36 protein-coding genes (2 of these 36 cut by a window edge) are annotated in these 57671 nt (G+C 41.9%); 35 read left to right on the plus strand and 1 reads right to left on the minus strand.

The window, feature by feature from the left end; genetic code table 11:
* The 21 genes from LH29_RS09815 to LH29_RS09915 all read left to right on the plus strand — a co-directional run.
* On the plus strand, nt 1-792 hold the 3' portion of the coding sequence (locus LH29_RS09815; RefSeq protein ID WP_082063525.1) for a sulfatase. It extends 678 nt beyond the left edge of the window; 792 of the gene's 1470 nt are visible here — the last part of the coding sequence; its start codon lies beyond the left edge, outside the window; it ends in the stop codon at nt 790-792.
* A gap of 195 nt (nt 793-987) precedes the next feature.
* Nucleotides 988-2394 (plus strand): sulfatase family protein, encoded by a 1407-nt coding sequence (locus tag LH29_RS09820; RefSeq protein ID WP_052670720.1) that lies wholly within the window; start codon nt 988-990, stop codon nt 2392-2394.
* 131 nt (nt 2395-2525) lie between these two features.
* On the plus strand, nt 2526-4409 hold the full coding sequence (locus LH29_RS09825; protein WP_052670721.1) for a glycoside hydrolase family 2 protein: 1884 nt from the start codon (nt 2526-2528) through the stop codon (nt 4407-4409).
* A gap of 8 nt (nt 4410-4417) precedes the next feature.
* Nucleotides 4418-5824, plus strand: coding sequence for a sulfatase family protein (locus LH29_RS09830; RefSeq protein WP_082063527.1), 1407 nt, complete (start codon nt 4418-4420; stop codon nt 5822-5824).
* A 40-nt stretch (nt 5825-5864) separates the two neighbouring features.
* Nucleotides 5865-7511 carry an arylsulfatase gene (locus tag LH29_RS09835; protein ID WP_052670722.1) on the plus strand — a complete coding sequence of 549 codons (1647 nt, stop codon included), beginning with the start codon at nt 5865-5867 and terminating at the stop codon, nt 7509-7511.
* 11 nt (nt 7512-7522) lie between these two features.
* Nucleotides 7523-9769: a family 43 glycosylhydrolase gene (locus LH29_RS24770; protein ID WP_045028247.1), complete on the plus strand. Its 2247-nt coding sequence runs from the start codon at nt 7523-7525 to the stop codon at nt 9767-9769.
* A 1-nt stretch (nt 9770) separates the two neighbouring features.
* Nucleotides 9771-11171 carry an arylsulfatase B gene (locus LH29_RS09845; protein WP_052670723.1) on the plus strand — a complete coding sequence of 467 codons (1401 nt, stop codon included), beginning with the start codon at nt 9771-9773 and terminating at the stop codon, nt 11169-11171.
* A gap of 75 nt (nt 11172-11246) precedes the next feature.
* Nucleotides 11247-12758: a sulfatase gene (locus tag LH29_RS09850; RefSeq protein ID WP_045028250.1), complete on the plus strand. Its 1512-nt coding sequence runs from the start codon at nt 11247-11249 to the stop codon at nt 12756-12758.
* 21 nt (nt 12759-12779) lie between these two features.
* Nucleotides 12780-14219 (plus strand): sulfatase-like hydrolase/transferase, encoded by a 1440-nt coding sequence (locus LH29_RS09855; protein WP_052670724.1) that lies wholly within the window; start codon nt 12780-12782, stop codon nt 14217-14219.
* The gene (locus LH29_RS09860; RefSeq protein WP_045028252.1) at nt 14216-15292 is read left to right on the plus strand and encodes a family 43 glycosylhydrolase; all 1077 of its coding nucleotides are present in this window, start codon (nt 14216-14218) and stop codon (nt 15290-15292) included. Before LH29_RS09855 ends, LH29_RS09860 begins: the two co-directional genes overlap by 4 nt.
* Nucleotides 15293-15308: 16 nt before the next feature.
* Nucleotides 15309-16859 (plus strand): sulfatase family protein, encoded by a 1551-nt coding sequence (locus LH29_RS09865; protein ID WP_045029138.1) that lies wholly within the window; start codon nt 15309-15311, stop codon nt 16857-16859.
* Nucleotides 16860-17055: 196 nt separating this feature from the next.
* On the plus strand, nt 17056-18660 hold the full coding sequence (locus LH29_RS09870; protein ID WP_045028255.1) for an arylsulfatase: 1605 nt from the start codon (nt 17056-17058) through the stop codon (nt 18658-18660).
* A 289-nt stretch (nt 18661-18949) separates the two neighbouring features.
* On the plus strand, nt 18950-19510 hold the full coding sequence (locus LH29_RS09875; RefSeq protein ID WP_045028258.1) for an RNA polymerase sigma-70 factor: 561 nt from the start codon (nt 18950-18952) through the stop codon (nt 19508-19510).
* A 62-nt stretch (nt 19511-19572) separates the two neighbouring features.
* Nucleotides 19573-20607 carry a FecR family protein gene (locus tag LH29_RS09880; protein ID WP_045028261.1) on the plus strand — a complete coding sequence of 345 codons (1035 nt, stop codon included), beginning with the start codon at nt 19573-19575 and terminating at the stop codon, nt 20605-20607.
* Between the two features lie 185 nt (nt 20608-20792).
* A complete protein-coding gene (locus LH29_RS09885) occupies nt 20793-24101 on the plus strand; it encodes a TonB-dependent receptor (protein WP_198152397.1) in 3309 nt (1102 codons plus the stop codon).
* Nucleotides 24102-24119: 18 nt separating this feature from the next.
* On the plus strand, nt 24120-25709 hold the full coding sequence (locus LH29_RS09890) for a RagB/SusD family nutrient uptake outer membrane protein (RefSeq protein ID WP_045028264.1): 1590 nt from the start codon (nt 24120-24122) through the stop codon (nt 25707-25709).
* 89 nt (nt 25710-25798) lie between these two features.
* Nucleotides 25799-27202, plus strand: coding sequence for an arylsulfatase (locus tag LH29_RS09895; protein ID WP_052670757.1), 1404 nt, complete (start codon nt 25799-25801; stop codon nt 27200-27202).
* 29 nt (nt 27203-27231) lie between these two features.
* Nucleotides 27232-28683 (plus strand): glycoside hydrolase family 30 protein, encoded by a 1452-nt coding sequence (locus tag LH29_RS09900; RefSeq protein WP_045028267.1) that lies wholly within the window; start codon nt 27232-27234, stop codon nt 28681-28683.
* Between the two features lie 5 nt (nt 28684-28688).
* Nucleotides 28689-30098: a sulfatase gene (locus LH29_RS09905; RefSeq protein WP_045028270.1), complete on the plus strand. Its 1410-nt coding sequence runs from the start codon at nt 28689-28691 to the stop codon at nt 30096-30098.
* Between the two features lie 3 nt (nt 30099-30101).
* Complete coding sequence (locus tag LH29_RS09910; protein ID WP_045028273.1) at nt 30102-31997, plus strand: sulfatase-like hydrolase/transferase; 1896 nt, start codon at nt 30102-30104, stop codon at nt 31995-31997.
* A 68-nt stretch (nt 31998-32065) separates the two neighbouring features.
* Entirely contained in the window at nt 32066-33655 is a 1590-nt protein-coding gene (locus tag LH29_RS09915; protein WP_052670726.1) for a sulfatase family protein, read from the plus strand.
* Between the two features lie 86 nt (nt 33656-33741).
* Here LH29_RS09915 and LH29_RS09920 read toward each other — a convergent pair whose 3' ends face one another.
* On the minus strand, nt 33742-36348 hold the full coding sequence (locus LH29_RS09920; protein ID WP_045028275.1) for a TonB-dependent receptor: 2607 nt from the start codon (nt 36346-36348) through the stop codon (nt 33742-33744).
* Between the two features lie 287 nt (nt 36349-36635).
* On the opposite strand from LH29_RS09920, the gene LH29_RS09925 reads away from it, so the two are divergent.
* The 14 genes from LH29_RS09925 to LH29_RS09990 form a co-directional block, all read left to right on the plus strand.
* The gene (locus tag LH29_RS09925) at nt 36636-37676 is read left to right on the plus strand and encodes a LacI family DNA-binding transcriptional regulator (protein WP_045028278.1); all 1041 of its coding nucleotides are present in this window, start codon (nt 36636-36638) and stop codon (nt 37674-37676) included.
* A 55-nt stretch (nt 37677-37731) separates the two neighbouring features.
* Nucleotides 37732-39663, plus strand: a complete 1932-nt coding sequence (locus LH29_RS09930) for an FG-GAP repeat domain-containing protein (RefSeq protein ID WP_045028281.1) — start codon at nt 37732-37734, stop codon at nt 39661-39663.
* A gap of 8 nt (nt 39664-39671) precedes the next feature.
* The gene (locus LH29_RS09935) at nt 39672-40592 is read left to right on the plus strand and encodes a dihydrodipicolinate synthase family protein (RefSeq protein WP_045028284.1); all 921 of its coding nucleotides are present in this window, start codon (nt 39672-39674) and stop codon (nt 40590-40592) included.
* A 40-nt stretch (nt 40593-40632) separates the two neighbouring features.
* Nucleotides 40633-41175: an RNA polymerase sigma factor gene (locus LH29_RS09940; RefSeq protein WP_045028287.1), complete on the plus strand. Its 543-nt coding sequence runs from the start codon at nt 40633-40635 to the stop codon at nt 41173-41175.
* A 181-nt stretch (nt 41176-41356) separates the two neighbouring features.
* Nucleotides 41357-41872 (plus strand): YhcH/YjgK/YiaL family protein, encoded by a 516-nt coding sequence (locus LH29_RS09945; protein WP_052670727.1) that lies wholly within the window; start codon nt 41357-41359, stop codon nt 41870-41872.
* Nucleotides 41873-42080: 208 nt separating this feature from the next.
* Nucleotides 42081-43523, plus strand: coding sequence for a sialate O-acetylesterase (locus tag LH29_RS09950; protein WP_045028289.1), 1443 nt, complete (start codon nt 42081-42083; stop codon nt 43521-43523).
* 100 nt (nt 43524-43623) lie between these two features.
* Nucleotides 43624-44616 (plus strand): alpha/beta hydrolase, encoded by a 993-nt coding sequence (locus tag LH29_RS09955; protein ID WP_082063554.1) that lies wholly within the window; start codon nt 43624-43626, stop codon nt 44614-44616.
* A gap of 63 nt (nt 44617-44679) precedes the next feature.
* A complete protein-coding gene (locus tag LH29_RS09960) occupies nt 44680-46167 on the plus strand; it encodes a sodium:solute symporter (protein WP_045028292.1) in 1488 nt (495 codons plus the stop codon).
* A gap of 3 nt (nt 46168-46170) precedes the next feature.
* Nucleotides 46171-49788, plus strand: coding sequence for a glycosyl hydrolase (locus LH29_RS09965; RefSeq protein WP_045028294.1), 3618 nt, complete (start codon nt 46171-46173; stop codon nt 49786-49788).
* Between the two features lie 33 nt (nt 49789-49821).
* On the plus strand, nt 49822-51711 hold the full coding sequence (locus LH29_RS09970) for a hypothetical protein (protein ID WP_045028297.1): 1890 nt from the start codon (nt 49822-49824) through the stop codon (nt 51709-51711).
* 66 nt (nt 51712-51777) lie between these two features.
* On the plus strand, nt 51778-52782 hold the full coding sequence (locus LH29_RS09975; protein ID WP_045028299.1) for a beta-propeller domain-containing protein: 1005 nt from the start codon (nt 51778-51780) through the stop codon (nt 52780-52782).
* 6 nt (nt 52783-52788) lie between these two features.
* Nucleotides 52789-54936, plus strand: a complete 2148-nt coding sequence (locus LH29_RS09980; RefSeq protein WP_045028302.1) for an FG-GAP-like repeat-containing protein — start codon at nt 52789-52791, stop codon at nt 54934-54936.
* Nucleotides 54937-54948: 12 nt separating this feature from the next.
* Nucleotides 54949-56844, plus strand: a complete 1896-nt coding sequence (locus LH29_RS09985) for a hypothetical protein (protein WP_157493630.1) — start codon at nt 54949-54951, stop codon at nt 56842-56844.
* 39 nt (nt 56845-56883) lie between these two features.
* On the plus strand, nt 56884-57671 hold the 5' portion of the coding sequence (locus LH29_RS09990; RefSeq protein WP_052670730.1) for a glycoside hydrolase family 88/105 protein. It continues 349 nt past the right edge of the window; only the first 788 of its 1137 coding nucleotides appear in the window; it begins with the start codon at nt 56884-56886; its stop codon lies off the right edge, out of view.

Raw genomic sequence — 57671 nt, forward strand, 5'->3', positions numbered from 1 at the left:
TTAGGAATGGAAGCTAGACCTGAAACCATCGAAAAAGTGAGCAATTATCCTCCGGGAACACGACATGATTTAGTAAAATTTGCCGCTATGGCCGAGGATCTTGATAAAGGGCTCGGTATGGTACTCGATGAAATTAAAAAGCTGGGAATTGAAGACAACACCTATGTGATTTACCTGGCTGATAACGGCACTTATCCAACAACAAATCCGGAAAATATTAATGGTCCTCTGCATGGATGGAAGGCCACTTTATGGGAAGGTGGAATTCGGGTTCCTTTTATTGTTAGTGGCCCGGGCATCAAGCATCGCTACTCTACAACCCCGGTAACCAGCTGCGATATTTACCCAACTATTTGCGATTGGCTGAACATTAACGAAATGCCCGTTGGACTGGATGGTGGAAGCCTTGCTCCAAACATACTTGACAGCAATAAAAAGGTGCACAGGGAAAACGATTATCAGGTGTTTTACTTTCCGCATTATCAGCATCAAAAAGGTACTCATCCGGGAGTGGCAGTTATTAAAGACAATTATAAACTGATCAAGTACTACGAAGACAATTCTGAATACTTGTTTGATATGGATAAGGATCCTCAGGAGTTGAACAATATTGCTAATTTGAATCAGAAAATTCTCGAGGAGTTAAATCGGGATATCGACGGCTATTTTGAAACGCATGATATACAATTACCCACGCTAAATACAGATTACGATATTAGCAACGATCCGGGAAGAAACTATTTCGGAATTAAAGCGCAATTACTAAAAGAATCGTACTTTATCGTAAAGTAGCATAGGGGTAAACTTCTTTAAAGCATTAAAATAGCTGGGTTCTGATGCTATTCTCCGCGATGGAGTGTTTCCGGGGATTTTAGCAATAAATGTTGAAATCTGAACGAAAGTCCCCATGCCACGAAGATATTTGCTAACGAGAGCCAGTCGGTAGATGTAATTTTGAAAGCTGTATAATATATAATCTAAACAAGTATGTATAAAAACATCATCACTTTAGTTTTCGCATTTCTTTTTGTTAGCGTGTTGCATACAAATGCGGAACAAAAACCTAATATTCTAATCATCATGGCGGATGATTGTACGCACAGTGATTTGCCGCTTTACGGAGGACAGAATGTTAAAACACCACATATCGATCAACTGGCTTCGCAGGGAATGACCTTTAATAATGCCTATGTCACCATGTCGATGTGTGTGCCCTGCCGTGCTGAATTATATACCGGCTTACAACCGGTTAGCAGCGGTGTTTGCTGGAACCATGCCATCGCACGAACCGGAACCCAAAGTATTGTTCAGTATTTGGGTGAGCTGAATTACCGCGTAGGTATTACCGGAAAAGTACATGCCGATCCGCGCAGCGTATATCCGTTTGAAATTGTAGAAGGTGTAGAAGACAATTGCGTTTCAACAACAGCAAAATACGATGCTGCCGGTATGAGAGAGTTTATGGCCCGCGATCAGGAACAACCATTCTGTATGGTAACAGCCTTGGTGGTGCCTCATATTCCATGGACGGTAGGCGATCCTTCTCATTTCAAACCCGAAGAATTTGATCTTCCACCATATTTGGCTGATAACAAAGAAACACGCACCGAATTTGCCAAATACCTGGCCGAAGTTGAGGTGCTTGACCAACAAATAGGAGAAACTTTAGCACTTCTTGATGACTTGAAAATTGCCGATAATACCATCGTGATTTTTACTTCAGAACAAGGTGCACAGTTGCCATTTTGTAAATGGACCAACTGGAACAATGGTGTACACACCGGATTTGTGGTGCGCTGGCCCGGAAAAGTAGAAAGTGGTGTCCGTACCGATGCACTTATTCAGTACAACGATGTATTGCCAACTTTGCTTGATGCGCTTGGAAGTACTACCAAAGCCGAATTTGACGGTAGCAGCTTTTTACCTGTTCTGCTCGGAGAAAAAGATACGCACCGCGAATATGCCTACTTCATGCATAACAATGTGCCCGAAGGTCCGGCATATCCAATTCGTTCAGTTACCGATGGTAAGTACCACTACATACGTAATCTTAGCCCTGAAAACCTTTACATCGAGCGGCATCTGATGGCGCGTATGCCACTAAATAAATACTGGCCATCGTGGGTTTTCGATGCTTCGGATGATCCTGAAATTTTGGATTTGGTAACCCGTTACCAGAAACGTCCGGCAGAAGAACTTTATAATTTGGCTGACGATCCGAACGAGATGAAGAACCTGAGCAATCAGAAAGAGGTAAGTGGAATTCAGAAAAAGCTTTCGAAGGAACTCGACAAATGGCTGAAAGAACAGGGCGATCCGGGTGCCGGACTCGACACTTACGAAGAACTGCAAAATGCAAGAAAAGGCAATCATTTTAAAGCCTTAAATGATTGAATTGTAGGTTTTTGATTGGGCGTTTGGTGGAAATCAAATTCCTGATTTATTAAATGATTTTACCAGTTCTATAATTCAATATCCAGATAGAAATTTAAAACAAGAATAATTTTGCATAAACAATTTAAAAGATGAAGAAGATTAAATTTAATTTAACAGCCATTGTTTTGTTAATCAGCTTTGGACTTTATGCCCAGGATTGGCAGCCGGTAGGCGATAGAATTAAAACCCGCTGGGCAGAAAAAGTAACTCCCGACAATGTTTGGAAAGAATACCCACGTCCTCAAATGGTGCGTCCTGAATGGAAAAGCCTGAATGGACTATGGGAATATGCTGTAACATCAAAAAACGCAACAAAACCTGAAGCCTGGGAACAAAATATCCTGGTTCCTTTTGCCTTGGAAACACCACTTTCAGGTGTTGGAAGACGAATTGAATCAAACGAAGTAATTTGGTACAAACACTCTTTTGAACTGGCTCCAAAAGCAAACGAACGCCAGTTGTTAAATTTCGAAGGTGTTGATTACAAATGTATGGTTTGGGTTAACGGTGAGCTGGCCGGTTCGCATGTTGGCGGTAACCTGCCTTTTTCGTTTGATGTAAGCGATTTGGTGAAACCGGGCGAAAACGAAGTAAAACTGCGTGTGATTGACGGAACCGATGATTTTGACTTATACCAGTTACGCGGAAAACAAAAGCGCGATAACGGTGGTATCTGGTACACGCCATCGTCTGGAATTTGGGCACCTGTTTGGATTGAATCGGTTCCTGAAACCTATATTAAGTCGGTAAAACTATTGGCCGATATGTATGGCGAATTAAAAGCAGAAGCAACAATTGGTGGTTTACAACAAAAAGCCCAATTGCAGGTTAGCGTTTTTGATAACGATGAACTTGTGGCACAAAAAAAGGGGCTATGTACCGATGTATTGTTAAGCGTAAAAAATGCTAAACTTTGGTCGCCATCTTCTCCAAAACTTTACGATCTGAAAATTGAATTGCTCGACGAAGAAGGAAAAGTTCTTGATGTTGTAACTTCTTACACCGGATTCAGAACAGTTGGAAAAGCCTGCGATGCAGAAGGTAACTGGCGATTCACTCTAAACGGCAAAGAAATTTTCCATTACGGACCGCTTGATCAGGGATGGTGGCCTGAAAGTTTTCTGCTTCCTCCATCAGACGAGGCTATCGTTTGGGAAATGGATTTTCTGAAAAAGGCAGGATTTAACATGATCCGCAAGCATAAAAAAGCTGAAATTCGTCGATATTATTATCATGCCGACCGTATGGGATTTGTTATTTGGCAAGACCAGACATCGGGTGGTAGCGGTGGCCGCGAATGGCCAAAATGGAAAAGACTGCACATGGAGAGCGAAGATTATGCTCCGAAAAGACCTGATCAGTGGCACAGAGAAGATGCGCTTGATGCAGACTGGCCGGATTGGGCACACGAGTTGTATAAAAACGAACTGAAAACAATGATTGATGTGCTTTACAATCATCCGTCGGTAGTAGTTTGGACAACCTTTAACGAACGCTGGGGGCAACACCGTAGTATGGAAGTTGGTAACTGGGTAGAAGCTTACGATCCGTCGCGCCTGTTAAACATTGCTAGTGGTGGTAACTTCTTCGAAGTGGGCGACATTGCCGATCAGCATGAGTATCCGCATCCAAATTACCCCTTAGACGTGGATCTTTATAATGATTACATAAAAGCTGTTGGTGAATTTGGTGGTCACGGTTGGGCCGAGAAAGACCATATCTGGGATACATCAAAAAGAAACTGGGGTTACGGTGGAATGCCAAAAACGAAAGAAGAATACATCGAACGTTATGTTGAAAGTTGTAGAATTCTTGGTGAGTTAAGAAAAAAAGGAATCAGTGCGGGTGTTTATACCCAAACTACTGATGTTGAAGGTGAGCTTAACGGACTGATAACCTACGATAGGGCAGTAATGAAGATTTCACCTGAGAAACTTTATGAAATTCATAAAAAAGCCGGATTACTTGATTAATCTGATTCATGAAAAAGAAAGCTATAATACTTAGTATATTTTTCGGTTGTTTGTTACTTGTTGTTCAAACAGTTTCAGCAGGTAACCCACCTTCCGAAGCAGCCGGTCAGCAGCCAAATATCGTATTTATCCTTGCCGATGATTGTACGCACTGGGATATTGGTTGCTACGGAAGTGTGGATTCAAAAACACCGAATATTGATAAGCTGGCTTCAGAAGGAATGCTTTTTACACGATGTTACGAAGCAGCTCCGATGTGCTCGCCAACCCGGCATAATATTTTTACCGGTTTGTACCCGGTAAAAACGGGGGCTTATCCAAATCATACCAATGCAAATCAAGGAACAGAAAGTATAGTGCAATACCTGACCCCTCTGGGGTATAGGGTTGCACTTTCGGGTAAAAGACATATTGGGCCCGAAGCGGTATTTCCTTTCGAGTATCTCGGAACCAAAAATAATCCGGAGTTCAATTTGGTTGAAGGTTTCCTGAAGGAAGTGAAAGACAGCAAAGAACCTTTTGCTTTGATGCTTACTTCAAACGAACCACACACGCCGTGGAGCAAAGGCGATGCATCGCAGTTCGATCCCGATAAAATTACTTTGCCGCCGCACTATGTCGATACAAAAGAAACCCGCGAAGCCTATTGCCGGTACCTCGCCGAAATTAACTTCCTCGACGGGCAGGTAGAACAAGCGCTCGCTTTAATCGATAAATATGGTTTTACCGAAAATACAATGGTTGTTTTTGCCAGCGAGCAGGGCAACAGTTTCCCATTTGCTAAGTGGACCTGTTACGAGGCCGGTGTTAAATCGGCACTAATTGCAAAAATGCCGCAAAAAATTCAGCCCGGAACCACATCTGATGTCATTGTGGAATATACCGATTTGTTGCCAACTTTCATTGATGCGGCTGGTGGTAAAATTCCCGAAAAACTGGATGGAAAAAGTATGTTACCTCTGATGCTCGGAAAAGCTGAAAAAGTAAAAGATTACGCTTACAGCCTGCAAACCACACGAGGTATTCATAATGGCAGCGAACATTATCCTATTCGGGCTATTGTTAACGATCGTTACCGCTATATCTGGAATATTACACCCGATGTTGAATTCAAAAATATTGTAAACAACATTGGTGAAAAAGGTACACTGTGGTACAAATCGTGGGAAGAAAAAGCGGAAACAGATAAGAACGCCGAGGCCCTCGTGAAAAAGTATCGAAGCCGACCGGAAGAGGAACTTTACGACATTATTGAAGATAAGTGGTGTGAGAAAAACCTGGCCGAATTGCCTGAATTTGAAAGCATAAAAAAGCAGCTTCGAAACGAGCTGATGAAATGGATGGAAGAGTGCGGAGACGAGGGATTAAAAACCGAAATGGAAGCATTCGAACACATGCCAAACAAGAATAAATAAATAGTGTAAACCATAAACTTCAGTCTAAACCAATTAAAAAATGAAACATATCTGCCTGCTTTTTTTTGTGAGCTTTTTACTGCTCAATTGTAAAGGCGAAAAACATAACACGGAACAATCGGAGCCCGGTCGTCCAAATATCATTTTAATTCTTTCGGACGATATGGGATATTCCGATCTGGGCTGCTATGGAGGCGAAGTGGAAACACCAAACCTTGATGCCCTGGCGGCAAATGGTTTGCGTTTTACCCAGTTTTATAACGGTGCACGCTGTTGCCCAACCCGTGCCAGTTTAATTTCGGGTTGTTACCCACACCAGGTTGGAATCGGGCACATGACCAATACGCCAAATAATTTTACCGAGCACGACTTGGGAATTCCTGAATATCGTGGCTTTTTAAACCGTAATGCGGTTACAATTGGTGAGGTAATGAAAGATGCCGGTTACGCAACCCTGATGACCGGAAAATGGCACCTTGGAATTTCCGATCAATCAAAATGGCCGCTTCAACGCGGGTTTGATAAGTTTTACGGAATTATACCCGGCGCAAGTAACTTTTTTAAACCTACTTATCCGCGCGGTATCACTTACATGAACGACACGATTTCGGTTACCGACGAGGATTATTATACCACTGATGCTTTTACCGATTATGCGATAAAATTCATCGACGAATCGGCACAGGAAGAACCTGAAAAACCTTTTTTTCTTTACCTGGCTTACACGGCGCCACACTGGCCTATGAATGCCCCTCAAAATGTAGTTGAAAAATACAAAGGCAAATACATGGAGGGATGGACCAAACTGCGCGAAACACGATTTGCCCGCATGAAAGAAATGGGAATCATCGACGAGAACTGGGAACTCAGCGATCAGGATTCAAGAGAATGGGATTCCTTAGACGATGAAAAGAAAAAGGAGATGGATATACGCCGGGCTATTTATTCGGCAATGATCGATCAGATGGATCAGAACATTGGAAAACTGGTTGACTACCTTAAAAAAGAGGGTCAATTGGATAATACGCTAATCATTTTCTTAAATGATAACGGAGCATGTGCCGAAGGTGGAGAACTCGGCGGCGGGCCTGCAGAGCAGCTCGAAACCAAAGAGGGTTATTTCCTGACCTATGGCGGCGCCTGGGCCAATGCATCAAATACACCTTACCGCGAATACAAACACTGGGTGCACGAAGGCGGAATTGGTACACCTTTTATTGTGCACTATCCCAACCTTATTCCTGAAGAAAAACAAGGACAGCTTGTTTCAGAATACGGCTTCTTGCCCGATCTGATGGCTACTTTTGTTGATGTTGCACAAACAAGCTACCCAACAGAATACAATGGAAACGAGATTGTACCGGCGGCCGGTAAAAGTTTGGTTCCGCTTTTTGAAGGAGAGAACAAACGCATTCATACCGAACCCATTTTCTGGGAACACGAAGGGAACAAAGCCGTTCGTTTGGGTAAATACAAACTGGTTTCGAAATGGAACAATAAACGTGAAACCGAGTGGGAATTGTACGATATGGAAACCGACCGGACCGAGATGAGCGATTTAGCCCAGAGTATGCCCGATAAGGTTGCCGAAATGGACAAAATGTACAGCGATTGGGCCACAAAAAATAATGTGCTGCCCTGGAATGAGATAAGGAAAATGTATCAGGAGAAGAGAAAAAATAACTGAAAATCAAGGATATGATCTCAAAAAATATAAATAAGGTTATTGTACTGCTGATTTTACTGTCAGGCTTTTTAATGGCTTGCACAAATCAAAATCAAACGGAACAGGCAAAACAATGGAGTATCGAAAAAGCCAATTCATGGTACGATAAGTACCCGTTTCTTGTAGGTGGAAATTATGTGCCGGCCTCGGCCATCAACCAGCTGGAAATGTGGCAGGAAGATACTTTTGATCCGGAACGTATTGATTTTGAATTGCGCCGGGCCTCAGAAATCGGTATGAATACCATGCGCGTATTTCTACACGATTTGGCATGGACACAAGATAAAGATGGATTTTTTAATCGGGTGGATCAGTTTCTGACCATTGCTGACAAACACGGAATTAAACCCATGTTTGTGATCTTTGACGGTGTTTGGAATCCTTATCCGAATGTTGGAAAACAACCGGAACCGGTGCCACATGTGCACAATTCGGGTTGGGTGCAATCGCCCGGTCGAGAAATTTTAGAGAACTCCGAAAAACAGAATGAACTAAAAGAATACGTTCAGGCTGTTATTACAAGATATAAAGATGACGAACGGGTTTTGATATGGGATTTGTTTAACGAACCCGATAATTCGAATGCCGGAAATTTTGGTGGTGGAAGTAAAGAGCCGGAAATGGCTCCGGAAGAAAAACTGGAGCGGGCACTGGAGCTGTTACAGAAAGCTTTTACCTGGGCGCGCGAAATAAATCCTTCGCAACCTTTAACCGCAGGTGTTTGGGGAGCTCCAACCTGGTTGGAAGAACCTGATTCCATAGAAAAATTCAGTCTCGAAAGTTCGGATATTATCTCATTTCACAGTTATGATGGTCCGGAATCAACGCAGAAAATGGTTGACGGTCTGAAAAAATATAAACGCCCGCTAATGTGTACCGAGTACATGGCCCGCACGGCAGGTTCTACATTTGAAGCCATTCTGCCCATCTTTCATAAAAACAGGGTGGCGGCTTATAACTGGGGTTTGTTTTCCGGTAAATCGCAAACCATTTATCCATGGGAATCGTGGACAAAAGAATATACCGCTGAACCGGAGCTCTGGTTTCATGATGTGTTTAGGGAAGATGGAACACCCTACAATACAAAGGAAACAAGGTTAATTCAACAATTATCGATAAGGCCGGTTACCGTTTTAAGCAAAACTCCGGCAGTAGCAAAACCCGACAACCGGGAAACAATAGAAGCCGGATTGCAGGCACACGATAAATCGTTGTTTATAAAAGACGGCTGGATTCGTGATCCTTACATTGTTACAAGTCCCGAAGGCGAATATTACCTCACCGGAACAACTCCTTTAAATGATGAGGATTGGGTGAATACCGATCCGTACAATTTGGGTTTGGGCGACTACTCCTGCGTGGGCTGGAAAGCACACATTTGGAAAAGTAAAGATCTGATAGACTGGCAGCCGGTTGAAAATGCCTTTAGTTTAAAAGATGGAATCTGGGCTAAAACACATCCGGAAAGTTTTGAAGAAACCGATCCTTCAAAATGGTTGTTGTGGGCACCCGAAATTCACTGGACAGGCGATCGCTGGGCTTTGGTTCATACCAGTCCTTTCCCGCACAGCGGAGCAAACCTGTCGCTATCAAATGGTGCTGAACCTGTTGGTCCCTGGGAAAATCCAATGGGCGAAAAGATTGCCCGCCGGCACGATCCTTCGTTATTTAATGACGACGATGGAAGCTGGTGGCTGATTTGGGGAGCTACGCAAATTGCTAAATTGAAACCTGACTTTTCAGGTTTTGAAGGTGAACCAATAAAAATAGGACCTAGTGGTGACACTAAGAATATGGGCCACGAAGGTTGCCTGATTATGAAAATAGACGGTAAGTACGTGTTGTTTGGTACGGGCTGGTCAACAGGCCTGATGCGACGTGGAACCTATAATTTGTATTATGCCGTAGCCGATAAAATTACCGGCCCATACAGCGAGCGCAAATTTGTGGGACGTTTCCTCGGGCACGGAACCCCGTTTAAAACCAAAGACGGAAACTGGTGGTGTACAGCATTTTATAATGGAAATGTACCCCCGCTTGAGAAAGAGGGTATCGAGAACGAAAATCTAATATTTACAGCAGCTTCAATAAATCAACGCGGAACTACAATTGTTCCTCTTGATGTTTTTACTGACGATGACGGAGAACTGATTATCCGCGCAAAAGTTTCGGAATACGCAACTCCGGGACCGGACGAAGCACAGAAATTTGATGAATAATATGAAGAACTGGTATTCACATACAATAGTACTTCTCGCAATAGTTGCAGTTGGCAGCTTCGGGGCATTTGCCGGAAACGAAACCACTTCAAAGCCAAATATCATTATCATTCTTGCTGATGATTTGGGTTATGCTGATGTTGGTTTTCACGGTAGCGATATTAAAACACCACATATCGATCGTATTGCAAGCGATGGTGTGGTACTTGAGCAGTATTACGCCTGCCCGATGTGTTCGCCAACCCGGGCCGGACTAATGACCGGCCGTTACCCCATTCGTTTCGGATTGATGCGCGCGGTTGTTCCTCCTCAACGTGTGTTTGGTATGCCACCCGAGGAAACAACCATTGCCGAAATGCTAAGCGAAGCAGGGTATAAATATCGCGGTATAACCGGGAAGTGGCACCTTGGTCACCAGGAAAAGAAATGGACACCGGCCAACCAGGGCTTTACGTTTTTTGAAGGGTGCCATAACGGTGCAGTCGATTATTTTACACAAGACAGAAATGGAGAACGGGATTGGCAGGAATTGACCAAGCCTTCGGAAAAGACTGGTTATACAACCGACTTAATTGGCAATGCTGCCATCGAATTTATTCAATCGGTACCAAAGGATGATCCTTTCTTTTTGTATGTGCCATTTACGGCTCCTCATTCGCCGTTTCAAGCCAAAGATGAGGATTTGAAAAAATATCCAAATCGGCAAGGAGACAAGAAAACTTATGCTGCCATGGTTGATTGTATGGATCAGAATATTGGAAAAATACTGGCCAGCATCGAAGATCGCGGACAGTTGGATAATACTTTCATTTTGTTTTGCAGCGATAATGGTGGCGTTAAAAAGGTGGCCGATAATTCACCTCACCGTGGTTCAAAACTTACTGTCTACGAAGGAGGAATAAATGTTGTTGCCGCAGCCCGGTGGCCGGCCGGAAATATTTCGGGTGGCAAAATAATTAAAGAGCGAGTAGGATATATTGATGTGTTTCCTACAATCGCCGGAATTGCCGGTTGCAATCAATTGCCGGCTGAGCTGGATGGGATCGATATGATTAAGGCGCTGCAAGGTGAAAAATTGCCGGATCGTACCTGGTTTACCTATCTCGACCAAGGCGGGGAGAAAGTGGAGCAATTTGCCTTAAATACCGACGAGTGGAAGTTAATATGGCGACGTAATGCAGCTGATAGTTCGAGAGAACAAGAAAAAACCGAGCTGTACCGGATAGGTGAGGATCGAGGTGAAGTCGTTAATTTAGATACGGAACAAGAGGCAGTTGTTACAAAGCTAAAAATGGAAATCGGTAATATTTATAAGTTAAAATCGAAAAATCAGATACCGAGATACGATGAAAAAGAAAAGCTTTCCGGTCCGGTGTTGCCAAACTGGTTTCCTGAAAATTAAAAGTAGGACAAGCTTTAAAAACAAAATAGAACAGATAGCTAAGAACAAAAATTTTTGTATAAACAGTATTACGATATGAAAAATCGAATTTATTTTATCATTGCACTGGTGTTGTTGGTAAGCAACGTAAAATACACCTTTGCACAGAAATCAGAAAAACCCAATGTATTATTGATTTTGGTCGACGACCTGAAACCCAACCTGGGGGTTTATGGCGATGAAACCGCAAAGAGTCCGAATATCGATCGACTGGCTTCAAAAGGAATGACCTTTAAAAATGCTTATTGTAACCAGGCAGTTTGTATGGCATCACGCTATAATTTATTACTTGGAGCCCGCTCAACCAGTACCGGGATTTTCAATTTTGGTACACAGTTTCGCGAAGTATACCCCGATGCAGTTACTTTGCCTCAGTATTTTATGAATGCCGGTTACCACGTTGAATCGATGGGTAAGGTATTTCATATCGGGCACGGAAACGACAACGACGAAGCATCGTGGAGTATTCCTCACCATAAAGAAAAAGTAATTGAATACCTGCTTCCTGAAAGCACCAACAGAGAGCTAACACGTGAAGAGGCTTATTTCCAGAACTCGGCAATGTTTATCGAAGATCTTCCAAAAAACTGGAAATTGCCAAGAGGTGCTGCATGGGAAAGCCCTGATGTGCTGGATGAAGCTTACGCCGATGGACGTGTTGCTACACATGCTATTAACCGCTTGCGAAAGTTGAGTAAAAATCCGGATCAGCCGTTTTTTATGGCCGTTGGATTTGCCCGTCCGCACCTACCGTTTTGTGCTCCTAAAAAATACTGGGACATGTATGATCCCAACGAACTGCCTATGCCGGTAAACGAAGAGCAACCAAAAGATGCTCCTGAATGTGCCTTAAAACGAAGGGGTGAAATTGTTCAGTTTTTTCCGATACCTGAACAGGAAACAGGGATTTATGATGACGACTTAAAACGAAAGCTGATACACGGTTATTACGCCAGTATGAGTTATATGGATGCTCAGCTGGGGCGCGTAGTTGAAGAGTTGGAACGTCTGAACCTGGATGAAAACACCATCATTGTATTATGGGGCGACCACGGCTGGCACCTGGGCGATCACGGAACTTGGACAAAACATACAAACTTTGAGCAAGCAACTCGAATTCCTATTGTTTATGTTGCTCCAGGTGTAACAACTCCGGGTACAAAAACCGACCAGTTAACTGAAACTGTTGATATTTACACCACTTTGGCTGACCTTGCAGGCCTTGGAAAACCGGATGTTCCGCAACCTATTGACGGAACCAGTTTGGTACCTGTTTTAAAAGATGGTACAAAACGAGTGAAAGATCATGCCTATCATGCTTTTAACAAAGGTGGCTATATGGGAGAAGCCATACGCACAGAGCAGTACCGTATGGTGCGCTGGACACCAATGAGAGATGCGAACAAAGAAGTTTTGTATGAGTTGTATGACTACGTAAACGATCCGCATGAAACTCAAAACTGGGCAGCGCAAAAACAAGATAAAGTAGCTGAATTGGAGAAACTGCTGAATGCACACCCAAAGGCAAAAACAAGACCTGGGAAGTAGAGTCAAATTAATCATCGAATTATGAATCGAATAAGTATTTTTCTATCAATAATTTTATCGTTTTGCTTTACAAATACCTTTGCCGGCAATGGTGTTCAGCAAAACAACGATAAAAAAACAAACATCCTTTTTGTCTTTATCGACGATATGGGCTTTGCCGATTTGGGATGTTATGGCCGCGAAGATGTTCATACACCAAATATCGATCGTTTGGCAAGTGAGGGGATTTTGTTTACCCAGTTTTATGTGAACTCGCCAATTTGTTCTCCATCGCGAACAGCGGTTACAACCGGGCAATATCCGGCGCGTTGGGGAATAACTTCATACATCGACAGCCGTGAAGCGAATGAAAACCGGGGAATGAAAAATTACCTCGATTTGTCGGCTCCGTCGGTAGCCCGCAACATTCAGGCAGCTGGCTATTACACTGCACACATTGGCAAATGGCACATGGGTGGTGGCCGCGATGTAGGTGAGGCACCGTTAATTACCGACTACGGTTTTGATGAATCGGTAACGCAATTCGAAGGTTTGGGCGAGCGTTTTCTGGCTACCTATGAAACACTGAATCTTCCAGACAGCACGCGCGGATTGGAAAAACAATCTGCCCGCTTGGGAAGGGGAGAGGTACATTGGGCAAAACGTGAGAACTTTACTCAGATTTTTGTAGACCGCACCATTGATGCCATTGAAAATGCACAAAAAGCGAACAAGCCTTTTTACATTAATCTTTGGCCCGATGATATCCATACGCCGCTTGAGCCGCCGAAAGAATTGCGTGGCGATCTTTCAATGAAAGCACGGTTTTTGGGTGTTATGCAAGAGATGGATAAACACATGGGCCGACTTTTTGATTACATCCGAAATAATCCGGAACTCCGCGATAATACGCTTATAATTTTTACCAGCGATAATGGTCCCGACAAAGCAGTAAACACAGCTGGACCATTTCGTGGCTATAAAACAGTGCTGTACGAAGGCGGATTCCGCGAACCGTTTATCAGCTGGTGGCCGGGTAAAATTTCAGAGAAGAAAGCAGGCACAAAAAACACAAAAACCGTAATGGCCGCAATCGATCTTCCTTTGGTATTTATGGAAATTGCGGGAGCCACTCCGGATGAAAATGTAACATACGACGGCGAGTTGATGCTGGACGCCATTTCAGGGAAAAAACAACAAAAAAGATCAAAACCGATTTTTTGGATCCGACCTCCCGATCGTCCCGGTTATGAAGGAACACGGGCACCGGATTTGGCTGTTCGAAAAGGAGATTACAAGTTGCTGATGAATTTCGATGGATCGAATGTTCAGTTGTATAACCTTGAAAAGGACATGGGCGAAACACAGAACTTAAAAGATAAAGAACTCGCTAAAGCTGCCGAGTTAAAAAAAGAGCTGGAAGAATGGTTTAACAGCTATCCGTTAGACATTGATTTAATAAAGTTCTCCTTTAAAAAATGATGAATAATACCCTTAAATTCCTGGTGTTTCTGTTAGCTTCATTTTGTTTTGTTGCTTGTGCGCACAATAATAGCAAGAAGCAAAATGAAGTTCCTGCACCTCTTTTTGTCGATCCAAACTATCAGGGATCCTGCGATCCGGAGATCGTTTGGAACGAACACGAACAGCAGTGGTACATTTATTATACAGCCCGTCGTCCGATGCTGGAAAATACCTGGCTGCAAACACCTATTGGAGTGGCTGTTTCAAAAGACATGATAAACTGGGAATTTAAGGGTTATTGTAAATTTGATGGTGTTGGTGGTGAAAAGGATGCATCATCAACATTTTGGGCGCCTGCAATTATTTCGGCCAATGATACTTTGCACATGTTTGTTACCTGGAAACCCGACACCATCCCAACGCAGGGAGCCTGGGGCGGGCAGGGGTGGATTGTGCATTATAAAACACCTCTTACGAACCCTGTTGATGGCTGGCAAAAGGTAAGTGCCTTGCATGGCGATAACCTGAATACTATCGATGCTACCGTTTACCAAAGTAAAAATCAGTATCACGTTTGGTTTAAAGGAAAGGAAAAGGGGGCTAAGAAAAATGAGCTCTACCATTTAACCACTTCCGATTTTACCAATTGGCAAGAAGCCGGCTTCTCAAAAAGCGATGTATTTAATTCCGAAGCAACCGGATCAAATTTCGAGGAGGCACCTTATATTTTTCAGTGGAAAGGGAAGTATTGGTTGATTACCGATCCGCACAACGGCTTTTTTGTATACAGTTCTGCTGATGCCGAAAACTGGGAATTTCAGGGTACGATATTAAAAGAAGGTGGCACACGAAATCTGGATAATTCGATGGCGCGGCATTGCAGCGTTGCAGTAAAAGACGGCCGGGCTTTTATTTTTTATCATGTAGAACCCTGGCGGCGTTACGATCTCGAAAAACTGAAAGGCGAGGGGAGAAAACGGATTTTCGATCAGCCCTTAAAAAACAGGGAGAGTGTGCTGCAAATGGCAGAGCTTGAAATTCGAAACAATAAACTATATTGCGATAGAAATAAAACTTTCGAACTTAAATAGCATAAACCTAAAACTGATGAGCAAATTAAACCTTCACCTTTTTCTTCTGCTTCTACTTGGTGTTTTCAGCTCCTGTTCAACAGGCACAAAAAGCATCGAGACTAAATCAGAAAAGCCAAACATTGTTATCATTTATCTTGACGACCTGGGCTATGGCGATGTTAGTGCCTACGGAGCCATTGAAATTCAAACGCCAAATATTGATCGTTTGGCCAACAACGGAGTAATGTTTACCGATGGTCATGCATCTTCGGCAACGTGTACGCCGAGCCGTTATGCCCTGTTAACCGGAGTTTATCCGTGGCGAAATAAGGATGCCAAAATTTTACCGGGCACCGCATCGCTGATTATTGATACCGCACAGGTAACCATTCCTAAAATGTTAAAAGAGCAGGGCTATTATACCGGAGTGGTTGGAAAATGGCACCTTGGCTTAGGTAGTGGTCAGGTGAATTGGAACGAGCACGTTTCGCCGGGGCCAAATGAAGTGGGTTTCGACTATTCGTACATTATGGCTGCCACGCAAGACCGCGTACCAACAGTTTACCTCAAAAATGGACTGGTTGAAGGCCTTGATCCGAACGATACGATAGAAGTGGACTACAGTAAGAATTTTGAAGGCGAACCAACCGGCAAGGACAATCCTGAATTGCTGACGATGAAATGGCATCACGGGCATAACAACTCAATCGTTAATGGTATTCCGCGAATTGGCTTTATGAAAGGTGGCAAGAAAGCTAAATGGAGCGATGTGGATATGGCCGACCATTTTCTTGCAAAAGCTCAGAACTACGTAAAACAACACAAAAACGAGCCATTCTTTTTGTATTATGCCCTGCAGCAACCTCACGTTCCGCGTACACCACATCCGCGATTTGTTGGCAGTACCGATCTTGGACCGCGTGGAGATGTGATTGTTGAAGCCGACTGGTGTATAGGTAAGTTTATAAAAACACTGGAAGAAGAGGGAATTTTGGAAAATACACTGATCATTTTATCGAGCGACAATGGCCCGGTACTTAACGATGGCTATTACGATGATGCTGTTGAGCGAATTGGCAATCACGACCAAAACGGTGGACTGCGAGGTGGGAAGTACAGTTTGTTTGAAGCCGGAACACGAGTTCCTTTTATCACTTACTGGAAAGGAAAAATTGAGCCTAAAAAATCGGACGCGCTAATCAGCCAGATTGATATTCTTGCATCAGTTGCGAAATTAACCGGCGCAGAAGTAAATTCTTCTGATAGTGAGGAGTTGTTAGATGTTTTACTCGGGAAATCGGATGAAGGTAGAGAAGAACTTGTATTAGAGGCATCTTCACGTACAGCGCTACGTAAAAACAACTGGTTAATGATTCCACCATACAAAGGGGCGGCAGTTGCAGTGCAGGTTAATATCGAATTGGGAAATTCTTCGGAGTTCCAGCTTTACAATCTGAATGATGACATAGGTCAGCAGACGAATCTGGCCAAAACAAATCCCGACAAATTGAATGAAATGATCGGTGATTACAAAGAAATTGTTGGAACAATGAATTCAGAAGTAGAGGCGTTGGAATTGAAATAATAGCTCTTTATTTATTACTGTTTCTTTCGTTGAAAGCTTTTTCTTAACTTGCTGACTGGCGCCTTGCAGTTGAAATATCAAAGTAATATTCTGATGAATATTGTTCTGCCAGACCTTGGTTGACAAGCCGCCGTGTAGCAGATAAATATTGCCTGGTAAAGCATTTGGCAGAAATTAATAAAACTTATTAAACCGGATGAAACGAATGCAAATTATTGGACGGGTACTTATTGGACTTTTGTTGCTGAATGTTACAACAACATGTTTCGCATTTCAAGAAAGTGAAAAGACGAAAACTAAACCGAATATCATTATTATCCTTGCTGATGATATGGGGTATTCAGATATTGGCTGTTACGGTGGAGAAATGCAAACGCCAAATATCGATAAGCTGGCCGCTGAAGGAATTCGGTTTACTAACTTTTACAATGCAGCGCGCTGTTGCCCAACCCGTGCATCCTTACTTACTGGTCTTTATCCGCATGAAGCCGGTATGGGTGGGATGGTACAAACCGGAGATACAGAACCGGGGCCGTATCAGGGGTACCTGAATAACGAATGTGTTACCATTGCAGAAGTTTTAAAAGAAGCCGGTTATTATACGGCAGCATCCGGGAAATGGCATGTTGGAGAGGAACGCCCCAACTGGCCGGTCGACAGGGGATTCGATAATTATCATGGGCTAATCAGCGGAGCGGCCAACTACTTCGATATAACAAAAGCAAAAAACGATCGTGTAAAACGGGTTTTTGCCAAAGACAGTGCGGCTTATGTTCCCGATCCGAACGGGTTTTACATGACCGATTTTATTACCGAAAATGCATTGGAATATCTGCAAACGGCTCAGCAAAAAGAACAACCTTTTTTCTTGTATCTGGCCTACACAGCACCCCACTGGCCATTACATGCTTTACAGGAAGATATTCAGAAATTCCGGGGAAAATTCAGAAAAGGCTGGGACGTATTGCGGCAAGAACGGATTGTCCGTATGAAGAAAATGGGCATTGTTGATGATGATATACAAATGAGCGAACGAGATGAAATGGTAGATGCCTGGGAAGATTTGAGTGACGAGGAGAAAGATAAAATGGATTTGTTAATGTCGATTTATGCCGCGCAGATTTATCGGATGGATATTGGCATTGGCCGTATAATGGATAAGTTGGAAAAAATGGGAGAAAGCGAAAATACAATGGTGCTTTTTCTTTCAGATAACGGCGGATGTGCCGAAGGAGGTAAAAATGGGCAGGACTTCTGGGGGAATTTCTGGGACGGTGATGCGGTACCCGGAACAGGAGACTCCTACCACAACTATGGCCGCTCGTGGGCCAACCTTAGCAATACGCCTTACCGGATGTTTAAACATTGGGTTCACGAAGGTGGAATTATTACCCCTCTGATAGCAAGGTGGCCAAAAGGAATTGAAAATGAAGGAACAATAACACGACAGCTCGGTACTATCCGCGATATTATGGCAACATGCTGCGATATGGCAGATGCAAACTACCCCGAAGAATATAAAGGTGCTGCAATAAAACCAACAAACGGGCAAAGTTTGGTACCTGTTTTTCGTGGCGAAACTTCAGAGAAAAGCACTCCGCTGTTCTGGGAACACGAAGGAAATGCCGCTGTTCGAATGGGCGATTGGAAATTGGTATCAAAAGACGGAGAGGACTGGGAACTGTATAATTTAAATACTGACCCAACAGAATTAGAAAATGTTATCGACGAAAATTCCGACAGACAAAAACTAATGATTAAAGCCTATAGTGACTGGGCAACCTCGATTGGCGTAAAATGAAAATATAACTTTTTCAGAACCTGCAGGCATGGAAGCATTCGGGCAAAAAGTTACTTAACTTTTTTGTGTGAAGTAAACCCTCGCTTTGTTTCATTTGTATTCTTATCTAAATCGAATACACAAAAATGGATTTATAAATCAGATCGGAAACCATTTATCTAATAGCCCTTTATCTGCTGAATTGCCGGTAACTTTTCATCATCTCGTTAAAAATAATTTTCCTTGTCATACAAGAAGTGTAGTATTTTATTAATATTTGTAAGATTACACTAACTAACGAGCTAATTGCGTGGATGATCTATTCTTAAAAAAAGGTCTTAACGAACAGAATAAGATTGTTTTCGACTTCTTGTTTCAATACTATTACAGTGGTTTATGTGCTTATGCCGAAACGATTGTTAGGGAAGAGGAAGTTGCCGAAGATATTGTACAGGAATTGTTTGTTAAAATCTGGATTAATTCAAAAAAGATTTCAGTAAATGGCTCGTTAAAAAGCTATCTGTTTACAGCGGTACGCAACCGGTGTTTCGACTTCTTAAAACATCAGAATGTTAAATCACGTTCAGCCCGGTTGAACCATGGAAAAGGAGATGTTGATGAGTCTACTCCTGAAAATTGGCTGGTAGAATCGGAACTTCGCGATATAATTGAGAATAGTATTACTAAGCTGGCTCCCCGCTGTCGGGAAATATTTATGATGAGTCGTTTTGATGGATTAAAAAATCAGGAAATTGCTGATAAATTAGGGCTTTCGAAACGTACCGTCGAACTCCAGATTACAAATGCACTAAAGGCTTTGCGTAAAGACTTGAAGCCATATCTCCCTGTTGTTCTGCTTCCATTTTTATAGAAAACTAAATTTCTTTCAAAATAAATATGTGTGTTTAGGTTCCTGCTCGTCATTAAATCAAAATGAGCAAAGAACAATATATCGAAGAATTACTTCCGGGCTGGTTTGAAGACTCACTTAGCCGGGAAGAAAAACAAAAAGTATCCGAATGGATAGATGCTTCAGATGAAAATGCCAGATCTTTTAACGAGTTTGAAAAAGTATGGCAGCAAACAGAGCGTCTTCGGAGCATGCAAAAGTATGATGCCGTTCAGGCACTTCAAAAGGTTCATAAACGAATACATAATACCACAAAAACCAGCTTTGTAGAGATTTTTAAAAGAATTGCAGCGGTTTTAATTCTGCCGCTGTTGTTCGCCAGTATTTATTTCTACTTGCAGGAACCGGATATCGCACCGGAAGCCCAACAGTGGTATACGCTAAAAACTGAAACAGGAATGCGATCGCAGTTCGAATTACCCGACGGAACTTACGTATTCTTAAATTCAAACACAAGCTTGCGCTACCCACTTGCTTTTTCGGGCAATACAAGGGAAGTAGAGCTTCAGGGAGAAGCCTATTTTGACGTGGCGAAAAATGACGAGAAGCCCTTTCTTGTTAACACCGGAAAAATTGTAGTGGAAGTAACAGGTACAGAATTTAAAGCCTCAAATTACACGGATGAACAACTCGTTGAAGTCGTTTTGGTTGAAGGCAGTGTTAATCTTTGTCAATGTGCCGCTTCCGGGCAACGCAGTGTAATTCAGGCATTAAAACCCGGTGATAAAGCAACGCTTGCCGGTAGTGATAACAAACTTTTTGTAGAACAGGTTGATGTGGCTAAATACATTGCCTGGAAAAATGGAGTATTAATGTTTCGCGACGATTCTATGGAAGACGTTGTACGACGACTTAATCGTTGGTACAATGTTGATATTGACATAAGTAGCGTTTACCTGGAGGACTATGTATACACCGCCACATTTGAAGACGAAACCCTGATTCAGGTGCTTGATTTGCTAAAACTTTCTGCACCAATTGATTATAGAATTAAAAATAGAAAACGCAAAGCCGATAATACTTTTAGCAAAATGGAGATTGAGATCATCGAAAAATAACTAACATATAAAACAAAGGGAAGCGTTGGCCCGCTTCCCATTGTACTTTCCCTTTGTCTTTTTGGCCAAAGATAAAGGGGAACTAATAAATATTATTAATTCAAAAGCGAAGTAAACTTATGAAAAAATTTGGAATGAATTGGCCCGGGCTGAAAAAGCTATGGGCTACTAAAACTTTTTTGTGTATGAGGTTAACATTGTATGTCTTTTTCCTCGCTGTTATTCAGGGATTTGCTGTTGATAGCTATTCTCAGGTAACAAAACTAAGCCTTGAGGTTTCTAACTCAACCGTTCGCGAAGTATTAACACAAATCGAAAGCGAAACCGAATTTTATTTTTTGTACAACAGCAAAATTGTTGATGTTGAACGTAAAATAAATGTAAGCCTTCAAAGTAAAAAAATTGAGGAGGTACTTGATGTGATTTTCAATGGAACACCTGTGGAGTATACCATTGTTGATCGGCAGATTGTTTTGTCAAACTCCGAATTGAATTCGGATGGCGAACAAAATAAGCAAATAAAGGGTACTGTGAGAGATGAGAATGGTGAACCCTTGCCGGGTGTTACAATTGTTTTTCAAGGTACAACCCAGGGAACAATTTCTGATATTGATGGCAATTATTCGATGATAATGCCCGATGATGCAGAGGTACTTGTTTTCTCTTTTATTGGAATGATGACTCAGGAAGTCAGTATTGATGGTAAGGAGGAAGTTAATGTAACGATGATACAGGATTATATCGGTATTGAAGAGGTAGTGGCCATTGGATACGGTACTACCAAGAAAGAAGATCTGGTATCATCTGTAGCACAGGTAAAAGCCGAAATTATTGAAAATCAGCCAACTGTTCGTGTCGATCAGGCTCTGCAAGGGCGTGCTGCAGGTGTTGAGGTAACCTCTACCAGTGGTGTTCCGGGAGGTAATGCAGTCATTCGTATTAGGGGAACCAGTTCGATTAACGGTAATAACAACCCGTTATATGTAATTGACGGATTTATTGCCGGAACAGATTTTAACCTAAACAACCTTAACGTTAACGACATTGAATCGATTGAAGTGCTGAAAGATGCAACTGCACTTGCTATTTATGGTACAAGGGGAGCTTCAGGGGTAATTTTAATTACCTCGAAAAATGGTAAAAACCTTGCAAAGGGTAAAACTCAGGTTAGTGTGAACCAATACCTGAGTTATCAGCAAACAGCAAACCGAATTGAGCTGGCCGACTCAAAACTGTATGCTGAATATCGTAATGAAGAAGCACAGTTTGTACCCGGCCCCGATGGTTATGGATATACTGATTCATCCTTGCCACTGATCTTCGATGATCCGGCATCGGCACCGTATACCGATTGGATTGACCTGGTATCTCAAAACGGATTAATTAATAATACCGACGTATCAATTACCGGTAATGCCGATAAGGCCAATTATTATATTTCTTTTAATCATTTTGATCAGGAAGGAGTTGTAAGAGCTTCAGGTATTGAGCGTTTTTCATTACGTACCAACCTGGATTTTAATTTGTCTGATAAATTTACAACGGGTGTTCGTTTAAACATTTCGAAGTTTAAAAAAGAGAACAATAAAGTTGCATATAGTCAGATTGTTACGGCAGTACTTCCCATTCGTGAGGTATATACCGAAGATGGCAGTTTTACTTCAACCAATCCTGTTAGTGGGTCATTACAACGTAATCCTGAAGCGGATATTCAGATGCGCGTTAATCACGATTTGGTTACAAATATTATATCAAACGCATACCTGGAATTTAAGCCGGTTAAAGACCTGGTATTTCGTAGCTCTGTTGGTGTTGAATTAAATTACTTTAAAGGTAATGTTTACAATCCCGGAGCACTGCCCGAGCGTTCAGCCCAGGGAGTTGGCGGATATGCCAGTATCGATACCAATCAGAAACAAAGTATTTTGAATGAAAATACAGTAACCTACAATTTAGATTTGGGAGATCACAACATCAAAGTTCTGGGTGGTTTTACCATGCAAAAAATTTCAAACGAATCGGTTAGTACTGCTGCCGAGGGATTCCCAAATGATGTTCTGGAGTTTAATAATCTTAGCTTTGGTTCAGATCCGCTGTTAAACCAGGTAGGATCGGGTTACAACCAACGTACTTTTGTTTCAATGCTTAGTCGTATTAACTATGGTTATAAAGGAAAATACCTGTTAACATTAGTGGGACGTCGTGATGGCTCTTCGGTTTTTGAAAATGGGAATAAATATGCATTCTTTCCGTCAGTTGGTGTAGCCTGGAACGTTTATAAAGAGCAGTTTATGGAGGATTTTGGATCCATTTCCATGATGAAATTAAGAGGAAGTTATGGTATTGTTGGAGAACAAGGGGTTAATCCATATAATTCGTTGGCTAAATTCAACAGTTCGGCAACCTATTTTAACGAAACATTAGTACCTGCAGTGCTTATTGGTGGTTTGCCTAGTAAAGATCTAACCTGGGAAACAACAAAACAATGGGATTTTGGTGTTGAAATGGGATTTTTGAATAACCGCTTTGGCTTCGAAGTCGACCTGTATAAAAAAACAACCGAAGATCTGCTGCTGGCGCGTGATTTACCCGGAACAGCCGGTGGGTCGCAGTTGCAAAATGTTGGATCGATCGAAAATAAGGGACTCGAGTTTAGTGTTCATTCAGTAAACATTTCGAAATCTGATTTTAGTTGGGAAACAACTTTTACACTTTCTGCTAACCGAAATAAGGTTCTCGACCTTGGCGGAGACGATTATATAAACTTAAACCAGCCGAGTAACCAGGGTGGGGCGGGATTACGCTTGATTCCAGGCGAACCGGCACCTGTGTTTGTTGGTGCAACTTACCTGGGAACCTATAAAACAGAACAGGAAATTATTGACGATGGCCGCGTTGGAGTATCTTTTCTCGGAGGTCCGCGTTATGTTGATTTAGATGGAAACTCGGTGATTAACGATGAAGATAAATTGCCGATCGGTAGTCCGCAGCCTGATTTTTACGGCGGATTACGAAATACACTCAATTATAAAGGATTTACCTTCGATTGTTTCTTTCAGTATTCATACGGAAATGAAATGTACAACTTGCTAACACATGTTGGATGGTTTGGTCGTGGCGATCAGGTATTGGTTCCCGATGTTGCAAATCGTTGGGTTGAAGGTTTGAATGAAACATCTGATGTTCCCCGGGCCGGTACTTCAACAAGTTTGTTTAATCCTAACAGTACCGCATTAATAGAAGATGCCTCGTTCATTCGTTTGAAATCAATGTCGCTGGGCTATAATCTTCCGGTTAAAAAGCTTGGAATCGATAATTTGTTTAGCCGTTTTAATGTTTATGTTGCAGGTAATAACCTGTTGTTGATCACTAACTGGACGCTAGGCGATCCCGAAGTTAGCAACTATGGCAGCAATAACCTCTCTCAGGGTGTAGCAACGGGCCAGTATCCTTATGCGAGAACTTATACCGTAGGTGTAAAAATCGATTTTTAACCGTAAAAACTTAAACAAATGAAGAATATATCTAAAATATTATTAAGTGTCTTTCTGGTGGGCTTGCTGCTATTCAGCAGTTGCGACAGTTTCCTGGAAGAAGAATTCCGCAGCGGAATTACTACTGATAACTTTTTTAACAACGATGCCGAAGCTCAATTGGCTGTTAACGGTTTGTATCGTTTATTACATAATAATAATCTTTATCGTCAACGCGGACTCGATAATTTTTATACACACGGAGCTGATGTGGTAGCCGCTAGCCGAAATGTGAATGGAGAAGTACATAATTATTTGTTTGCGGAAGGTGTTGCCGACGGATATGGTACCTGGAATAAATTGTACGAGTTGGCACGTAACTCATCACTGTTTCTTGAAAATGTCGATGGGAATGAAAATTTATCGGAATCGGCACGTAATCAAGCGGTTGGCGAAATTCTTTTTATGCGGGCTTTGTGTTATTACCATTTAACAAATATTTGGGGCGATGTTCCGTATTTCAGAGAGCTGCCAAGTAATGAAGAGCTTTCAACCATTACCCGTAGTCCAAAAGGCCAGATCAGGGCCGATATGAAAGAAGACCTCGCAAGAGCAATCACCCTTTTACCCGGTTCGTATGCTGGATCTGACCTTGGGCGTGCTACAAAATGGGCGGCTACCATGTTAAAAGCCAAATACCATTTATTCGACCAGGAATGGCAGAATTGTTTAACCGAATGTAAATCAATAATAGATAATTCGCCACACCGCTTACTGGATAACTTCGCTGATGTGTTTGATCAGACCGATCCGGCAGATCAGTACAATGATGAACATATTTTTGTTGTTGATTTTACTTCAGATCCTGCATTTGGTGAAGGAAATACTACACGTACAGATGATTATAATCCCCGTATCAGGGATGAACCCGCTAACCGGGGCGCAAATGCTGTTGATGAAAATGGTAATCCGGTTTTAAAACCGAATGGTACGCAGATGAAAAACTGGGAATATTTTCAAAGTTTGCTGCAAGCCCAAAACGAAGATATGACAGGTTACGGTTGGTCGGTTCCTTTACCCGAACTGGCAAGACGCGAAAACTGGCAGGACGGTGATTTACGCTATGATGCTACCATTGTAACTGAATACATTGGATGGAAATTGAAATTCCCATACTTCAGAAAAAACTGGAATCTCGATCAGGAAAATTCTCTTCGGGGCAACCATCCCGAAAACTACATCGTATTTCGTATGGCCGATGTTTATTTGATGGCAGCCGAGGCCGAGAATGAGCTAAATGGCCCGGACAATGCCTATCAATATGTGAATAAAGTGCGTGAGCGGGCATTTGATCCGGATCAGCCCTGGAGCGGAATGTCTCAGGAGGAATTTCGTTTGGCGATGTATGACGAAAGAAAATTTGAGTTGTGTGCTGAAGGGCACCGTCGTATGGATCTTATTCGCTGGGGAATTTTACTTGATGTTGTAAAATCGGTTGAACACCGCAGCTGGAACAATCCGGCTAATAATATTCAGCCAAAGCATGTATTGTATCCAATACCTTTGCTTGAAATTCAATTAAATCCCGCATTGTTGGAAACTGATCCAACAAACAATGGATACCGATAGTTAGGTTTAGTTAGCGTTTAACAGGCCCTGCTTCAGGGCCTGTTTTTCTTACTTACTGATAAGTTGATAATAAATAAATGATGGAGAAAATGGTTCAAAAATTACTTTTCGTATTTAGCTTTATTCTTTGTTGTACATGGCTGAACAGCAAAGTAGCCTCAGCACAAAACAATACACCTGTAAACGTAATCTATATAATGGCCGACGATCTTGGTATTGGCGATGTTGGTGTATACGGGCAGGATGTCATAAAAACGCCGGCAATTGATGCGCTTGCCAAAAACGGTATGGTGTTTACGCAACATTATTCGGGTAGTACAGTTTGTGCTCCGTCTCGTTGTACCATCATGACCGGAAAACACACGGGGCATTCTTTCGTTCGCGGCAACAAAGGAGTAACAGCAAATGATGGTGTAAAATATGATTACCCCATGGCCGGCAGTGAAATTACTGTTGCTGAGCTGATGAAACAGAAAAACTATCAAACTGCCTGTGTAGGCAAGTGGGGGCTTGGTGGCCCGGAATCAGAAGGGCACCCGAACAAACAGGGATTTGATTACTTTTTTGGTTACCTGGGACAAGGTAATGCACACCGGTATTATCCCGAGTTTCTGTATGAAAATGAAGAAAAAATCAAGTTAAAGAAAGAAGTGTACAGTCACACTTTAATTATGGATAAAGCACTTGAGTTTATCGACAGAAGTGCTGATAAGCCCTTTTTTCTGTACCTGACACCAACAATTCCGCATGCCGATATTGATATACCTGAAGAATTAATTGGTGAGTATGATGGTCAGTTTCACGAAATTCCACATCCCGATGGCCAGCACTATATTGCACAGCAGAAACCAAAGGCCGTTTATGCTGCAATGGTTAGTTTGCTGGATAAAGATGTACAACGAATAATGGATTTACTGGATGAAAAGGGTGTTCTGGAGAATACATTGGTGATATTTACATCCGATAACGGTAACCACAAAGAAGGCGGACATTTACCCAACCATTTCGATAGCAATGGGCCGTTCCGTGGGTGGAAACGTGATTTGTACGACGGAGGAATCCGTGCTCCGTTTATTGTACACTGGCCGGCTAAAGTAAAAGCGGGCTCTGTTTCGTATCATGTCTCTGCTTTCTGGGATTTTCTGCCAACCATGTGCGATTTAATCGATGTTAAGGTGCCGGAGGCGGTTGATGGTATTTCATTTCTTCCTGCTATTACAGGCGAAACAAAACAAAAAAAGCATGATTACCTGTACTGGGAATTTCATGAGCAGGGTGGCAAACAGGCGGTTCTAAAGGACAACTGGAAATTAATCCGCTTAAACGTAAACAAACCTGAACAGGAATCTTATGAATTGTACAACTTAACACACGATCCGGGAGAGTGTTTTAATGTATTGGATCAGTATCCCGAAAAGGTTTCTGATTTAAAAGAAACGCTTTTTAATAGTCACGAAACCAGTGAAATATATAAATTTAAAACCGAAAAATAAATTTGCTCTGTTCAATTAAACCAAAACTTATGAAATATGCTGTTTTAACCCTGCTGCTTTTGTGCTTTTTATTTGACCTTCAGGCTTTGCCTGCTCAGGTAAATAAAGAAAAGGATGAAATGCAGGAGGTGGAGATTTCTACTGAAAAAACCAAACAAACGATTGAAGGATGGGGGAGTTCATTGTGCTGGTGGGCAGGCCAGGTTGGAAACTGGAACGAACTCTTAGTGGATAGCCTGATTGACTTGTTTACCGCTCCCGACGGTTTGAATATGAACATTTTCAGGTACAATATAGGTGGAGGAGACGATCCGTCGCATGCAGGCGGGCACATGGTAACAGGAAAAGGGAAACGGGCCGAAATGGAAGGTTTTAAAGCTTCGGCCCAATCGCCTTACAATTGGGAGGCGGATGAAGCTCAACGAAATATCATGCTTAAGATTAAGGCTAAACGTTCTGATGCAGTTTTTGAGGCTTTTTCAAATTCACCTCCTTACTGGATGACCTACAGCGGTTGTTCGGCAGGAAATGTAAATGCTGCCGACGATAACCTTCGCCCCGAGTTTTATGAAATGTTTTGCGATTATCTGCTTGATGTGTGCATACATTACAAAAAAAAATACGGTATTGAGTTTAAAACACTGGAGCCTTTTAACGAATCAACATCAGCGTACTGGAACTACCTGGGAAACCAGGAAGGCTGCCATTTTGAACCCGAAACACAGATGGAGATCATCAGAATATTGTATCCGAAATTGCAAAAGTCGGGTTTAGAAACTGCCATTTCGGCTTCCGATGAAACCAATGTGAAATCGTTTAACAGGGTAGTTAAAAGTTATATAGAAGCCGGTGATATTCTGGATAAAATAAGGCAGCTAAACACGCACACTTATGGCGGAACAAACAAGGAAAGGGAAATAGCGAGAGAACTGGTTAAAGCTTCGGGAAAAGAATTTTGGCAATCGGAAACCGGGCCAATGGGATTACCCCGACCGGCAAGGGGGCTTGAAAATAATCTGCTGCTCGCCCAAAAAATGTTTGATGATTTGCGAATTATGGAACCTCAGGCCTGGCTCGACTGGCAGTTGATGGAGGAGAATAACGATGTGTGGGGATTGGTAAAATGCAACTTTGAAACAGAAGAATACGAGCTTCTGAAAAATTTGTATGTACGTATGCAAATTACCCGGTTTTTCAAACAGGGATACCAAATTTTGGAAACCGACAACAATGCGATATTGGCAGCACAAAGTCCGGATAAAAAGGAAATTGTAGTGGCCGTTTTAAATACAACGGATAGCGCGAAACCTGTGAACATGAAATTTACAGGGAATCAGAAAATCAAACGAATTTCAGAAGTATTCAGAACAAGCGAAACCGAGAACTGCCAAAAAGTTGCTCCCGTAAAAGCAAAAGATGTACTAAGCTATTCTGCTCCAAAATTCTCATTAACTACTTTTCTAATTCAAGCAGATAATTAGATCTTATGAAATACTATAATCTGATAATTTTACTGGTTCTGCTGCTGAATATTAGTTGTGTTCCGGTAAAAAATGATACAGCAAAACCGAATATCCTTTTGATTAATATCGACGACATGGGATGGCGCGATGTTGGTTTTATGGGATCGGAATACTACGAAACGCCCAACATTGATGAGCTTGCAGCTAACGGAATGATTTTTACGCAGGCCTACGCCGGTGCCGCTAATTGCGCACCAAGCCGCGCTTGTTTAATGAGCGGGCAGTGGACACCACGTCATGAAATTTATACGGTAAGCAATTCAGACCGCGGAAAAAGTAAAGACCGCAAACTTATTCCTGTAACCAATAACGAGTACATGCCCGATGATAACTTGCTTATTCCGGAAATTCTGAAACAACATGGATATACCACTTGTCATGCCGGGAAATGGCACCTTACCGATGATCCATCATTACGTGGTTTTGATGTAAATATAGGCGGAAGCCATGCCGGGAACCCGGGAAGCTATTATCCTCCTTACAAAAGTGTTCCGTCGCTTACGCCTCCGTCTGATGATTATTATTTAACCAATCTGGTAGTCGACAAAACTCTCGATTTTCTATCGTCGGTGCAGGACGGCCCATTCTTTTTGTACTACTCTCCGTACGCTGTTCATACACCAATTCAGCCCGTAAAAGAACTAATGGAAAAGTACGAAAATAAAAAAGAGTGGAACGGCCAGAATAATGCTAAATATGCTACGATGGTGGAGAATGTTGATGAACAAATTGGCAGGATAATTTCACTATTGAAAGAGCAGGGGAAGTTAGAAAATACCTTTGTTTTATTTACCTCCGACAATGGCGGGCATTACGGAATTACCAAACAATGGCCCTTACGTTCGGGTAAAGGAGCGTATTACGAAGGGGGAATTCGCGAACCGATGTTCGCTTTTTGGGAAGGAAAAATTCCAAAAGGAGAAAAATCCGGTATTCCGGTTACCAATCTCGATTTTTATCCAACAATACTTGAAGTGGCGGGCATTCAAAAACCAGAAGATAAAGTGCTCGACGGAAAATCGCTTTTACCGGTTCTAACCGATAATCAAACACTTGAAGAGCGTCCGTTATTCTGGCATTTCCCCATATACCTGCAAGCCTATGTTAAGAACGATACAACCACGCAGGATCCGCTGTTTCGAACCCGTCCGGGCTCAGCAGTGAGGCTTGGCGACTGGAAGCTGATCCAGTATTTCGAAAATAACGATATTGAATTATATAACCTTAAGGATGATATTAGTGAAAAAAATAACCTGGCTGAATCGAAACCCGATAAGGCTAACGAGTTGCTGGAAATTCTCGAAAACTGGAGAATTGAAACCAATGCCCCTGTTCCCAAAACGCTAAATCCTGAATATCAAAACAAACCATAAACTATGAAAACCTATTTCTGTTCATTAATCCTGATCTTATTTGTATTGTCGGCCAATGCACAACAAAAACCGAATATTCTTTGGATAACCATTGAAGACTCGTCGCCTCAGTTTTTTGGCTGTTACGGAAATCAGGATGCCCATACACCGGCAATTGATAAGCTCGCCAGTGAAGGAGTTCGGTTTACCAATGCCTTTTCAACCGGAACGGTATGTTCTCCGAGCCGGAGTACAATAATAACCGGAGTGCGAACTTTTAAAGCCGGCACCGGGAATCACCGGAGCAATTATCCTGTTCCCGAATCAATAAAAGGTTTTCCGTATTACATGCAACAGCAGGACTACTATGTGTCCAACAATTCGAAAACCGACTATAATGTTGCAAATGCAAAGGATTTTATTCGCGAAGCCTGGAACGAAAGCTCGGGAAAAGCAGGGTGGTGGAACCGAAAACCGGGGCAGCCGTTTTTTGCCATTTTTAACTTTAACGAATCACACCAGTCAAGAACCATGACCATGCCCTATGAATGGTATACCGAAAATGTATGGAATCAGCTGGATGAGGATGAACGCATTGCCGAAGATGGTTTTGAGATGCCGCCCATTTACCGCGAAAGTTCTGAAATGCGTAAACATTTTGCACGTGTTTACAATTCAATTTCGCTTACCGACAAGCGAATCGGAGAATTGCTTGATCGGCTTGAAGCGGATAATTTACGCGACAGCACCATTATTTTCTTTTATGCCGATCATGGTGAAGGTGAACCACGTGGAAAAACCAATGGCATAAACTATGGCTACCGCGTGCCTTTTGTGATGTGGTTTCCTGAAATGTATAAAGATTTGTCGCCTTGGGGAACAGCTGGCGTTGTAACCGATGAGCTGATAAGTTTTGAAGATCTGGCTCCGACGCTGATAAGCATGGCCGGCGGAGAAATTCCGGAACATTTGGAAGGCCGTATCCTGATGGGAAAAGATCGTTCTGAAACCACTGATCATTTGCTGTTATCTGCCGATCGGTCGGACAATGGAATTGATATGGTACGCACTATCACGGATGGCCGGTACATTTATTCACGCAATTACCTGTCCTTTATCCCGCAGGGGCGTTACATCCGATACATGTATATTGGAGAGATCGTTCAGCAAATGCGAAGCGATTACCACGAAGGATTGCTCGATTCGCTTCAGCAGAGTTATTTTGAACCCCGACCGGATGAATATTTATTCGATATTGAAAATGATCTTTGGGAAACAAAAAACCTGGTTTCAGATCCGGAATACAAAACCGTACTCGAAAGGATGCGAAAGCAACTGGACGAAAACCTGTTGAATGCCCGGGATGTGATGTTTTTACCTGAATACGAAATTGGGCTAATTTCAAAAACCACTACACCATATGAGTACCGCTTGAACAAGAAAGAATATCCCTTTGAGGAGATTTATTCCGCTGCTTCAATGTCGGGGAAAAGAGGGCAAAGTTTTGCCGAAAAACAGGTTAAACTTCTGAACAGTGAAAACCGAATTGTGCGGTATTGGGCAATTATGGGATTACGCAGCCAGCCAGCCGAAACACTGGAAGCTTATCGCCAAAACATCGAAAAAGCAATGAATGATGACTATCCTTTGGTTCGGATCGGGGCAGCTGCAATTGCTTACCAACAGTGGAACAACGGACAGGCAAAAGAAATTCTTGCTGAAAGTTGCCGGTCAGAGAATATGGATATCGCTCTCTTAACCATCAATTTCCTGATGTACATTGAAAATAAAGAGCCATTTATTCAAACCATTACGGCGGTTCACGATCTGCCCAACAGAGGATATGATGTGAAAGCAGCATGTATGGATTTTTTGGGAAGTTTGAATTTGGTGCCTAATACTTATGAATACCGGGAATAAGTATCTTTGAAAGAACTATCCCGAATGAAGATAAAGAAGCGTAACCGAAACGAATTAAAACTAAACTGATGAAACAAACTATTCTTGTGTTGGTGATTTCGCTTATTGCAATCCTGAGTGGATGTCAGGAAAATCCCAAAAAAGCGAAGAAACGAGCTCCCAACATTCTTTTCGCCATTGCTGATGATGCCTCGTGGAAACATTTTGGTGCTTATGGTTGCGATTGGGTAAACACTCCTGCCTTCGACCGTGTGGCCAGTAACGGAATTTTATTTACCCGTGCCTATACACCAAATGCCAAATGTGCGCCCTCTAGGTCGTGCATTTTAACCGGCCGTAACAGCTGGCAACTGGAAGAAGCTTGTAATCATTCGCCAAATTTTCCGGCAAAGTTCAGAACTTACCCCGAGGCGCTCAGCGCAAACGGATACTTTGTTGGGAGTGTAGGAAAAGGCTGGGCCCCGGGCAATCCGGGAGAAATTGACGGAAAAAGAAGAGCGCTAACCGGAACCAATTTTTCTGAGCTTAAAACAACATCGCTTACCACCGGAATTTCAACAAACGACTATGCGGCAAATTTTGAGGCATTTTTAGCGGCACGCCCTGCCGACAAACCATTTTGTTTCTGGTTCGGTTGTTACGAACCACACCGCGGATACGAGTTCAAATCGGGAATAAACAAGGGAAGCAAAAAGATGGATGAGATTGATGAAGTTCCGCCTTTTTGGCCCGATGTGGATACCGTGCGGGCTGATATGTTGGATTACGCTTTTGAAATTGAATATTTTGATGTGCATTTAAACCGAATGTTGCAGAAGTTGGACGAAATAGGAGAATTAAACAATACCATCGTTATTGTTACAGCCGATAACGGAATGCCATTCCCCCGGATTAAGGGACAGGAGTACGAGTATTCCAATCATTTGCCACTGGCAATAAGCTGGCCCAACGGGATTAAAAACCCGGGACGGGTTGTTGACGATTTTGTGAACTTTATCGATTTTGCTCCTACGTATCTTGAATTAGCAGGATTAACAACCGAAAAGGTCGGTATGCAGCCCATCGCGGGAAAAAGCCTTACTGATATTTTTTATACCGAAAAAGAGGGAATCATTAATCCTGAACGTGATTTTGTACTGATCGGGAAGGAACGCCATGATGTTGGTCGCCCCAATGATGAAGGTTATCCTATACGCGGAATAATCCGTGATAATTATTTGTATCTCCGGAATTTTAAACCGAACCGGTGGCCTGCAGGCAATCCTGAAACCGGATACCTCAATTGCGATGGTAGCCCTACAAAAACATACATTCTTGATACAAGAAGAAAGAAAGGAGAAGCGGAGTACTGGCAACTTAATTTTGGTAAACGTGTCTCAGAAGAGCTATATGATATTAAAGAGGATCCGTTCTGTATGAATAACCTTGCAGCCATTGAAGACTATACCGAACTCAGAAATACGATGAGTAAGGAAATGACAGCGAAATTGCAAAAACAGGGTGATCCACGGATTTTCGGAAATGGCGATGTGTTTGATAATTACGAATATTCCGGTGTAGTAAAAGATTATTACAACCGTTATATGCAAGGAGAAGAAGTTCCTGCCAATTGGGTGAATAAGAGTGATTACGATGCTGATTTTACCATTCGTGAATAGTTAAATAAGTCAGATATAAAAAAAAGCGCAAGCAATGGATTTGATGCCATTACTTGCGCTTTTTTATTTTGATTGGACCCTGATCTCTAGAAATATTTATCCCCGATCAATCGTTGTTTTGTTTGTTCTTTGCGCTGATTGAAGGTAAATGAGGCGCCAATTTCTACAATCTGCCCCTCGTAATCGTACACCCAGTCGCGCTGAAATACGGCCATGCCATTCGCTGTTGCTCCGGTAAATCCGCCGGCCTGGTTGGTCCCAATTACATCCAACATTTTGGCATAAAAATTCCAGCCCTGCAGTTTCTGGGGAGTAAAATTCAGCGCCGCGTTCATCATCTGAAATTTCAGATCCTTGCCCTGAGGCGTAACACTTCCCGATTTGTAGGAATAATCAAGTGTAAACTTCAGTGGTTTTATGATCGTCCAGTTGAGGTTCGTTTTTGCATCCCAGTTTACGCTGTTGCTGCTGCTCTGATCGCCAAAAAGTGATTCATTCGATTCTACCGAAAACTGGTAAACTGAACCTCCCACAAATAGTTTTACCTTACTCATAATATCGAAGTTGAATCCCAGCTCACCACCTGTGGCTAACTGAGTTCCGGCATTGGTAAAACTGCGCAACAACACACCTCCCTGATTGTCGAGGCTATAGTCGAGACGATTAACCCTGTAAATGGCATTGCTTGTTGAACGAACAAAACCGGTAAGCGAAAGATTGTGTTTGCCAAACAGGTGGTTGTAAGTGAGGTCGGCATTCCAGCTATATTCTGGTTCCAACAGCGGATCGCCCATTTCAAAAATTTCCTGATGGCGCCGGTATAAAAATGGAGCCATATCTTTTGCCGGCGGGCGGTTAATCCGATGACTGGCGGCTAAAGAAAGAACATTTACGTCGTTCACCTGATAACTTAAATGTAGCGTAGGAAAAAAATCCAACTTGTTCTGTTCGAATTCTTTCTCATTAAAATCTCGGCCAATTTCCCCGAACACATCATAAACCTCCTCAAAATACCGGGTACTGCTCACATTCATATTCTGGTTGAGGTATTCAACACGCAGACCTAAAATATATTTTAACTTATTTGCCGATCCTGAAAATTCCGCAAAGGCCGCATAAATATCACGGTTTAGGCCAATGGTGTTGTTAAAATAATCATAACCCGCAAAATCTGCAGTGTTAACATTTACTGTATCGTACTCATAAATACCGTCTAAACGCACCAACTCCGATACTGCTCCCAGGTTGAGGGAACTTTCGTTATCAAAATCTTTCTGATAATTTATTTCGAAACGGTAGGCATCAAGAGGTGTTTCATCGAGCTGGTAGGAATGAAACACCGGATTACCATGCTCGTTGGAATTGTAGTCGTAATAAAGTCTGTCGTTGTCGTACGCAAATTCTTTGTTATCGATGGTTTGATCGAGGTTCGAGTTTTCATAAAGAAAGGAGATGTTTAGCGCTGAATTGTTGCCGCTCTCCCAAAAGTAGTCAAAGCTAACGTTCTGAAAGTGTCCTTTTCGGTGAATTTCATTGGGGTTATACAATTCGTAAAGCGTACCGTCGATAGGCGTTCCATTTGTGCTGTTGCTGAAAAAAGTGTCGTATTTATAATGGGCGGTTCTGCCGGTGTGTCTTCTGGAATACTGGTAGTTGGCCGACAGTTGAGAATTATCTCCGGGTTTAAAATCCACACCCAAATTGGTATAAAAATTTTCATCCCATTTGGGCCGTGCTCCCATACCATCCAAAATGTAGTAGGTACCAGAATTGGGTTGTGTTTCGTCCTGGTAGATATAGGTGTAAATATCGCCAATTCCCTTGTTGTGGCGGTTGGTGTAATTTACAGCACCGTGAAGACTTATCCGGTTCATGTTGTAATTTAGATTTAAGCCGCCATTAATTCTGTTATTGTCACGTTTTTGGTTACTGAATACGTCGGTTTCATTTTTCCATGGAGTTCCTCCCAGCATACCTGTTGCTACCACGGTAAGTCCGCTGGTGGTGTTTCTTTTGGTGGTAATATTTATAATCCCTCCTTTGCCCTGCGCATCATATCTCGATGAAGGAACGGTAATTATGTCGATGTTTTGAATGTTTTCACTCGGAATTTGCCCAAGTAGTATCGAAGCACTGGTAATGGTTGGTTTTCCATTCAGATAAACCACAAAATCAGACGATCCGCGCACTGAAATATCGTTGTCGCTGCTAACAGAAACCGATGGAAGTTTACTCAGCACATCAATGGCTGTTCCTCCTTTTGCCGTTTCAAAATCAGAAGCCTGGTAAGTTTTTCGGTCTATTTTGTTTGACGAAGTTCTTGAAGCAGCTGTCACTTCAACGGTTTCAATTCCAATAACATCAGGCTCAAGAACAATTTTTCCCAGATCGATATTCTTGTTGCCGGAAGAAAGGTTTATACCCGGTAATTCCTGAGACTGATAACCAATAAAAGAAACCGACATGGTGTACGTTCCGTAGGGAATATCTTCGATAATAAAATTTCCGTTTTCGCTTGATACGCTTCCCGCAAATGCATTTTCATCACCTGCCTTCAGTAGGGCTACCGTGGCATACGGTATTGACTCGTTTGTTGATTTATCGATTATTACTCCTTTTACCGCAGTCTTCTGGGCAAATGCTGACAACGAGCCAAAAATAAATATCAAGGAAACTGTTACTAATTTTCTCATAATTGATTATGTAAACTATTAAAGATGTTATTGTCTTTTAATGGCGGCAAAAATAGTTAAATTATTGTTGTAGAAAAGGTGAAAATGTATCGTTTATAGGGGGAGAAAACGTCATATAAATGAAAATACCAAATTGGAAGAAAGCAGAAGAATGAATCTGAAATTTGGGCGGCTAAACTCCTTTTAAAGAAATCTTAAATAAAAATTACATGAAAGTTTTGTTGCTTAATCGAATTAGCATATATTTGACGCTAAATCGAATTAGCGATTTTTATCATCACATCACAATGGCAAAAGAGAAGAGAACATCGATAAAAGATTTAGCCAGCTCACTTGGGGTATCACCGGCATTGATTTCTATTGTCTTAAATGGCAAAGCGAAACAATATCGCATTAGTGATGAAATGGTGAAGCGCGTTAAGGCTGCTGCCAAAGAAATGAATTATTATCCAAACGTGGTGGCTCAAAATCTTAGGGGCGGTAAATCTCAACTCATCGGTGTAATTGTAACTGACATTTCAAATCCATTCTACTCCACGATTTCGCGTAGAATAGAAGATAGGGCTAATGAATTGAATTACAATGTTTTATTCAGTAGTTCAGACGAAAATCTGGAGAATACCGAGAGACTGATTAAAGTTCTTCTAAATAAAGGTGTTGATGGACTAATTGTTGTGCCGTGCGATGGTTCAAGAAATTCCATCGCCGAATTAATCGCCGACGATGTACCCTTAGTTTTACTCGACCGAAATTTTCCTGATTTGGATGTAAAATACTCTTGTCTGGATAATTTTAAAGCAACCAGGCTGGCAACCCGGCACCTTATTGATCAGGGCTACGAGAACATTTCTGTAATATCTTACGAAACACAAATGAATCATATTATGGAGCGTGTGGCCGGATACGAAGAAACGATGCGTGAAGCCGGTTTGGAAAAAAGCATAAACATAAACCGGATTAATCTATCCAATCCTCGATCAGAAATGCGAGAGGTTTTGGGCCATTTATTTCAAGGAAATACCGAAGCAATTTTGTGTCTTACAAATATGTTGTCGATAAACGGGATTTATTGTTTAAAGGAGATGAATAAAAAAATTCCGGACGACATAGCCTTTGTCGGTTTCAACCGAAGCGATGTGTTTAATTTGCTGGATTCTCCGGTTACCTATATTAAACAACCCATCGAAAAAATAGCCAATGAGGCTGTGAACAGAGTAGTTGACTTGATTTCGGGAAGTAGTTATGCTGCTGACGATGTTATAATTGCTGATCCGGAATTGGTTATACAAAGTTCAACCCCAAAAAAGAATGTTTTAACCCATACGTGATACATTTTTTATATACATATGCTAAAACGATTAAGTAAGATAAAATTTCAAATTAATGAGTACAATAAAATTATATAGCCTGGCTGTTTTTTTAGTTTTTACCTATTGCACCACAGCACAACATGCCGATGATATACGGGTAAAATACAATAATCCTGATTTAGTAGTAACACTTGGTACCGGGCTTTGGGGAGCACCTATTCCGCTTGATTATAACGATGACGGGCTTATCGATATCATTATGTCATGTCCCGACACTCCTTATAAAGGACTCTATTATTATCAGAATATTGGTACAGCTGAAAAGCCGCTTTTCGATGTGTCAAAAAGACTCTCCGACAGGGCTTTTAAGAATATCCAGGCATCATATGCAAACGGTGAATTGCATGTATTCCGTCAGGAAATTGAATTCAAAGATTTCAAAGAAAATATTTATTCACAGCCGGATACAGTAAAGGTTGATGTTTTACCGGCAAGTGACTTTAAAAAAGTAAGAAGCAACCTGTGGAGCTATGTTGATTTTGATAATGACGGCGATTTGGACCTCATTAACGGAATTGACGACTGGTTTGAATACGGCTGGGACAATGCATACGATGACAACGGTAACTGGAAAAACGGCCCGCTTCGAGGTTTTGTATATTTCATCGAAAATCAGGATGGAAAGTATGTTAATAAAGGAAAAATTCAGGCAGGAGGGGAACCATTGGAAACTTATGGCGCACCCGGTGCCAACATGGCCGACTTTGATAACGATGGTAAAGCCGACCTGATTTGCGGAGAATTTGTAGATAAATTGACATGGTTTAAAAATATAGGTTCAGCATCAGAACCCTCATTTTCAGAAGGGCTGGTTTTAAAAGATACACGGGGCGATACCATTCGTTTACACGTGCAGATGATTACACCAACTGCTATAGACTTCAATAAAGACGGTTTTGTTGATTTATTGGTAGGTGACGAAGACGGTAGTGTTGCTTATTTAAAAAATAACGGAAAAATAAAAAACAGCGCACCTGTTTTCGAGCCGTTGGTTTATTTAAAGCAAAAGGCCGACAATTTAAAATTTGGAGCGCTTTCAACACCTTATTCTGTTGATTGGGACAACGATGGCGATGAAGATTTAATTTGCGGTAATTCGGCCGGGAATATCAGTTTTATAGAGAACCTGGGTGGCGGTAAAAATCCCAAATGGAATGCACCTGTTCTGCTCAAAACAAATCATAAAGACATTCGGATTTTAGCAGGTAAAAATGGCTCAATCCAAGGGCCGGCAGAAGAAAAATGGGGATACATGACACTAAGTGTGGCCGATTGGGACAATGATGGAAAAAAAGATATAATCGCAAATTCTATTTTCGGAAAAGTGATTTGGTATAAAAACACCGGTGATCTGTTAAATCTGGAAGGCCCTTATTCTGTGCAGGTGGGCTGGGAAGGAAAACCTCTTAAACCGGAATGGAACTGGTGGAATCCTGAACCAACCGAACTGGTAACACAATGGAGAACGACACCTTATGCTATCGATTGGAATAACGATGGTTTAAGTGACCTGGTAATGCTCGACCACGAAGGATATTTGAGCTTTTACGAGCGTTTTAAAAAGGATGGGCAGCTTTGGTTAAAACCGGGCAAACGAATTTTCTACCTGGAAGACTCCGGGAATAAGGAAGAACTGCTGCGATTGACTGACGGAATCGGTGGGCGATCAGGTCGCAGAAAGTTGTGCTTTGTTGATTGGAACAGTGATGGCAGATTGGATTTAATCGTGAACACCAACAAAGGAAATGCCGGATACTACGAAAATACCAGGCAGAAAGGCGACAGTGCATATTTTACGGATAAAGGAAACATCAGCGACATTATTTTGTCGGGTCATACAACAAGTCCAACCCCAATCGATTGGGACAAAGATGGGCAGTATGACATTTTGCTGGGTGCCGAAGATGGACATTTCTATTTCTTAAAAAATAAAACCTTTAAATAAGTTTATAAATGAATCAAAAATTACAAGGAATAGTACCTCCTTTGATTACTCCGCTTTTGGATAGCGATACTTTAGATATCGAAGGTCTGGAAAAACTTATCGAGCATGTAATCAAAGGCGGTGTGCACGGAATATTTATTCTTGGAACAACGGGCGAAGGTCCTAGTTTGAGTTTCAGACTTCAAACTGAATTGATACGGGAATCAAGTCGTATTTTAAACAAACGTTTGCCGTTGTTGGTAGGTATTTCTCATACTTCCATTGTAGAAAGTATTCGTCTTTCGCAGGTGGCTTATGAAGCCGGTGCTGATGCGGTGGTTTCTGCACCTCCTTACTATTTTACCTTGTCTCAGTCGGAGTTGGTCCAATTTTACGAAAACCTGGTGCATTCGCTGGAGTTACCTCTCTATCTCTACAATATGCCAAACATGACCAAAGTTTCTTTTGCACCTACAACGATTAGGAGAATTGCAGATCATCCTAACGTAATTGGATTTAAAGACAGTTCCGGCAACGGAACGTATTTTCAGTCGGTATTGCACGCCATGAGCGATCGTGACGATTTTTCATTTTTTGTAGGGCCCGAAGAAATGATGGCCGAGGCGGTGATGATGGGAGCAGATGGCGGAGTGAACGGTGGTGCAAATATCTTCCCAAAATTATACGTGGATTTGTACCACGCTGCGTTAGAAGGAAACAGCAATAGGGTTCAGCAACTGCAAGCTAAGGTAATGCAGGTTTCATCAACAATTTATAATGTGGGAAAAAATGGATCGAGCTTTTTAATGGGAATGAAATGTGCGCTGTCGGTGTTGGGTTTATGCCAAAATGTACTGGCACAACCATACCAAAATTTTGATAGTGAACACAGTGCAGTGATATTAAAAGCACTAAATGATCTTCAATTTCTTAAAACTGAGCCTATGTAAAAGCAAATCTTTTTACTCAACAAATTTTAAAACGAATAGTATGACACAAAATTTGAATGAAAAGCTGATTTTAACCCATCTTAAAAATAGAAATCATGATGTTTTTAAAATGATTTTTAATAAGCATTACGAATCACTTGTCAAATTTGCCTGTCATTATTTGATTGATGTAAATGCGGCAGAAGATGCAACGCAGGCAGTCTTTATTTACCTGTGGGAACATTGCGATGAGTTAAACATCAAAACTTCTGTACGAAGTTATTTGTATCGGGCTGTAAAAAACCGGTGCCTCAATCAACTCAGGTTGCTAAATATCAGAGATAAACATGAATTACTTTATCTCGAGGCAGTATTAGAATCGGATGACACTGAATATATGCAGGAGAATGAGTTACTACATTCAATTAAAGCAGCAGTTTCGGAACTACCTAAAAAAATGCAAATGGTGTTTATGAGGAAATACTACAATCAACTTTCAATTAGGGAAATTGGCCACGAAATGTCGCATAGTATAAACACAGTAAAAGTTCATCTTCATAAGTCCCGGTACGTAGTCCGAACGAGCTTCGAATGTGCTACCTGATTTTTGTTTTTTACCAACTCATATCGTATGTCCAGCCAGTTTTAAAAAGAATTCAAACGAAAGAACAAGAACCAAATAAAACGATCAGAACATGGATAAAAATGCAGCATATTTAATATTCATTTGTACATTGTGTTCCTTGTTTTTTAACAATTGCACCTCAACAAAGGAGAATAAAAAAATGAACGAACTTATTATTACCGAACAGGGAATCCAGAGTGAATTTCCGGCAAAACCCGATGAATCGATCAATATCGAACAATTTAAAAAACACTACGAAAAATATCCCGATCGCTGGAACAGTGTGTTTGAGTTTTTGGAAGAAACAGACCTGAAGAGTCTGGAAATTGGCCGCATCGATTTAAATGAAAATGTGTATGCAGCGGTTAGCGAATATGAAACAAAAAACCATCCTGATGCTTTGTTTGAATCGCACAGGGAATACGTTGATTTGCAATATGTTATTTCGGGTGAGGAGTTGATTGGGCTCACAAATGACCAATCGATACCTGTTAGTGTTCCTTATTCGGAAGAAAAAGATATTACATTTTATAGTTACGATGGTGGAAAACTGATGCCAGCTGATCCATCACGTTATTTTATCTTTTTCCCGGATGATATTCACCGGCCGTGTTTGAAAACCGGAGATCAGAAAAAAGTAAAAAAAGTTGTCCTAAAGATCAGGTATAATGAATAGTAATCCGTAACGAGAATAATCTTCACAGAGCTATAATTTGAGATTAAATTTCGCATTGAATTAGTTTGATTAATTAAAGATTCCCCGGATCGCTTTTGGCATCCGGGAAAATCTTCCCGAACGAGATCCTATGCAATGAGTTATACCAACTTCCGGCAGGAAAGGCAAATTATAACTGATCTCACTATAAGCATGAAAATTAAAACTTATGAAACTAAACGTACGCTACAAATTATTTCTGTTACCACTTAATCTATTGCTGTTTTTACAGGTATTAACAGCTCAACCATCATTTCGCTTGCCATCTATTCTGAGGGATCACATGCTTTTACAACAAAATTCGGATGTAAAATTCTGGGGATGGGCAGATCCACGCACAAAAATCAAGATCATTCCCGAGTGGAGTGAAGATACAATGTTTGTAACAGCAAGTGAAAAAGCAAAATGGGAAACCACATTAACAACTCCGGAAAGCGGCGGCCCTTATACCATTCAGGTCTTGTCTGAAGGTAAAAACATTACCATCAGCGATGTTTTGATTGGTGAACTCTGGTTGTGTTCAGGCCAGTCGAATATGGAGTATAACGTTAAAAAAGGTGTCGCTGATGCCAAAGAGGCATTATCCAGTTGCGAAAATAATCAGATAAGGTTCTTTTTTGTAAAAAAGGCGACTGCAGATTATCCGCAGGATGATTGTACCGGCTACTGGAAAGTTTGCAATGCCGAGAGTATGCAATGGTTTAGTTCTGTGGGCTACTTTTTTGGGCAAAAATTATATGAAAACCTCGGCACCCCGATTGGCCTGATCAATTCGAATTGGGGAGGAACACCTGTTGAAACCTGGACTCCGATCGACAAAATTGAAAATCCCGAAAAGGTGATTAAAGAAGCTGCTTCTTTGAAAAAAAGTACGGGTTGGGATAACACCGTAAGTTCTACCTACAACGCCATGATCCATCCTTTGATTAAAATGAAGATGGCGGGTGCAATTTGGTACCAGGGGGAAGCCAATTGTCCGAATGCCTATTCATACTCCGGCTTGCTGGCAAATATGATTGAAGCATGGCGGGATAAATTTCAAAAAGAATTGCCCTTTTACTATGTGCAAATTGCACCCTATCAACGATATCCGATTCCATTTAGTGCAGCACTTATTCGCGAACAACAGGAAGCAGTTCAGGAGCTGGTTCAAAAAACCGGAATGGTTGTCATATCTGATCAGGTGGATGATCCGAATAATATTCACCCAAGATATAAAAAGCAGGTGGGCTACCGCCTGGCAAATTATGCATTGGCCGAAACCTATGACAGGGAAGTTTCAAAATACAAATTTGCAACACTAAAAGGTCAGCAAATTGAAGATGACAGAATTAGAATTTTTTTCGACAATGCCGAAGATGGTATTTTTTACAAGGGTGAAGGAATTGAAGGATTGGAGATTGCCGGTGCAGACAAGGTATTTCATTCGGCGGAGGGCAAAATAGATAAAAAAAACAATACGCTGATTGTAAAATCCAGAGAGGTAAAGAATCCTCATTACGTTCGCTATGCATTTGGGAATGGTATTATCGGGAACATATTTGATACCTCGGGATTGCCTGTTGCGCCCTTCAGAACTGATGATATAGTAGTCGATTTGAAACAAAACTAATAATTGATTTATGGTATCTTTCAGAAGTATTTTAAAGCACTTTTATAGCGGTATTCTTGTAGTGGCGCTGTTGCTGTTTTCTAAAACTACAAACTCGCAAATGTCTGACAGACACCCAATCTATGCCAGTCGGCAATTGGCAAAGCAAAAAGATCCAACAACAAACAAATACATGGACAAAACCAGTACAGCAAGCGTTGTTAATTGGGTCAGGAATAACGCCAATGATCCGAATATACTGCCGACTATCGCAAATGTGCACTACGGTACACACGAACGACAGGTATTGGATTTTTACAAAGCTGATTCCGACAAATCAACCCCACTTGTAATTTGGATTCACGGTGGTGGCTGGGTAAGTGGCGATAAAAAAAATGTTCACGGTTTGGAAAGCTACCTGGAAGCTGGTATTTCGGTTGTTTCAATCAATTATCGTTATTCTTGGCAGGCTCAACTTGCAGGAGTTATGCCGCCTGTAAAATGGCCCATCGAAGATGCCATTAGGGCACTTCAGTTTGTTCGGAGTAAAGCAAAAGAATGGAACATCGATAAGGAGCGGATTGCGGCAAGCGGCAGCTCAGCCGGAGCTAGTTCCAGTTTGTGCCTGGCTTTTCATGATGATATGGCTGATCTCAATAGCAGTGATCCCGTTGCCCGGGAATCTACCCGTCTTTGGTGTGCCGGAGTTCGGCATCCGCAAACTTCGCTCGATCCACAGCAGATGATTGAGTGGACACCTAACAGCAAGTATGGCGGGCATGCTTTTGGTTTTATGGATCCCAACGACCTAAAATCGCGCGATAAAAGTTTTGCCGAGTTTTTGGAAAAACGTGATTCGATACTATCATGGATTAAATTGTATTCACCTTATGAACATGTTAGTAAAGATGATCCTCCAATTTATATGCTTTACCGCTCGGCACCCGCCATCGGTCAGGAGCAAAAAGACCCGACACACACGGCCAATTTTGGCGTAAAACTCCAGGAACATTGTGAGGAATTGGGAGTTGAGTGTGAGCTTGTTTACCCCGAAAAAACAAATATTGTCTACCAGGATTTTCCAGAGTTTATAATTGAAAAGCTAACAGAGTAGGTCTCTAATACCGTTCAAATAGCAGAAAAAAAAGACAGATTTAAAAATTTTTAAATACAAAACATGAACTTTATCGATATCACAATTTTTATAGTTTATTTACTGGGAGTAGTTGTATTTGGCAGCTCTTTTTACCGCAAAAATAAATCATCCAAATCATTTACAGTTGGAAATAACAACATCCCTACCTGGGTAATTTCCATGTCGATTTTTGCAACTTTTGTAAGTAGCATCAGTTATCTCGCGTTGCCGGGGCAGGCCTATCTTACCAATTGGAATGTTTTTGTCTTTAGTTTGTCCATTCCGTTTGCAACACTTTTGGCAGTACGTTTTTTTGTTCCGCTATACCGATCAGTAAACAGCCCGTCGGCTTATACTTATCTCGAGAAAAGATTCGGTCCCTGGGCCAAAACATATGTTTCGGTGATGTACTTGCTAACCCAGCTTATGCGAGCCGGAACTATTCTTTTCCTGTTGGCTTTAACCGTAAACGTAATAACAGGTTGGAGCATCGTTGTAATTATCATTGTTACCGGATTAAGTGTCATGATCTATTCCTTGCTTGGAGGAATCCAGGCCGTTGTTTGGACAGATGCCATTCAGGGAATAATATTGGTTTTGGGAGCTGTTGTTTGTGCGGGTTTGCTTTTGTTTTCAATGCCCGAGGGACCCGGACAGTTTTTCTCAATTGCCATGGAGCATCACAAATTTAGTTTGGGAAGTTTTAAACTAGAACTCACAAGTTCCACATTTTGGGTGGTGCTGATTTATGGCCTGTTTATTAACGTGCAGAATTACGGTATCGATCAGAATTATATACAGCGTTATATGACCGCCAGCTCGGAGAAGGAGGCTAAAAAGTCGGCTCTTTACGGAGGGCTGCTTTATGTGCCCGTTTCATTGTTGTTTTTATTTATTGGCACTGCGCTGTTTACTTATTACACAGCTAATCCGGGGCTTTTACCTGCCGACACACCAGCCGACAAGGTATTCCCGTTTTTTATAGTGAACGGATTGCCAACAGGCCTCACCGGTTTATTAATTGCATCGGTATTTGCTGCCGGGATGAGTACCATTTCTACAAGCGTAAACAGTTCGGCTACCGTCATCTTAAACGACTATTTTAAGCTTTCAGCAGATGATGAAAACAGCGATAAAAAGTCGATGAAGATTCTGTACAGTTCGTCGTTTATATTCAGTGTTTTGAGCATTGCTATTGCCATAGCTATGATTAATGTGCAAAGTGCGCTGGAAGCCTGGTGGAAACTGGCTTCTATTTTCAGTGGGGGAATGTTGGGATTGTTCCTTCTGGGGTATTTCTCAAAAAAAGTGAAAAGCAAAGCAGCTGTTATTGGTGTTCTGGCCGGTGTTCTGATTATCGGGTGGATGAGTTTATCACCTTTGTTTTTTACCAGCGATGCATTACAACCATACGCCAGTCCTTTCCACAGTTACCTGTCCATTGTATTCGGAACAACCGCCATTTTTATTGTAGGATTTCTGGGAGGAGTATTTATCAATCGTTCAAGATTAAATTCAGCAAATCAATAATTTATGAAACGCCGACAATTTCTAAAAACTTCAGCAGCAGCCGGATTGGTAACAATGATTACACCCTCCGGTTTGCTTTATTCGTGTAAACAAAACGTTAGTGACTTTATCGAAGGATCATTTCTGAATCCTCCGTCATCAGCAAAACCTTTTACCTGGTGGCACTGGATTAATGGTTTTGTGACCAAAGACGGCATTACCCGCGATTTGGAAGCGATGGCCGAAGTTGGAATTGGTGGCGTGCAGGCTTTTTCGGCCTACATGGACATGCCGCATGGCAATGCCGATTATTTAAGCCCTCTGTGGATTGATTTGATGCAACATGCTGCCAGTGAATGCCTGCGGCTCGGTCTTGAGTTTGACATGCATAATTGTATGGGCTGGAGCTCAAGCGGTGGTAGTTGGATTCCACCTGAACTTTCGATGCAAGAGTTGGTTTGGACCGAGGCTTCTGTTGAAGGTGGTAAAACTGTAAAACGTCAATTGGAACAGCCTTTTAAAAGATTGGATTATTACCGCGATGCTATTGTTGTTGCATTTCCTTCTGTTTCAGCTACCGAAACGATTAATAATTGGGAGCAGAAAGCAAATTATCCCAATTCAGGGTTTCATCCGCAAATTGAGTTGGATACGCTGAGTAGTAATGACGAAATTTCAGAATCGGCAATAAATCCTGACTCTGTAATGGATATATCATCCTTTATGGATGAAAGCGGAATGCTAAATTGGGAAGCTCCGGCAGGTAACTGGACAATCATACGTTTTGGCCATACCACCACAGGAATAAAAAACAGGCCTTCGTCGGGTAACGGACAAGGGTTGGAGTGCGATAAATTTAGCAGCGAAGCACTCGATTTCCATTTTAATTACATGATGGAGAAGCTTTTGCCCGCGTTGAAACCCATTGTTGAAAACGGTACGTTTGGCATGTTAATCGACAGCTATGAAGTTAACCTTCAGAACTGGACCATAAATATGCCACAGGAATTTGAAAACAGAAGCGGTTACGAGATCTATAAATTTATGTCGGTACTCGCGGGAAGAGTAGTTGGTGATACCAATACTTCCGAACGTTTCCTATGGGATTTCAGAAAAACATGTGCCGATTTAATGGCCAAAAATTATTATGACCGTTTTGTGGAGCTATGCAGGCAAAGCAACATCATTTCCTCTACAGAACCGTACAATAAAGGACCTTTCGATGAGATGCGTGCCGGTGAAAACATGGATGTAAACCTCGGTGAATTCTGGATGAAAACAGGTCATTTTTCGCATTCGGTAAAAGTGGCTGCTTCCATACAAAGTATGAACGGCAAAAAAGTAGTAGGCGCTGAGGCGTTTACCGGAAGACCCTTTTATTCCAAGTGGCAGGAATATCCTTTCTCGATGAAAACTCAGGGCGATTTTATGTACACCATGGGGCTGAATCGATTTATTTTTCATCGTTATGCACATCAGCCACATCCTACAGCCGTTCCCGGAATGACAATGGGGCAATGGGGTTTTCATTTTGAACGGACGAATACCTGGTTTTACCAGGGGAAAAAATGGCTGGAATACGCCACCCGTTGCCAGTATATGTTGCAACAGGGAACTTTCGTGGGAGATGTAATGTGTTTTACAGGAGAGGAAGCTCCGGGAGACGACATTACAATGGGCGCCTTGTATCCCGATATACCGACGGGTTACGATTTTCAATTTGCCAACCGGGATATTCTGCTTCATAAGGTGACTGTTAAGGACGGGCGCATATGCTTGCCCGACGGTTTGAGTTTTACCTTGTTGCTGTTACCCGAAAAAGACTTTCTGACTATAGAACTGGCTCGTAAACTAAAGGAACTGGTTCAACAGGGAATGATAGTGTCGGGGCCGCGACCACAAACCATACCATCGCTCAGCAATTTCTCAAGTGCTGAAACCGAATTTAAATCGATTGTTGAGGAATTATGGGGTGCTGAAACAAAATCACCTGTTGACCGAAAAGTAGGGGCCGGGCGTGTTTTTAGTAACTTGCCGGTGAAGCAGGTATTCGAAAAACTAAGCCTGAAACCTGATTTTGAATTTACTTCCCAATCGGGCGATGCACCTATTAACTATATTCACCGAAAACTGGCTGACGGGCATGTGTACTTTGTTGCCAACCGTCGGAGGTTCAACGAAGAGCTGGTTTGCAGTTTCCGGCTCGAAGGATATCAACCTGAATTGTGGGATGCCAACACCGGCGAGCGGAAGTCTGTGGCTGTTTATTCATCCGAAAACGGTATTACTACACTTCCCCTGCAACTTGACCCCGGTGGTTCTGTGTTTGTGGTTTTCAAAAAAACTGATTCAGCAAAAAGACTGCTGGCAATTGCTAAAAATGGCGAAACCCTTTTCAGTACGAAGCATTTTAGTCAAAACGGTAAAAACGACTATAAACAAATAAGCAATAATTTTTCAGTTAGTTTGTGGGTAAAACCCGAAACTGATGAGGTAATACCTGACGATTTAGGCAGGTATGTGGAAACAACCCGCTACACTTCGAGTTACCCGGTTTTCGCACCTTCAGGAAAGCAACTGTTTGGCGACGGGCATGCTACTTTTGTATTATTGGCTGCCCGTAATGGTGTGGCAGTATTTGAAAAGGCCGACGAGAATTTAAAGGCAGTTTTAATTGCCAAAATGCCCATTTCGTCGTGGACACATTTTACGGTTGTGTATGCGGATGGTCAACCATCATTGTACGTAAACGGTGAGTTTATTCAACAAGGCGAAAAATCGCCACTGAATGTTCATCCGGTAATTGTTGACTACCAAAACAACGATAAATTATTTTATTACGATGGAGATCTGACACCACCTAAAGTATTCGACTATCCGATATCAAAATCAGAAATAGAAGAACTTTTTGAAAAAGGCGTCCCCTATGAAAAAAGCAGTAAAACAGTTGAACCATTTTCCGGTGAAAATTCGGGTTTTTTGTTTTGGGAAAATGGTGAATATGTGCTGCAGCCTGCTTCCGGCGGAACATCAAAAATAGTAGTTGATGAAATAAACAAACCATTTGAGCTGAGCGGCGATTGGATAGTAAGTTTCCAGGAGGACAGGGGAGCGCCGAATCAAATCATTTTACCGGAGCTCAAGTCGCTGCATACTCATCCCGAGGACGGCGTAAAATATTTTTCGGGTACGGCAACTTATCACAAAACTTTTGTTGTCGAGCCGCGATTAATTGCAAATGAAAAACGCGTATTCCTTGATTTGGGAAGGATTGCTGTGATTGCCGAAGTGGTGCTGAACGGAAAAGAACTGGGCATTGTCTGGAAACCACCGTACCGCTACGATATCACAGAAATTGTAAAAGAAGGCGAAAACGAACTTCTGGTAAAAGTAACCAATCAGTGGCCCAACCGATTAATTGGCGATGAGCATTTGCCGGTAGAAAATGAATTCAAAAAATATGGTCCAAAGGGGTCGGGAATTGTTGATTTTCCCGATTGGTTCAGACAAGGAAAACCAAAACCGGCAGGTGGACGTGTAACTTTTACTACCTGGCGGCATTTCGATGAAGATTCACCACTGTTGGAAGCGGGATTGATTGGACCGGTGGAAATACGTAATGCTGTAACGAAGGAAATATAACATAAGCGAACCGCTAAATCTATCTTCTTAAAAATGAAAATATTTCGTAATCCTGTTTTGATCCTGCTTTTATTTCTTACGTCATGTAGCGAGCCTAAAAGCGAATTTTCGGAAGGACAACTTCCCGACTCAACATTAATTGCCATCCGTGATGGATTTGATACGCGGGTAGCTGATTTATTCAATGACCAAAAGGGAAAAACGCTTGATGAAACATTCAGGGTAAACTGGAACGAGAGTCTGGCTCATTCCTATCCTCGTACAGCATATGCCGCCGTGCAATTTTGGTTGAATGAAAATATCGACTCAGCCAATATTGCTCTTCAGGAATATGGCCAGTATTTTATCGATAAACCCGACGAGAACCGCATGAATGTTGGCTGGCATACCGAGATGGCCCTTCGTTTGATTGAAATGTATGGATCAAATGGGAGAAAGTCGCCCGGTCTTTTGAAACCGGAAACAGAAAGGAAAATCATGGAAGGGATTTGGACCAATGTTAAAGGAGGGATGGGACAAGACCCTGAACAAGTTAATACCATGACCGAAAATTATACGAAGGAATCTGAAACCTGGTATATTAATTCATCTGAAAACCTGCATGCACAAAGCTTTACTACGAAATGGAATTTTGCATTGCTGGCCAAAGACATGCCCGATTTTAAAGACCGCAAATACAATGATGGACACACTGCCTCGTGGCATTACGGGAAATGGACCGAGTACCTGAAAATGTACTTTACAGAACGTGCCAAAAAAGGTTTGTTCATAGAAATGATGAGCAGGGATTACAACCATAAAACACTTAAGGGAATGTTCAATATTTACGATTTCTCTCCCGATCCCGAGCTAAAACGGAAAGCAGGCAATTACCTCGATCTTTATTTTGCATATTGGGGCGAAGAACAGATTAATGGGGTCTCCGGCGGAGGAAAATCAAGGTTGTACCAGGATGTATCTCCCGGCACTTCGGAATATGGTTACCTGTTTTTTGGTATGGGTGAAAAACCCCGGTTTGAAACTACGATCATATCAGCAATGACAACAAGCTACCGACCTCCGTTGGTGGTTTACGATATCGTTTGCGACATTAAAGGCAGGGGGATCTACGAAGTGAGGCAACGTGCCATGGGTTTAGCTGAACCGGGGCATAACTCACCGTCTGAATATCGTTTGCGAACCGATTCTGGTGGCATCGTCAGGTATTCCTATTGCACCCCTGATTTTATTATAGGGACTGCCATGTTTGAAGCCCGGCCTTATGAGGATTGGGTTATGATCAGTTCACAAAATCAATCGCGCGGGATAATCTTTGCCGACAATACGGAAGCAGGGATACTTCCACAATGTGAGAAAATCAAAAATAACAGATTGTACAACTCCATGTGGTCGGTTCAGGAAAAAGGAACACAAATTAGCCAGAAGCTGCAAACCAGCAGGGGCGCAGGACGTACAATGGTGTCGTTTTCGGCGGAAGGACTTCGTGAGCCAATTGAAGACAGTGGTTGGATTTTTACCGAATCGGCAGGGGCTTATGCCGCTGTTCATGTTGTTGAAGGTGCCTATCAATGGGAAGAAGTTACCAAAGGCACAAAGGGAAAATGGCTCGTTTGTGCGAATGAATATTCTTCTGTGATTCTTGAAGTTGACCAGAAATCAAACTATAAGTCTTTCGAAGAATTTCAGAAAAGAATTACCGGTAATGATTTATCGTTTGACGGCAAGGTTTTGAAATACTCCGGTATTTATGGAGATGAATTTGCCTTTTATGCCGATTACTCAAAATCTCCTGAAATTAATGGTTTGACTGTGAATTATGCCCCGGCAAAAGTCTACGACAGCCCATATCTTCAATCGGATTGGAACAGCGGAGTAGTGCAGATTCAAAAAGGTAACAGGGATTTAGTTTTGAATTTTAATTAAAAAGACTGAATTCCAGATTCAACTTGTCAGATTAATAATTGAATTTAAACATTAAATAAAACCTATATGAACCAAAACAGAAAGGAATTTCAAATCACATTTTTGAGCTTATTGATTTTCACCATATTTAGTACAATATCTTTTGCTCAGAAAACTGACAAACCTGAAATATTCTCTAAAAATAACTTGTCCAGACACGATTTCTTCTATGCCGGTGAAGCAAAAGTGCAGGATATGTACATCGTAAAAAGTGGGAAGATAGCCTGGGAATATAAAGGTCCAAGAGATCAGGGATACATAGGTGAGATAAGTGATGCGGTGTTGATGAGCAACGGGAATATTTTATTTGCCCATCAACGCGGCATAACACTTATAACGCCTGAAAAAAAGGTGCTTTGGCATTATGATACTCCTGAAGGATATGAAACACACACAGCTCAGCCCATTGGAGAAAATTATGTAGTGTTTGTGCAAAATGGAAATCCGGCACAGGTTTTTGTAGTAAACATTAAGAATGGAGAAACAGTTAAAAGTTTTGAAGTTCCGGTAAAAAATCCGAACAATTCACATGGACATTTCAGGCATGCCCGGCTTACGAAAGACGGTACATACATGATAGCACATATGGATTTGGGAAAAGTTATTGAGTATGATATTGACGGAAACCAGTTATGGTCAATAGATGCGCCAAAAATTTGGTCTGCAGAACCCCTTAAAAACGGGAATATTTTGCTTTGTGGCAACGATCGTTGGATACGGGAAGTGAACAGACAAGGGAAAGTTATATGGGATTTTAAATTGGATGATTACCCGCAGTACAACATGAAAAAACCACAAATTGCCACACGGCTTACGAATGGGAATACCATAATAAATGATTGGTTTAGCGATTGGGGAGATACATTAGATTTAAAGAATCCTCCAATTCAAGCCATAGAAGTTACACCAGACAGAGAAGTTATTTGGGTTTTACAATCGTGGGAAAATCCAAATTTAGGGCCGTCAACTACCATTCAGGTGCTGAACGAAAATAGCATTCCAGAAAACAGGCATTTTGGACCATTCAAATAAACTAAAATGAGAAAAAATCCTAAAAATTATAGTCTAACGTTTGTCTTTTTTACCGGTATTTCGGGAAACCGATTTTCGCAGCAGGGCTTGTTCGAACAGCATATTCAAAAAGATTATATAAAAAAAAGAAACCCTTGGAGTTTAGTATTCAATACTTTCATTATTCTGTTTTCTCTGGGTTTCATCTCCTTGAATGCTTACGCTCAATTAGAGGGAGGAAGTGTTATTCCCGCCGGAGGAGAAGGTAATTACGGCGTTATTGACGGAGCTGCCAGTGGAACAGCCGATGTTTATGGAAATGGTCCGTATGACCTGTTTGTGGGCTTGCGGACTCTCTACCCGTTCGAACGTTTTGATGCCTATGGCACGCCTGTTTACGGAGAAAAAGTAACGGTCAATTCTCCCAATTCAGGAGGCTATGTCTTTCAGCACACCAACGGGGAAATATACGCGCTGTCATATTCAAATAATCTAATTCAGCTGCTATCCTTTGACCGGAGTTTGTTGGAATTCAAAACAATTGCCAGTCATAAAGTTGACAAAATGAGTGGCAGCCTAACTGGTTTTATCGACAAACAAGACAAGCTTCACGTGTTTCATGTGAGCAACGACGATACAAAAATAACCGATGCAGGTGACAGAGCTCCGTTCCCAGGTTCGCGCAGTTCCCGAAATAAAGACGACGTTCCTTATCACCATCAGAAAGAATACAATGCATACGACGGAGCGGGTCTTGCCAAAAATCCATCCTGGTATTCCCGTGGACCACGGCTTTTTCATGCGCAATTCTCCGACATAAAAATGACTACGCTGGATAAAAATGAACCTGTTGATGTGGATAGCCGAAATTGTTATTTCAAGTTTGGAAGCAGGGGACTTACCATGGCCATTTACAACAGCGAAACAAATATTCCACAAGTTGTTGGGGCTAATCAGACAGGACTCACACGGGTATTCCAAAATATTTCAACTGATGGGGTAGAGATTAATGAAGTACGATACGTTGTTGACGCAACTCCCGAACATGTAATCCTTCGTCATCCGGTTATTCATCCCAATGTAAAGACCATTACAAATCCCAAAAACGGACTTTCTGATTTATTGATTGGCGACACCGGGCGTTTGTGGTTTTACCCGCTAAAAGGGATGCTGAAAGACAACACACCCATTTATGGCGAACCAAGACTGGTGTTAAGTAAATCTTCTGACATTTTATGTGGAAGGTTACCGGTAATTTCTCCCGGAGATGTTGATGATGATGGTTTGGTCGATTTTCTCGTGGGAAATGATGTGGGGGAATTGCTTTTTGTGAAAAATATTGGTTCGAAGAAAGCACCCGAATTTGCCAACCCTGTCCCAATTCTTGTTGACGGAAAAACTTTTCAAATTCGCGCCGGGTATCAGGGGTCAGTTCAGGGACCTCCCGAAGCCAACTGGGGATATACCTGCCCAACACTTTACGACTGGAATAATGACGGGAAACTGGATATTGTAATGAACAGTATTTTGGGCGATATCGTAACTTTTATTCAAATAGAAAGTGAAGGAGACCGCCCTGCTTTTTCCGAAATGAAAAAAATATTCTGTGAAGGTCTGGATTTGCATTTATCGTGGCGCACACAACCCGGCGTAACAACCTGGGGGGGCGAAACCGAACCCTGCATAATAGCCAACGACGAGAACAACGAATTCAGATGTTTTTACCAAATCGACATTCAAAATGTGGTGAGGGGTGATGTGCTGAGGCTGGAAACCGGCGAAGCAATCCGGGCCCACGATAAACGTTTTGTAGGGCAGTGGGGACGTTCTAAAATTGTTCCGGTTGACTGGGACGAGGATGGAAATATTGACCTGATGGTTGGCACAAGCAGGGCGCAGTCGATACCCGGGCCAGGCGGAATGCCTGACAATCTGGAAGGAAATGAACGGCAAGCATGTGTACTATTTATGAAAAATGTTGGCACAAACGCCAAACCTGTATTCGAATATCCTGTAAGAATAAAATATAAAGAAGAAGCCATTAAACTCGGAACCCACAGTTGTTCTCCTGCTCCTGTTGATTTGGGGCGCGGAGTTCTGGACTTGGTGGTTGCCCGCGAAAAAGGGACATTGATGTATTACAACCGTGAAAACCTAAGTTCAACTAAAAAATAAAAAGCAGCAATTATGAGAATTTCAGTCTTTGTAATATATAGTTTGATTCTTTCCTGTTTGTTTTCCTGCAATACAAATAATGTTGTGAAAAATGAGCAATTACCCGATTCAACCCTAATTGCCATCCGCGATGGATTTGACACCCGGGTTGCAGCGTATTTTGAAGAACAAAAAGATATCCCACTTTCAATGTGGAAAAGTTCGGGTTGGAATGAACCTCAACGTCATTCGTATCCACTCATTGAATATGCCACCGTAAATTTAATGTTTCATCAGAATATCGATTCTGCGAATACTGCACTTGTTGAATATGCCGATTATTTTATAAACGACCCGGAAAAGATTCTGCACAGAGACCATTTTCACTGGCATTCGGAAATGGCACTTCGTTTGATCGAATTTTTTGGTACGAATGGAATCAAAACAGCAGGTTTGATAAAACCTGAGACTGAAAACAAATTATTTGAAGCTGTATGGCTTTATGCAAAGCGCCGGCAGGAAGATCAGGTGGGAGCCAATACCAAAGCCGAGGCCGATCATGAGATCTCAAATACCTGGTATATTTACGAGTCGGAAAACCACCATTCGCAGAGCTTTACCACGCTCTGGCACTTTTCGAAATTAATAAAAGACCGCCCTGGTTTTCAAGACCGCAAGTACGACGATGGAAGAACGGCCCGGCAGCATTTTGAAAGTTGGAACGAGTACCTCAAAATCTATTTTGCCGAACGCGCTAAAAAGGGTATTTACGTGGAAATCATGAGCCGCGACTACAACCACAAATCGGTAAAAGGAATGTTTAATGTTTACGATTTTACAACCGATCCGGAACTGAAAAGAAAAGCAGAATATTACATCAATTTATATTTTACCTACTGGGGCCAGGAGCAAATTGACGGCATTGCCGGAGGGGCAAAATCGAGGTTGTACCAGGACATCAACCAGGGAACTTCGGAATACGGATATTTGTTTTTTGGAATTGGCGAAAAGCCACATTTCCAAAGTGTTTTGCTAAGTGCGATGACAACTACCTATCGTCCTCCGTTGGTTGTGGTCGATATTGTTTGCGACCGAAAAGGACGTGGCGTTTATGAAGTGAAACAACATCCGCTTGGCCTGGCAAAAGACGGGGAATACGGGCCGCCCGTTTACCACATGCGGACGGATTATGGCGGTATTTTGCGTTATTCGTATTGTACTCCCGATTTTGTGATCGGAACCTGCATGTACGAAGCCCGCCCACGTGAAGACTGGACTTTGATCAGTTCGCAAAACCGGTCACATGGGGTGATTTTTGCCGGACATGAAAATGCTGCAATACTTCCGCAATGTGAAAAAACGGCCAGCAACAGAGCATACAATTCGCAATGGTCGGTTCAACAAAAAGGAACACTTATATGTCAGAAACTGGAAACCAATCAAAGAGCAGGACGTTCCGTGGTTTGGTTTTCGGGAGAGGGACTTGGAAACCCGATTAAAGAAGGAAATTGGATTTTTACAGAATCGGAGGGGGCTTATGCTGCGGTATGCGTTGTAGACGGTGGATTTACCTGGGAAGAGGAACCCGGGCGAACCAAAGGGAAATGGTTGGTTTGTGAGAAGGAATATTCTCCGGTTATCCTTGAAGTCGATCAGAAGTCAAACTACAAATCATTTGAGGAATTCCGGTCAAAAGTGAAGGGGAATCAATTATCTTTTGAGAATAATATTCTGAAATATAAAGGCATTTATGATGATGAATTTACCTTTTATACGGATTACTCAAAATCTCCTGAGATAAATGGCGAAACTGTAAATTATGCTCCGGAAAAAGCTTATGACAGTCCTTTCTTAAAAGCCGAATGGAACAATGGTGTAGTGAAGATTCAGAAAGAAGAACGACAGTTGGTTCTAAATTTTAACGAATAATTACAAATAAAAACAATACTTGAATTAAAACTAAAAACTATGAAGTCATTCAGATTACCTGTATTATTTACCATTTTTTTAACCCTCTCACTTTTCTCGTGCCAGCCGAAAGGCGACAAAGCACCCGGTTCAAAATACTTTAGCGATTGGCCGGAAGGGGCATCACCTGAAGAAGTGGGCAAAAAGCTATCTGAAAACTTCCTGGCACGTAAATTTCATTTTCAGGAAGGACGTTTCGGACGTCTTGTTTATCCCGAGGTTTGCGCATGGTACGGGGCACTGGAAGTGGCACACTTAACAGATGATGCTGCACTCCGCGAAAAGCTGATTCGCCATTACGACCTGTTTTTAACTGATGAGGGAAGTAAATACATTGTTGACAGGGCTCATGTTGATTATCGGGTTACAGGGGTTATTCCGCTCGAAATTTATATTCAAACGAAGGACGAGAAATACCTCAACGATGGTATTCACTGGGCCGATGCACAGTGGGATGAACCAACCGAAGACGGAGTTACCCGCGAAGCACGTTACTGGGTCGATGATATTTATATGATATCGGCCTTGCAGGTGGAAGCTTACCGGGCAACCGGAGATTTAAAATACCTCGATCGTGCCGCACTTACAACCGCAACTTATTTGGATAAACTACAGGAACCAAACGGACTGTTTCACCATGCTGAAGATTCACCGTTCTTTTGGGGACGAGGCAATGGTTGGTACGCAGCCGGAATGGCCGAATTGTTAAGCGAATTGCCGGAGGACAATCAATATTACGACCGGGTAATGAGTGGCTATTTAACCATGATGGAGTCGCTTTTAAAATA

This window comes from Draconibacterium sediminis (assembly GCF_000949475.1).
Taxonomy (GTDB): Bacteria; Bacteroidota; Bacteroidia; order Bacteroidales; family Prolixibacteraceae; genus Draconibacterium; species Draconibacterium sediminis.

What these genes read in the sequence shown, in the direction of transcription:
- LH29_RS09820 (WP_052670720.1), top strand. Translation starts at nt 988, where the DNA reads ATGTATAAAAACATCATCACTTTAGTTTTCGCATTTCTTTTTGTTAGC.
- LH29_RS09825 (WP_052670721.1), top strand. Translation starts at nt 2,526, where the DNA reads ATGAAGAAGATTAAATTTAATTTAACAGCCATTGTTTTGTTAATCAGC.
- LH29_RS09830 (WP_082063527.1), top strand. Translation starts at nt 4,418, where the DNA reads ATGAAAAAGAAAGCTATAATACTTAGTATATTTTTCGGTTGTTTGTTA.
- LH29_RS09835 (WP_052670722.1), top strand. Translation starts at nt 5,865, where the DNA reads ATGAAACATATCTGCCTGCTTTTTTTTGTGAGCTTTTTACTGCTCAAT.
- LH29_RS24770 (WP_045028247.1), top strand. Translation starts at nt 7,523, where the DNA reads ATGATCTCAAAAAATATAAATAAGGTTATTGTACTGCTGATTTTACTG.
- LH29_RS09845 (WP_052670723.1), top strand. Translation starts at nt 9,771, where the DNA reads ATGAAGAACTGGTATTCACATACAATAGTACTTCTCGCAATAGTTGCA.
- LH29_RS09850 (WP_045028250.1), top strand. Translation starts at nt 11,247, where the DNA reads ATGAAAAATCGAATTTATTTTATCATTGCACTGGTGTTGTTGGTAAGC.
- LH29_RS09855 (WP_052670724.1), top strand. Translation starts at nt 12,780, where the DNA reads ATGAATCGAATAAGTATTTTTCTATCAATAATTTTATCGTTTTGCTTT.
- LH29_RS09860 (WP_045028252.1), top strand. Translation starts at nt 14,216, where the DNA reads ATGATGAATAATACCCTTAAATTCCTGGTGTTTCTGTTAGCTTCATTT.
- LH29_RS09865 (WP_045029138.1), top strand. Translation starts at nt 15,309, where the DNA reads ATGAGCAAATTAAACCTTCACCTTTTTCTTCTGCTTCTACTTGGTGTT.
- LH29_RS09870 (WP_045028255.1), top strand. Translation starts at nt 17,056, where the DNA reads ATGAAACGAATGCAAATTATTGGACGGGTACTTATTGGACTTTTGTTG.
- LH29_RS09880 (WP_045028261.1), top strand. Translation starts at nt 19,573, where the DNA reads ATGAGCAAAGAACAATATATCGAAGAATTACTTCCGGGCTGGTTTGAA.
- LH29_RS09885 (WP_198152397.1), top strand. Translation starts at nt 20,793, where the DNA reads ATGAGGTTAACATTGTATGTCTTTTTCCTCGCTGTTATTCAGGGATTT.
- LH29_RS09890 (WP_045028264.1), top strand. Translation starts at nt 24,120, where the DNA reads ATGAAGAATATATCTAAAATATTATTAAGTGTCTTTCTGGTGGGCTTG.
- LH29_RS09895 (WP_052670757.1), top strand. Translation starts at nt 25,799, where the DNA reads ATGGTTCAAAAATTACTTTTCGTATTTAGCTTTATTCTTTGTTGTACA.
- LH29_RS09900 (WP_045028267.1), top strand. Translation starts at nt 27,232, where the DNA reads ATGAAATATGCTGTTTTAACCCTGCTGCTTTTGTGCTTTTTATTTGAC.
- LH29_RS09905 (WP_045028270.1), top strand. Translation starts at nt 28,689, where the DNA reads ATGAAATACTATAATCTGATAATTTTACTGGTTCTGCTGCTGAATATT.
- LH29_RS09910 (WP_045028273.1), top strand. Translation starts at nt 30,102, where the DNA reads ATGAAAACCTATTTCTGTTCATTAATCCTGATCTTATTTGTATTGTCG.
- LH29_RS09915 (WP_052670726.1), top strand. Translation starts at nt 32,066, where the DNA reads ATGAAACAAACTATTCTTGTGTTGGTGATTTCGCTTATTGCAATCCTG.
- LH29_RS09920 (WP_045028275.1), bottom strand. Translation starts at nt 36,348, where the DNA reads ATGAGAAAATTAGTAACAGTTTCCTTGATATTTATTTTTGGCTCGTTG.
- LH29_RS09925 (WP_045028278.1), top strand. Translation starts at nt 36,636, where the DNA reads ATGGCAAAAGAGAAGAGAACATCGATAAAAGATTTAGCCAGCTCACTT.
- LH29_RS09930 (WP_045028281.1), top strand. Translation starts at nt 37,732, where the DNA reads ATGAGTACAATAAAATTATATAGCCTGGCTGTTTTTTTAGTTTTTACC.
- LH29_RS09935 (WP_045028284.1), top strand. Translation starts at nt 39,672, where the DNA reads ATGAATCAAAAATTACAAGGAATAGTACCTCCTTTGATTACTCCGCTT.
- LH29_RS09940 (WP_045028287.1), top strand. Translation starts at nt 40,633, where the DNA reads ATGACACAAAATTTGAATGAAAAGCTGATTTTAACCCATCTTAAAAAT.
- LH29_RS09945 (WP_052670727.1), top strand. Translation starts at nt 41,357, where the DNA reads ATGAACGAACTTATTATTACCGAACAGGGAATCCAGAGTGAATTTCCG.
- LH29_RS09950 (WP_045028289.1), top strand. Translation starts at nt 42,081, where the DNA reads ATGAAACTAAACGTACGCTACAAATTATTTCTGTTACCACTTAATCTA.
- LH29_RS09955 (WP_082063554.1), top strand. Translation starts at nt 43,624, where the DNA reads ATGTCTGACAGACACCCAATCTATGCCAGTCGGCAATTGGCAAAGCAA.
- LH29_RS09960 (WP_045028292.1), top strand. Translation starts at nt 44,680, where the DNA reads ATGAACTTTATCGATATCACAATTTTTATAGTTTATTTACTGGGAGTA.
- LH29_RS09965 (WP_045028294.1), top strand. Translation starts at nt 46,171, where the DNA reads ATGAAACGCCGACAATTTCTAAAAACTTCAGCAGCAGCCGGATTGGTA.
- LH29_RS09970 (WP_045028297.1), top strand. Translation starts at nt 49,822, where the DNA reads ATGAAAATATTTCGTAATCCTGTTTTGATCCTGCTTTTATTTCTTACG.
- LH29_RS09975 (WP_045028299.1), top strand. Translation starts at nt 51,778, where the DNA reads ATGAACCAAAACAGAAAGGAATTTCAAATCACATTTTTGAGCTTATTG.
- LH29_RS09980 (WP_045028302.1), top strand. Translation starts at nt 52,789, where the DNA reads ATGAGAAAAAATCCTAAAAATTATAGTCTAACGTTTGTCTTTTTTACC.
- LH29_RS09985 (WP_157493630.1), top strand. Translation starts at nt 54,949, where the DNA reads ATGAGAATTTCAGTCTTTGTAATATATAGTTTGATTCTTTCCTGTTTG.